48 protein-coding genes (2 of these 48 running past the window's edge) are annotated in these 56,094 nt (G+C 75.1%); 24 read left to right on the top strand and 24 right to left on the bottom strand.

Annotated elements, in window-relative coordinates; all coding sequences use genetic code 11:
• Positions 1-578: the 3' portion of a S8 family peptidase gene (locus tag ACZ52R_RS32200; protein WP_465619232.1), read on the top strand. Its footprint begins 1,216 nt before the window's first position; 578 of the gene's 1,794 nt are visible here — the last part of the coding sequence; its start codon lies beyond the left edge, outside the window; the stop codon is at positions 576-578.
• A gap of 33 nt (positions 579-611) precedes the next feature.
• Here ACZ52R_RS32200 and ACZ52R_RS32195 read toward each other — a convergent pair whose 3' ends face one another.
• On the bottom strand, positions 612-809 hold the full coding sequence (locus tag ACZ52R_RS32195; RefSeq protein ID WP_360503044.1) for a hypothetical protein: 198 nt from the start codon (positions 807-809) through the stop codon (positions 612-614).
• Positions 810-1,009: 200 nt separating this feature from the next.
• On the opposite strand from ACZ52R_RS32195, the gene ACZ52R_RS32190 reads away from it, so the two are divergent.
• From ACZ52R_RS32190 to ACZ52R_RS32180, 3 genes are all read left to right on the top strand, one after another.
• The gene (locus ACZ52R_RS32190) at positions 1,010-2,425 is read left to right on the top strand and encodes a D-alanyl-D-alanine carboxypeptidase family protein (protein WP_465754613.1); all 1,416 of its coding nucleotides are present in this window, start codon (positions 1,010-1,012) and stop codon (positions 2,423-2,425) included.
• 52 nt (positions 2,426-2,477) lie between these two features.
• Complete coding sequence (locus ACZ52R_RS32185; protein ID WP_360503041.1) at positions 2,478-2,891, top strand: PPOX class F420-dependent oxidoreductase; 414 nt, start codon at positions 2,478-2,480, stop codon at positions 2,889-2,891.
• Positions 2,892-2,989: 98 nt separating this feature from the next.
• The gene (locus ACZ52R_RS32180; RefSeq protein WP_465618936.1) at positions 2,990-3,388 is read left to right on the top strand and encodes a PIN domain-containing protein; all 399 of its coding nucleotides are present in this window, start codon (positions 2,990-2,992) and stop codon (positions 3,386-3,388) included.
• A gap of 39 nt (positions 3,389-3,427) precedes the next feature.
• On the opposite strand, the gene ACZ52R_RS32175 is transcribed toward ACZ52R_RS32180, so the two are convergent.
• Positions 3,428-4,939, bottom strand: a complete 1,512-nt coding sequence (locus ACZ52R_RS32175; RefSeq protein ID WP_465754622.1) for a TROVE domain-containing protein — start codon at positions 4,937-4,939, stop codon at positions 3,428-3,430.
• A 565-nt stretch (positions 4,940-5,504) separates the two neighbouring features.
• On the opposite strand from ACZ52R_RS32175, the gene ACZ52R_RS32170 reads away from it, so the two are divergent.
• From ACZ52R_RS32170 to ACZ52R_RS32160, 3 genes are read left to right on the top strand one after another with little or no spacing between them, the layout of a single operon-like run.
• The gene (locus ACZ52R_RS32170) at positions 5,505-5,666 is read left to right on the top strand and encodes a hypothetical protein (RefSeq protein WP_360503033.1); all 162 of its coding nucleotides are present in this window, start codon (positions 5,505-5,507) and stop codon (positions 5,664-5,666) included.
• Entirely contained in the window at positions 5,663-8,029 is a 2,367-nt protein-coding gene (locus ACZ52R_RS32165) for a heavy metal translocating P-type ATPase (RefSeq protein WP_465754612.1), read from the top strand. Before ACZ52R_RS32170 ends, ACZ52R_RS32165 begins: the two co-directional genes overlap by 4 nt.
• 50 nt (positions 8,030-8,079) lie before the next feature.
• A complete protein-coding gene (locus tag ACZ52R_RS32160; RefSeq protein ID WP_465618931.1) occupies positions 8,080-8,595 on the top strand; it encodes a copper chaperone PCu(A)C in 516 nt (171 codons plus the stop codon).
• Positions 8,596-8,683: 88 nt separating this feature from the next.
• Here the strand turns inward: ACZ52R_RS32160 and ACZ52R_RS32155 are convergent, their stop codons facing one another.
• Complete coding sequence (locus tag ACZ52R_RS32155; RefSeq protein WP_465618929.1) at positions 8,684-9,562, bottom strand: universal stress protein; 879 nt, start codon at positions 9,560-9,562, stop codon at positions 8,684-8,686.
• A gap of 357 nt (positions 9,563-9,919) precedes the next feature.
• Here ACZ52R_RS32155 and ACZ52R_RS32150 point away from each other — a divergent pair, with 357 nt between their 5' ends.
• Complete coding sequence (locus tag ACZ52R_RS32150) at positions 9,920-11,617, top strand: sensor histidine kinase (protein ID WP_465663281.1); 1,698 nt, start codon at positions 9,920-9,922, stop codon at positions 11,615-11,617.
• Positions 11,618-11,755: 138 nt separating this feature from the next.
• Here the strand turns inward: ACZ52R_RS32150 and ACZ52R_RS32145 are convergent, their stop codons facing one another.
• From ACZ52R_RS32145 to ACZ52R_RS32130, 4 genes are all read right to left on the bottom strand, one after another.
• Positions 11,756-14,026: a hypothetical protein gene (locus ACZ52R_RS32145; protein WP_465754611.1), complete on the bottom strand. Its 2,271-nt coding sequence runs from the start codon at positions 14,024-14,026 to the stop codon at positions 11,756-11,758.
• A complete protein-coding gene (locus ACZ52R_RS32140; protein WP_465618925.1) occupies positions 14,023-14,718 on the bottom strand; it encodes an ABC transporter ATP-binding protein in 696 nt (231 codons plus the stop codon). Before ACZ52R_RS32140 ends, ACZ52R_RS32145 begins: the two co-directional genes overlap by 4 nt.
• Positions 14,719-14,939: 221 nt before the next feature.
• Positions 14,940-15,314 (bottom strand): hypothetical protein, encoded by a 375-nt coding sequence (locus ACZ52R_RS32135; protein WP_465618923.1) that lies wholly within the window; start codon positions 15,312-15,314, stop codon positions 14,940-14,942.
• A 313-nt stretch (positions 15,315-15,627) separates the two neighbouring features.
• Positions 15,628-16,344 (bottom strand): response regulator, encoded by a 717-nt coding sequence (locus ACZ52R_RS32130; RefSeq protein WP_465754610.1) that lies wholly within the window; start codon positions 16,342-16,344, stop codon positions 15,628-15,630.
• Positions 16,345-17,009: 665 nt separating this feature from the next.
• Here ACZ52R_RS32130 and ACZ52R_RS32125 point away from each other — a divergent pair.
• The gene (locus tag ACZ52R_RS32125; RefSeq protein WP_465754609.1) at positions 17,010-18,869 is read left to right on the top strand and encodes an AfsR/SARP family transcriptional regulator; all 1,860 of its coding nucleotides are present in this window, start codon (positions 17,010-17,012) and stop codon (positions 18,867-18,869) included.
• Between the two features lie 19 nt (positions 18,870-18,888).
• Here the strand turns inward: ACZ52R_RS32125 and lanKC are convergent, their stop codons facing one another.
• From lanKC to ACZ52R_RS32110, 3 genes are all read right to left on the bottom strand, one after another.
• Positions 18,889-21,477, bottom strand: coding sequence for a class III lanthionine synthetase LanKC (gene lanKC, locus ACZ52R_RS32120; RefSeq protein ID WP_465754608.1), 2,589 nt, complete (start codon positions 21,475-21,477; stop codon positions 18,889-18,891).
• 55 nt (positions 21,478-21,532) lie between these two features.
• The gene (locus ACZ52R_RS32115; protein ID WP_465754607.1) at positions 21,533-22,753 is read right to left on the bottom strand and encodes an MFS transporter; all 1,221 of its coding nucleotides are present in this window, start codon (positions 22,751-22,753) and stop codon (positions 21,533-21,535) included.
• Between the two features lie 103 nt (positions 22,754-22,856).
• Positions 22,857-23,042 carry a hypothetical protein gene (locus ACZ52R_RS32110; RefSeq protein WP_360503011.1) on the bottom strand — a complete coding sequence of 62 codons (186 nt, stop codon included), beginning with the start codon at positions 23,040-23,042 and terminating at the stop codon, positions 22,857-22,859.
• A gap of 382 nt (positions 23,043-23,424) precedes the next feature.
• On the opposite strand from ACZ52R_RS32110, the gene ACZ52R_RS32105 reads away from it, so the two are divergent.
• The 3 genes from ACZ52R_RS32105 to ACZ52R_RS32095 are packed head-to-tail and all read left to right on the top strand — an operon-like array spanning position 23,425 to position 27,951.
• Complete coding sequence (locus tag ACZ52R_RS32105; RefSeq protein WP_465754606.1) at positions 23,425-26,541, top strand: adenylate/guanylate cyclase domain-containing protein; 3,117 nt, start codon at positions 23,425-23,427, stop codon at positions 26,539-26,541.
• Positions 26,538-27,416 (top strand): S8 family peptidase, encoded by an 879-nt coding sequence (locus tag ACZ52R_RS32100; protein WP_465754605.1) that lies wholly within the window; start codon positions 26,538-26,540, stop codon positions 27,414-27,416. Before ACZ52R_RS32105 ends, ACZ52R_RS32100 begins: the two co-directional genes overlap by 4 nt.
• Complete coding sequence (locus ACZ52R_RS32095) at positions 27,400-27,951, top strand: GAF domain-containing protein (RefSeq protein WP_465618909.1); 552 nt, start codon at positions 27,400-27,402, stop codon at positions 27,949-27,951. The genes ACZ52R_RS32100 and ACZ52R_RS32095 overlap by 17 nt, the downstream gene beginning before the upstream one ends.
• 14 nt (positions 27,952-27,965) lie before the next feature.
• On the opposite strand, the gene ACZ52R_RS32090 is transcribed toward ACZ52R_RS32095, so the two are convergent.
• From ACZ52R_RS32090 to ACZ52R_RS32060, 7 genes are all read right to left on the bottom strand, one after another.
• A complete protein-coding gene (locus ACZ52R_RS32090) occupies positions 27,966-28,847 on the bottom strand; it encodes a Vgb family protein (RefSeq protein WP_465663179.1) in 882 nt (293 codons plus the stop codon).
• Between the two features lie 81 nt (positions 28,848-28,928).
• Positions 28,929-30,020, bottom strand: coding sequence for an AI-2E family transporter (locus tag ACZ52R_RS32085; RefSeq protein WP_465754604.1), 1,092 nt, complete (start codon positions 30,018-30,020; stop codon positions 28,929-28,931).
• A gap of 80 nt (positions 30,021-30,100) precedes the next feature.
• Complete coding sequence (locus tag ACZ52R_RS32080; RefSeq protein WP_465618903.1) at positions 30,101-31,198, bottom strand: winged helix DNA-binding domain-containing protein; 1,098 nt, start codon at positions 31,196-31,198, stop codon at positions 30,101-30,103.
• Complete coding sequence (locus ACZ52R_RS32075; protein ID WP_465618901.1) at positions 31,195-31,905, bottom strand: glycerophosphodiester phosphodiesterase; 711 nt, start codon at positions 31,903-31,905, stop codon at positions 31,195-31,197. The genes ACZ52R_RS32080 and ACZ52R_RS32075 overlap by 4 nt, the downstream gene beginning before the upstream one ends.
• The gene (locus ACZ52R_RS32070) at positions 31,902-32,384 is read right to left on the bottom strand and encodes a hypothetical protein (protein ID WP_465754603.1); all 483 of its coding nucleotides are present in this window, start codon (positions 32,382-32,384) and stop codon (positions 31,902-31,904) included. Before ACZ52R_RS32070 ends, ACZ52R_RS32075 begins: the two co-directional genes overlap by 4 nt.
• 46 nt (positions 32,385-32,430) lie before the next feature.
• Positions 32,431-32,847: a TOBE domain-containing protein gene (locus ACZ52R_RS32065; RefSeq protein ID WP_360502987.1), complete on the bottom strand. Its 417-nt coding sequence runs from the start codon at positions 32,845-32,847 to the stop codon at positions 32,431-32,433.
• A 126-nt stretch (positions 32,848-32,973) separates the two neighbouring features.
• Positions 32,974-34,218, bottom strand: a complete 1,245-nt coding sequence (locus ACZ52R_RS32060) for an ROK family transcriptional regulator (protein WP_465618896.1) — start codon at positions 34,216-34,218, stop codon at positions 32,974-32,976.
• 153 nt (positions 34,219-34,371) lie between these two features.
• Between ACZ52R_RS32060 and ACZ52R_RS32055 the strand changes: the two genes are divergently transcribed.
• From ACZ52R_RS32055 to ACZ52R_RS32020, 8 genes are all read left to right on the top strand, one after another.
• Positions 34,372-35,610 carry an MFS transporter gene (locus ACZ52R_RS32055; RefSeq protein WP_465754602.1) on the top strand — a complete coding sequence of 413 codons (1,239 nt, stop codon included), beginning with the start codon at positions 34,372-34,374 and terminating at the stop codon, positions 35,608-35,610.
• Between the two features lie 205 nt (positions 35,611-35,815).
• Positions 35,816-36,373 (top strand): RICIN domain-containing protein, encoded by a 558-nt coding sequence (locus ACZ52R_RS32050; RefSeq protein ID WP_465618892.1) that lies wholly within the window; start codon positions 35,816-35,818, stop codon positions 36,371-36,373.
• Between the two features lie 201 nt (positions 36,374-36,574).
• On the top strand, positions 36,575-37,135 hold the full coding sequence (locus ACZ52R_RS32045) for an RICIN domain-containing protein (protein ID WP_465754601.1): 561 nt from the start codon (positions 36,575-36,577) through the stop codon (positions 37,133-37,135).
• Between the two features lie 26 nt (positions 37,136-37,161).
• Complete coding sequence (locus ACZ52R_RS32040) at positions 37,162-37,857, top strand: TVP38/TMEM64 family protein (RefSeq protein WP_465618888.1); 696 nt, start codon at positions 37,162-37,164, stop codon at positions 37,855-37,857.
• 136 nt (positions 37,858-37,993) lie between these two features.
• Entirely contained in the window at positions 37,994-38,509 is a 516-nt protein-coding gene (locus tag ACZ52R_RS32035) for a DinB family protein (protein WP_396287958.1), read from the top strand.
• Between the two features lie 283 nt (positions 38,510-38,792).
• Positions 38,793-39,185: a cell division protein SepF gene (locus ACZ52R_RS32030; protein WP_360502971.1), complete on the top strand. Its 393-nt coding sequence runs from the start codon at positions 38,793-38,795 to the stop codon at positions 39,183-39,185.
• A gap of 154 nt (positions 39,186-39,339) precedes the next feature.
• A complete protein-coding gene (locus ACZ52R_RS32025; RefSeq protein WP_465618885.1) occupies positions 39,340-39,966 on the top strand; it encodes a TetR/AcrR family transcriptional regulator in 627 nt (208 codons plus the stop codon).
• Positions 39,963-41,585: an MFS transporter gene (locus ACZ52R_RS32020; protein ID WP_465618883.1), complete on the top strand. Its 1,623-nt coding sequence runs from the start codon at positions 39,963-39,965 to the stop codon at positions 41,583-41,585. The genes ACZ52R_RS32025 and ACZ52R_RS32020 overlap by 4 nt, the downstream gene beginning before the upstream one ends.
• Positions 41,586-41,732: 147 nt before the next feature.
• Here ACZ52R_RS32020 and ACZ52R_RS32015 read toward each other — a convergent pair whose 3' ends face one another.
• The 3 genes from ACZ52R_RS32015 to ACZ52R_RS32005 form a co-directional block, all read right to left on the bottom strand.
• A complete protein-coding gene (locus ACZ52R_RS32015; RefSeq protein ID WP_465618881.1) occupies positions 41,733-44,258 on the bottom strand; it encodes a SpoIIE family protein phosphatase in 2,526 nt (841 codons plus the stop codon).
• A 148-nt stretch (positions 44,259-44,406) separates the two neighbouring features.
• Positions 44,407-45,027 (bottom strand): TetR/AcrR family transcriptional regulator, encoded by a 621-nt coding sequence (locus ACZ52R_RS32010; protein ID WP_360502962.1) that lies wholly within the window; start codon positions 45,025-45,027, stop codon positions 44,407-44,409.
• A 158-nt stretch (positions 45,028-45,185) separates the two neighbouring features.
• Positions 45,186-46,784: a 4-coumarate--CoA ligase family protein gene (locus tag ACZ52R_RS32005; RefSeq protein ID WP_465618879.1), complete on the bottom strand. Its 1,599-nt coding sequence runs from the start codon at positions 46,782-46,784 to the stop codon at positions 45,186-45,188.
• A gap of 210 nt (positions 46,785-46,994) precedes the next feature.
• Here ACZ52R_RS32005 and ACZ52R_RS32000 point away from each other — a divergent pair, with 210 nt between their 5' ends.
• The gene (locus tag ACZ52R_RS32000) at positions 46,995-47,624 is read left to right on the top strand and encodes a hypothetical protein (RefSeq protein WP_465754600.1); all 630 of its coding nucleotides are present in this window, start codon (positions 46,995-46,997) and stop codon (positions 47,622-47,624) included.
• Entirely contained in the window at positions 47,611-48,312 is a 702-nt protein-coding gene (locus tag ACZ52R_RS31995) for a class F sortase (protein ID WP_465618875.1), read from the top strand. The genes ACZ52R_RS32000 and ACZ52R_RS31995 overlap by 14 nt, the downstream gene beginning before the upstream one ends.
• A 22-nt stretch (positions 48,313-48,334) precedes the next feature.
• Here ACZ52R_RS31995 and ACZ52R_RS31990 read toward each other — a convergent pair whose 3' ends face one another.
• From ACZ52R_RS31990 to ACZ52R_RS31975, 4 genes are read right to left on the bottom strand one after another with little or no spacing between them, the layout of a single operon-like run.
• Positions 48,335-49,507 (bottom strand): acyl-CoA dehydrogenase family protein, encoded by a 1,173-nt coding sequence (locus ACZ52R_RS31990; RefSeq protein WP_360502951.1) that lies wholly within the window; start codon positions 49,505-49,507, stop codon positions 48,335-48,337.
• A 15-nt stretch (positions 49,508-49,522) separates the two neighbouring features.
• On the bottom strand, positions 49,523-51,499 hold the full coding sequence (locus ACZ52R_RS31985) for an acetyl/propionyl/methylcrotonyl-CoA carboxylase subunit alpha (protein WP_465754599.1): 1,977 nt from the start codon (positions 51,497-51,499) through the stop codon (positions 49,523-49,525).
• A gap of 24 nt (positions 51,500-51,523) precedes the next feature.
• Entirely contained in the window at positions 51,524-53,122 is a 1,599-nt protein-coding gene (locus ACZ52R_RS31980; protein ID WP_465754598.1) for an acyl-CoA carboxylase subunit beta, read from the bottom strand.
• Positions 53,119-54,918, bottom strand: a complete 1,800-nt coding sequence (locus ACZ52R_RS31975) for an acyclic terpene utilization AtuA family protein (RefSeq protein ID WP_465754597.1) — start codon at positions 54,916-54,918, stop codon at positions 53,119-53,121. Before ACZ52R_RS31975 ends, ACZ52R_RS31980 begins: the two co-directional genes overlap by 4 nt.
• A gap of 215 nt (positions 54,919-55,133) precedes the next feature.
• Here ACZ52R_RS31975 and ACZ52R_RS31970 point away from each other — a divergent pair, with 215 nt between their 5' ends.
• Together ACZ52R_RS31970 and ACZ52R_RS31965 are read left to right on the top strand one after the other, a co-directional pair.
• A complete protein-coding gene (locus tag ACZ52R_RS31970; RefSeq protein WP_465618869.1) occupies positions 55,134-55,547 on the top strand; it encodes a VOC family protein in 414 nt (137 codons plus the stop codon).
• Between the two features lie 168 nt (positions 55,548-55,715).
• Positions 55,716-56,094 carry the start of an ATP-binding cassette domain-containing protein gene (locus tag ACZ52R_RS31965; RefSeq protein ID WP_465618867.1) on the top strand. 2,018 nt of this gene lie beyond the right edge of the window, so the window shows 379 of its 2,397 coding nt (coding positions 1-379); its start codon is at positions 55,716-55,718; its stop codon lies beyond the right edge, outside the window.

The following is a 56,094-nucleotide window of genomic DNA, read 5'->3' as shown; positions in this document are numbered from 1 at the left end:
AGAGCGGCACATCGATGGCTTCCCCGCACGTCACCGGGGTGGCCGCGCTGATCGCGAGCACCGACCCGTCGCTCACCCCGGCCGACATCCGGGCCCGTCTGGCCACCCAGGCCGACGACCTGGCCTGCCCCGCCGGGGACAGCCGCTGCACCGGCACCACCGCGAACAACGCCTTCTTCGGCGAGGGCCAGGTCGACGCGCTGAAGGCGGTCGGCGGCACGACCCCGCCCACCGGGAAGTACTTCGAGAACCCTGCCGATGTGGCGATCGCCGACAACACCACGGTGGAGAGCCCGATCGCCGTCACCGGCGTCACCGGCAACGCGCCCGCGGCACTCAAGGTCGGCGTGGACATCAAGCACACCTACCGCGGTGACCTGGTCCTCTCCCTGGTCGCCCCCGACGGCACGGTCTACCTCCTGGAGGACTTCCCGGACAACGACAGCGCCGACAACGTCGCCAAGACCTACACCGTCAACGCCGCCGCGAGCGCGGCGAACGGCACCTGGAAACTCCGGGTGAAGGACGGCGCCTCCGGCGACACCGGCACGATCGACACCTGGAACCTCACCTTCTGACCCACCCTCGGTGCCTCGGCGCCCGCCGCCCGGCTATCCGCGCCGGGCGGCGGGAATCGCCAGCAGGACGCCGAGCACCAGCAGGGTGGCGTACCCGACGGTCTCGTGGCCGTCGGGCACCAGGAAGCGGACGAAGCCGAACAGCCGGAAGCCCCCGATCCAACCGGACAGCAGGCCGGAGGCGCCGCCGAGGATCAGCACGAAACCGAGGTAGCCGAGCAGGGTCTTCATACCCCCGACCCTAGGAATCCGCCACCGCCCGGACATCCGACTTTCGGCGCGACCGGGCACCACCAAAGTCGTGGGCCGCGGCCACCCGGTCCGGAGCACCGTCCGGAGCTCGGCACGAAGCACCGTCCGAAGCACCGGACGGAGCACCGGACGGAGCAGCAGGCACGGCGGCCCGGCGGCGGCCCGGGTACGTTCGCCGTGTGCAGCCCACGCGCATATCGAAGAAGTCACCGTACGTCACCAGGGCCGCGGCCGGTGCCGCCGCCTCGGCCGCCCTGGTACTCGCCGTCGGCGCTCCGGCGGCCCTCGCAGCCTTCGGGCAGGACGCCGCCGGCGCCGCCGGTGTCGTCGGCGGGCAGCGGCTCGGCAGCCCGGACGTCCAGGTCGCGCCGCTCGCCGGGGCGCCCGCGCTGCCGTCCGCGCTGTCCGGCCGGTCCTGGCTGGTCGCGGACGCCGGGACCGGCGAGGTGCTCGCCGCCCGCAACGCCCATCTGCCGCTGCCCCCGGCCAGCACGCTCAAGATGCTGTTCGCGGACACCGTGATGCCCAAGTTCGACCGCTCGCTGGAGCACCTGGTCACCCCGGCCGAGCTGGCCAACCTCGGTGCCGGCAGCAGCCTGGTCGGTGTCAAGGAGAACCTGCCGTACCGGGTCGAGGACCTCTGGCGGGGCGTCTTCCTCAGCTCCGGCAACGACGCCGTCCACGTCCTCGCGCACATGAACGGCGGGCTCCAGCAGACCGTCGCCGAGATGCAGGCCCGCGCCGGGTCACTGCAGGCGAAGGACACCAAGGTGGTCTCCCCCGACGGCTACGACATGGACGGCCAGGTCACCTCCGCCTACGACCTCACCCTCTTCGCCCGCGCCGGGCTGCGCAACGCCGACTTCCGCTCCTACTGCGCCACCCGCACCGCGCACTTCCCCGGCGGGCTGGACAAGGTCACCGGCCAGCGCACCAGCTTCGACATCGCCAACACCGACCGGCTGCTCGGCAAGTACCCGGGCCTGATCGGCGTCAAGAACGGCTACACCACCAACGCGGGCGCCACCTTCACCGGCGCCGCCGAACGGGGCGGCCGGACCCTGCTGGTGACGGTGATGCACCCCGAGGCACAGGGCAAGGTCTACGACGAGGCCGCCAGCCTGCTCGACTGGGGCTTCGCGGCGGCCGGGAAGGTCCAGCCGGTCGGGCAGCTGGTCGAGGACACCGGCGCCCCGGCCTCCTCCCCCGCGTCCCCCGCCTCCCCCGGGGCCCCGGAGGCCGCGGCCGGCTCCCAGCTGCCGCCGTGGTCCCGGGCACCCGTCCTCAGCGGCGACGGCCCCGGCTTCGCCCCCGCCGTCTGGACGGCCGCCGTCCTCAGCACCACCCTCGCCGTCTGGGCCACCGCCCGTACCGCCGCCCGCCGCCGCACCGCGCCCGCCCACACCCCGGCCACCGCCCGCGCCTCCTCCGCTGCCGCCACCACCGCTGCCGCCGCTGTCCCGGTGCACCGCGGCGGCGCGACCGCCGTGGGCGGCGCCACCGGCATCGGAGGCCACGGCCGGCGCCGGCTGACCCGCCGCGCCCGCGCCATGCTGCGCACCGCCCGCACCGCCCGCACCCGCCGGACGCGCTGAGCCCGCCGACCTGCGGCCCGGTCCGCGGCCGGTCCCCTCTAGACTTCCGGCCATGACCACCCCCGACCCCTCCGCCGCGGACCGGCTCGCCCGGATCGTCCAGCTCTCCGCCGGGAGCTACCTGCTCGTCACCACGTACAAGAAGGACGGCACCACCGTGCCGACCCCGGTGTGGGTGGTCCGTGACGGGGAGGCGCTCGGCATCTGGACCGTCGCGGACTCCTGGAAGGTCAAGCGGATCCGCAACCGCGCCGACGTGCTGGTCGGCCCGTGCGACGTCAAGGGCCGGCCGACCGGTGCGCCGTACCCGGCGACCGCCGAGATCCTCGGCCCCGAGCGCACCGCCGCCTACCGCACGCTGCTGCGCCAGAAGTACGGCCTGCTCGGCGTGCTCACCCTGCTCGGCAGCCGGCTGCGGCGCGGCGAGCGCGGCACCGTCGGCATCCGGATCACGCTGGCGGACTGACGACGGGTACGGGTACGGGCCCGTCGGCGCGCCGCCGGGCCTGCCGGGGGTGTCGCCGGTTCGGCCGGGGGCGGTCCGGGGTGGCAGGCTTGGCGGCCATGGGAGAGAACGAGGGCGCGCCGACGCTGCTGGTGGTGGACGGCGCGAACGTGGTCGGGTCGGTGCCCGACGGCTGGTGGCGGGACCGACGGGGTGCCGCCGAACGGCTGCGGGACACGCTGGTCGCCGTCGCCGGACGGGGGCTGCCGGACCGCCCGGGCCCGCTGGAGGTGGTCCTGGTCGTGGAGGGCGCGGCCCGGGGCGTCGCCGGGCTGCCGGAGGTTCGGGTGGTGGAGGCGAGCGGCAGCGGGGACGACCGGATCGTCGAGCTGGTCCGGGCGGCCCGCGCCGACCACCCCGAGCGGGACTGCCTGGTTGTCACCGCCGACCGCGAACTGCGCGCCCGTGTCGGCGCGTTGGGCGCCACGGTGACCGGGCCGCGCAGTGTGCGGCCCTGATGTTCGGCCCTGAGGTTCGGCCCTGATGTGCGGCCCTGATCACTCCCAGGGCCAGGCGGCGGCTTGGCCGCGTTCGAGCAGCGGGATGAGTGTGAAGGACGCGTCGCTGAGGCCGCCGAAGGTGTAGCGCCGCGGGCCCGGGGCGGTGTGGCCGGTGGCGTAGCCGGCCAGGTTCCAGGTGTAGACCGGGACGTCCTCGGGGACGGGTTCGAAGACGTCGTACGGCGCCCAGTGGGTCTGCTCGTCGGTCACCACGACCACCCGGTCGTGGTCCCGGTAGTGCGTGCGGACCGCGGCGGCCGTGGAGGTACCGCCCAGGTTGCGGAAGCGCCGCAGGGTCTGCAGCACCGACGGCTCCGGTTCGACCACCCGGCTGCCGCTGCCGAACTGGACCAGGTCGGCCTGTTCGGCCCGCAGGGCGAGCGCGGTGCCGAAGATGGCGGCCGTGTCCGCCCGGTTGAGCTGGGTCCGCGCCGAGGGCAGGTCGAACATCGAGCCTGAGCGGTCCACCAGCACCAGTGTGCGGCCCGGCAACGCGGGCACCCTGGCCAGCGAGTGACCGAGGGCGGTCTCCAGGGCGTCGGCCCAGCGCGGCGAGCGCGTGGCGCGGTGGGCGGCCAGGAAGCGGAACGGGAACTGCCGGGACCGTCGCACCTCCTCCGGGTCGGCGACCCGGCGGGCCACCTCCGCCGCCACCTCGTCGCCCACGCCCGCCTCGTCGAAGTTGCGCAGGTTGCGGACCAGCGCCATCGGCCCCATCGAGGGGATGACGGCCTCCCAGACGGCGGCGTCCAGCGGGCCCCGCAGCCAGCCGGCCAGGGCCTCCCAGGTCATCCCGGCCTCGGCGAGGCGGTCCGCGCCGCCGGGATCGGTGACCCGTGCGCGGCGGTCGGCCTGCGGAACACCGAGCAGGGCGTGGTGGGCGCTCAGCAGTCCCTCGTCGGCGGGCGGCAGGGCGCGCTCCGGGCGGTGGCGGCGGTCCAGGGCGTAGCGGAACAGCGCGCCCTGCCAGGGCTTGGCCGGGTCGGGCGCGGGGTGGGTGAGCTCCAGGACATCGCCGAAGCGGTAGCGGTGCGACGGGGTGTCGTACTTCAGCAGGGCGCGGCCGGTGTAGAGGCGGCGGACGGCGTCGCCGATGCCGCGGCGCAGCGGCTGGGGCAGCCGGCGGCCGTACCGGGCGGTCCAGTGGGCCAGCAACTCCCCCGGCTCGTCGGGCCGTTGCAGCACGGCGTCGACGGCCTGCCGGGAGTACCCGGCGGCGCCGGCGGCGGTCCGCGCGTGGACGAACTCGGCCGCCCCGACCAGTGCGGCGGTCCGGATCCGGGCCTCGGCGCGCAGCCAGCGCAGCAGGCCGAGGGTCCACAGCGGGTCGCTGACGGCCTGCTCGCGGATCAGGCGGAGGTAGCGTTCGTCGCGCTCGACGGCCGCTTCGTAGAAGCTCTCCTGCCCGAACAGGTGGGAGACGGCGAGGAGGAACAGCTCCGACTTCGGCTCCCGGACGTACCCGGTGCCGCCCTGGTGGTTGATGACCGCCCCGCCCGGGCCGAGCATCCCACTGGGGGCGGCCTTCCTGCGCGAGATCACCGGAGGCGGTGCACACCGCAGGTGCCGGACCTCCGGGATCGGCCACTGGCCGTCGGTGGCGAGCGGGGAGGACACCCCGCGCCTGGTGAGTCCCGGTAGTTCTCGCTGGATCTCGGCCCTGGTGGCGGCCTTGGTCCGTTGGCGGCTGAACCGGGTCATGCAGAAGTCCCCCTGGTGGGTGGTCAGGCTGAGGCGCGGAGGGGTGGAGAGAGGCGGGGATGGCGGGGCTGAGGTGCGGGGCCGAGGTGTGCGGGCGCACGCCGGGACGGCGCCTCCCGGGATCAGAAGTGGCACCGGTGGCACTTGTTTTTGTCAGGAAGTAACCGGGGCCGGGCGCATCGGGAGGCGCCGTCCCGGACGCTACCGGGTCGGGCCCCGGCCCGTCATCCGAATTGTTCGGCTGGTTCGCGCGGGGACTTCGCCGGGGGATTCACCAGAGGATTCGCCAGGGGATTTCGGAGCGTACGGGAACCGATCCAGGGATCCGTCCGACTGCTGTGGGGTGAGTGCGAAATCGCCGGGTGTCCGGCCGTTGAGTGTGCTGGCGGGGTTCGCCCTGCTGCTGGTGGTGGTGTTCGTGGTGGCCTACGGGGTGGGCCGGCAGGTGGGGCCGGTGGCGCCCGGGCTGCGGCCGGGCAGCGGGGGCGGGGCGTCGCCGGGGATGGACGGGCACGGCATGGGCGGGATGCGATGAGCGCCGTCGCGGGGACCGACGCCGACGCCCTGGTGTCCACCGATCTGGCGGTGGGCGGGATGACCTGCGCGGCGTGCGTGGGCCGAGTGGAGAAGCGGCTGGGCCGGATCGACGGCGTGACGGCCGGGGTGAACCTGGCGACCGGGCGGGCCCGGGTGCTGCACCCGGCCGACGTGTCGGCCGCCGACCTCGTGGCGGCCGTCGAACGGGCGGGCTACACCGCCGCGTTGGCGCCGGCCGGGGTCCCGGTCGGGGCGGCGGCGGAGGAGCCGGACGAGCGGTGGCGGCTGCTGGTGACGGCGCTGCTCGCCGTCCCGGTGCTGGTCCTGTCCATGGCGCCCGGGCTGCAGTTCACCGCCTGGCAGTGGGTGTGCTTCGCGCTGGCCGTCCCGGTGGTGACCTGGGGCTCGGCCGCGTTCCACCGCCGGGCCTGGCAGGGGCTGCGGCACGCGGCGGCGACCATGGACACCCTGGTCAGCCTGGGCGTGGTGGCCTCCTTCGGCTGGTCGGCGTACGCACTGGTGTTCGGCGAGGCCGGGGATCCGGGCATGCGGATGCCGTTCTCGCTGACCGCCGACAGCGGCGGCACCGCGCACGTGTACCTGGAGGCGGCGGTCGGGGTGCCGCTGTTCGTACTGGCCGGGCGTCTGCTGGAGGGCCGGGTGCGCCGGCGCAGCGGTTCCGCGCTGCGGGCGCTGGCCGAGCTGGGCGCCAAGCAGGTGTGCCTGCGGCAGGCGGACGGCGAGGAGCGTCTGGTACCGATCGAACTGCTGCTGCCCGGGCAGGAGTTCGTGGTGCGCCCGGGCGAGCGGGTAGCCACCGACGGGGTGGTGGTCGAGGGCGGTTCGGCGCTCGACCTGAGCCTGCTGACCGGGGAGAGCGTGCCGGTCGAGGTCGGCCCCGGGGACCGGGTGGCGGGCGCGACGGTGAACGTCGGCGGCGCGCTGGTGGTCCGCGCCACGGCCGTCGGCGCGGACACCCAGCTGGCCCGGATCACCGCCCTGGTGGCGGACGCCCAGGCCGGGAAGGCGCGGGCGCAGCGGCTGGCGGACGCGGTGGCCGGGGTGTTCGTGCCCTGTGTGCTGACGGTCGCGGCCTCCGTGCTGGGCTTCTGGTTGGGCGCGGGCGCGGCCCCACAGGCCGCGGTGACGGCGGCCGTCGCGGTGCTGGTGGTGGCCTGCCCGTGCGCGCTCGGGCTGGCCACACCGACGGCGCTGCTGGCGGCGACCGGGCGGGGCGCGGAGCTGGGTGTGCTGGTGCGCGGCCCGGAGGTGCTGGAGAGCCTGCGCCGGGTGGACACCGTGGTGATGGACAAGACCGGGACGCTCACCACCGGCCGGATGGAACTGACCGCGGTGACCACGCTTGAGGGAGCTGCGGCCGAGGGAGCTGCGGCCGAGGGCGCTGGGGCCGACAGCGCCGCGGCCGACAGTGCGGCGGCCCACGGCGGCCCGGCCCACGGCGCCGGCGAGGAGGAGGTGCTGCGGCTGGCCGGCGCGGTCGAGCACCGCTCCGAGCACCCGATCGGCCGGGCCGTCGCGGCGGCGGCCCGGGAACGCTGCGGCGACCTGCCCGCCGTGGACGGCTTCGCGGCCGCCACCGGCCTCGGGGTGTCCGGGACGGTCGGGGGCCGGGCCGTCCGGGTGGTCCGCCCGGACGGCATCGCGCTGCCCCCGGCCCTGGCCGAGGCGGTGGCCCAGGCCGGGAACGCGGGCCGCACCGCCGTCCTGGTCGAGCTGGACGGGCGCCCGGCGGCCGTCCTGACGGTCGGCGACACGCTGCGCTCAGGCAGCTGGCGGGCGCTGCACCGGCTGCGCGGGATGGGCCTGGAGACCGTCCTGCTGACCGGGGACGGCCCCGGCGCCGCCCGGGCGGTGGCACAGGAGCTGGGCATCGAGCGGGTGCACGCCTCGGCGTCGCCCGAGCACAAGGCCGAGGTGGTGGCCGAACTGCGCGCCGCCGGACGGACCGTGGCCGTGGTCGGCGACGGCGTCAACGACGCGGTCGCGCTGGCCTCGGCCGACCTCGGGGTGGCACTGGCCTCGGGCAGCGACGCCGCGATCGGCGCGGCCGGACTGACCCTGGTCCGCGGCGACATCGAGGCGGTGGTGGACGCCGTACGGCTGGCCCGGCAGACCCTCGCGACGATCCGGGCCAACCTGCTGTGGGCTTTCGGCTACAACCTGGTGCTGATCCCGCTGGCCGCGGTCGGACTGCTCAACCCGATGCTGGCGGCGGTCGCGATGTCGCTCAGCTCGTTGCTCGTGGTGGGCAACAGCCTGCGGCTGCGCACCTGGGAGCCGGGGCGGGGCGGTTCGGCGCGCGGGATGGGCCTCGACCGCCGGAAGGGGGCCCGGCGATGAGCGCGCGGGAGGGAAGCCCGGCGACGGGCGCGCGGGAGGGAAGCCCGGCGATGACCGCGCGGAAACGGGTCTCGGCGATGAGCGCGCTGGAGCGGCTGAAGGTCGTCGGCCCGCCGGTCGGCGCGGCGGCGCTGGCGCTGGTCCTGCTCACCGGGTGGACGGCGGTGGGCGGGGCCGGCCGGACCCGCCCGGTCGAGGCCGGGCCGGGCTGGGTGCTGCTGCCGACGGCGGGCGCGGCCACGGCCACGTCGGCCTTCTTCACGATCCGCAACCCGGGCGACGTGCCGGACGAACTGACCGGCGCCAGCTGGGAGTTCGGCGGGCGGATCACCCTGAAGCGGCACCTCCACCAGGGCGCGGCGGGCCGCTGGGAACCGGCCCCGGCCCTGCCCGTACCGGGCGGCGGCGAGCTGGCGATGTCCCCGGAGGACGCGGACCTGATGATCGCCGACCCGCCGCCGCTACGGGCCGGCCAGTGGGTGGAGTTCACCCTCGCCTTCCGCCACAGCCCCGAACTACGGCTCAGGGCCCAGGTACTGGCACCGGCTGACCGGCCGCGCAACTAACCGGCGGGCTGCATGCGCCGGCCCCCGGCGGGCGACAGCCGTTCGGCTCTGTCTCCCGCCGGGGGCCGGGAGCCCCGCCGTGGTCGCCTCACTCGTGCGGGACGACCGCCACCGGCGCCTCCGCGTGGTGCAGCACCGCGTGCGCGACCCGGCCGAGCCGGGGGCCGAACTCGGCCGGGCGGTGGCGTCGGCCGACGACGACCAGCGCGGCCCCGGCCGAGGCCTCGACCAGCGCGCGGGCCGCGCCCAGCCGGACGTCCTCGACCACCGCGACGTCCGGGTACTGCTCGCGCAGCCCGGCCAGGGCCAGCGAAAGCAGCTTCGCCTCCAGCGCCTCCAACTGGGCGACCTCACCCTCCGGGACAGCCCCGCCCGCGTAGCCGAACAGCGGCGGCAGGTCCCAGCCGTGCACCGCCCGGACCCGGGCACCGCGCAGGGCGGCCTCGCGGAAGGCGAAGGCCGACACCTCCTCCGCCGGGCTGTGGCCGTCGACGCCGACCACCACCTCCTCCGCCGCCGCCTCCACACCCTCCTGGGCGTCGCGCACCACGACCACCGGCACCGGGCTGCGCCCGGCCGCCGACCTGCTGACCGAACCGAGCAGCAGCCCGGTGAAGCCGCCGAGGCCGCGCGAACCGAGCACCAGCAGGTCGGCGTCCGCGGCGGCGGCCACCAGGCCGTCGACCGGCGCGTCCAACACCGCGTCGGTCTCCACGGCCAGCTCCGGGTGGCGCCCGCGGATCTCCTCGGCCGCCGCGGCCAGGGTCCGCTGGACGGCGTCGGGCAGGTCGTCGGGCTCGGCGTAGGAGGACACCCCGTCGGTCAGCCACGGCCACGCGTACACCAGCCGCAGCGAAGAGCCCCGGCGCACCGCCTCCGCCGCAGCCCAGTGCACGGCGGCCGTGCTCTGCTGCGAACCGTCGACTCCGGCCAGCACGGTCGACGTCGACTCGCTCCGCTCGCTCATGAACGTTCCTCCAGGTGTCGTCAGTCGGCGGTTCGGCACCGGACACGGCGCGCGCTGACGCCTCGTCCGCTCCTCCCCATCCTGGCAGCGGCGCCCGGCCCCACGACAGAGGCCGCAGGGCCCTCGGCCACGGGACGAAAGGCCCGCCCGACGGAGCCTACGACCGACCCCGCCGTGCACCCCGCCGACACCCGGGCACTACCGTGAACGGGACATTCCCGCTGGTCGGACGGCGCCCGCGCCGGGCGGGGGCGGGGGCAGAGGTGGGCCGGTCGACGCAGGGCCGGGTCGGGGCGGGACACGAGGAGGACAGCGGTGGGCGGAGCGGACGGCGGCGCGGCGGGTGGCGGCCCTCGGATGCCCCGGCTGCGCCTGGACGAGCTGCTGGAGGAGCTCCAGTGGCGGATCGACGCGGCGCGCGGCACGCAGAACCGGGTGCACAGCCTGCTCGAGGCGGTGCTCGCGGTCGGCCGCGAGCTGGACCTGGCACAGGCGCTGCACCGGATCGTCGAGGCCGCCGTGGACCTGGTGGACGCCCGGTACGGCGCGCTGGGGGTGATCGGGCCGGACGGGCACTCGCTGTCGCAGTTCCTGACGGTGGGTCTGACCGACGAGGAGATCGCCGAGATCGGCCCGCCGCCCTCGGGCCGGGGCATCCTCGGCGAGCTGATCCGCGAGCCCCAGCCGCTGCGCTGCCCGGTGCTGTCCGACCATCAGGCCTCGGTGGGCTTCCCGTCGAACCACCCGCCGATGCACACCTTCCTGGGGGTGCCGGTGCGGGTGCACGGCGAGGTGTTCGGCAACCTCTACCTGACCGACAAACGCGGCGGGCTGGACTTCGACGAGGACGACGAGGCGGTGATCGCCACCCTGGCGGTCGCGGCCGGGGTGGCGATCGACAACGCCCGGCTGTACGAGGAGGCGCAGCAGCGCCAGCGCTGGCTGCGGGCGAGCACCGAGATCACCCGCAGCCTGCTGTCGGGCGCGCCGCGCCTGGAGGTGGTCGAGCTGATCGCCCGGCGGGCCCGGGAGATCTCCGGCGCCGAGCTGGCGGACGTGTCGGTGGTGCTGGCCGGCCCGCGGGAGCGGGCCGAGGAGCTGACCGTGGAGGTCGCGCTGGGCGGCACCCCGTCGGCGCGGCTGGGGGTGACGGTGCCGGTGGACGGCACGCTGTCCGGCGCCGCGTACGTCTCCGGTTCGCCGGTCACCAGTGACGAGCCGGCCTGCGACGCGCGCTTCCCGGCCGGCCCGGCGGGCCGCTTCGACGGGTTGGGCGCGGCGGTGGCGGTGCCGCTGGGCACCGGCGCCGGGTACGGGCGGGGCGTGCTGCTGCTGGCCCGGGCGCAGGGGCAGCCGGCTTTCGGGCCGGAGGAGACCGGCCCGCTGCTGGGCTTCGCGGACCAGGCCGCGCTCGCTCTGGAGTTGGCCGAACGGCGGCGCGACGCCGAGCAGTTGAACCTGCTGGAGGACCGTGACCGGATCGCCCGGGACCTGCACGACCTGGCGATCCAGCGGCTGTTCGCGACCGGGATGACGCTGCAGAGCGCGGGCCGGCTGATCGAGAGTCCGGCGGCCGCGGACCGGGTCGCCCGGGCGGTGGCGGACCTGGACGAGACCATCAAGATCATCCGCTCGACCATCTTCGGCCTGCGCGCCCACAGCGAGCCCGACCACGGCCTGCGCGCCCGGGCCACCCGGGTGGTCACCGAAGCGCAGGGACCGCTCGGCTTCGCACCCCGACTGAGCATGGAGGGCCTGCTGGACACCGACGTGCCGCAGGAACTGGCCGAGCACGTGGTGGCCGTCCTGGCCGAGGCACTCAGCAACGCCGCCCGGCATGCCCGCGCCTCCCGGGTCGAGGTGACACTGCGCGCCCTCGCCGGGCGGGTGGTGCTGACCGTCACGGACGACGGCGTGGGCGTGCCCGAGGGCGGACGGCGCAGTGGCCTGCGCAACCTCGCCGAGCGCGCCGCCCGGGTCGGCGGGTCCTTCACCGTCGGCCCGGGCGAGGACGGCGGAGCCCGGCTGGTGTGGGAGGCCCCGATCGGGCCGTGAGGCCCCCGTGGGAGGGCCGGAGGGCGGGCGTTCTCCCGCCGGAGCCCCTCCCGGTGCGACCGGCTCCGACGAGAGAAGAACATGACGCCTGGGGAGTTGGCGCTGCGTCCAGCTCCCTGCCACTCAGGCCCCGGCCGGTCAGTCCCCCGTCGGTGTCCAGCGCCTGCCGAGGCCGGCCGCGGCGGTTCCGGCGGCGGCGGCGATGACGGCGGCGAGCAGCGCGGCCGTGCCGAGCAGCACGCCGTAGTCGGTGAGCGACCGGGCGGGGGTGGCGAGCATGGCGGGGGTCTGGATCCGGGGCAGGGCCAGCACCGTGTCCAGGGCGATCGCGAGCAGGACGGCGGTCAGGACCGGCAGGCCCAGCAGGTGCCGGGCGGCGGCCCGGACCAGCGTGCCGTCACCTCCCAGGGGTGTGAGCGGCGCGACCGCGGTGGCGAACTGGAGGACCTCCGCCAGGGCGCCGAACCCGATCGCGAGCAGCAGCACCAGGGCGCCGGCCCCGCCGAGGAAGGTCACCCAGCGGGCCTGGTGGGCGCCGGCCGCGGATTCGTCGCGCTGACCGGGAACGTCGACGTTGGCGGTCACCCCGAGGTGCCGGTACGCGGCGGCCTTCACCGCCGGGACGTCCAGCGGGCTGTCGCTGTCGCGGTCGTGGTCGCCGATGACGGCCAGCCAGAGCGAACCGTCGTCCCGTAGACCGGCGAGCGCCCCGGCGCGCACGGTCACACCGGCCGGCGTGGCGCTCCCCCGGTCGTCCAGCACGGCCTCGCGCAGCCGCCGGTCGAGGCTTCCGGCGGGGACGGTGGCGCTTCCGCCCCCGGCGGGGCAGGGCAGGGCGAGCGCGGTCAGTTCCGCGCAGGGTGCCTGGATCAGCAGGCTGCCGGCCGGGCCGGAGCCGAAGGAGACGGTGTGCGCACCGGGCGGGAGCGCGGCGAGGAAGCGCTGGTCGGGTCGGGCGGCCGCCGAGGCCTGGATGACCGCCGCCCTGCCGACCCCGGCCGCCGCCACCCGGGAGGGGCCGCCGGAGGACATGGTGGTGTAGTCCGTGAGCAGTTGCGCCTCGCCGAGCAGGCCGACGCAGATCAGCAGGGCGCTGGTCAGCCTGGTCACCAGGCCGGGGTTGGCGGCGGCCGTCCGGGCCGCGATCAGCGCGGGGCCGCGGCTGCGGCGGGCAGCGGCCGCCGCGAGCGGGCCCACCGCGCGGGAGACGCCCCAGGAGACGGCCGCGGGCAACGTGGCGAGCAGTCCGGTGGTGGCCACGATGAACACCTGCGCGCTGAGGTGGCCCCCGTCGAACAGGGGGCCGGCGCACCAGGCGAGCAGGAGGAAGCCGCCGCACATCCCGAGCCCCGGCGCCCGGAGCAGCCCCTCCGTTCCCCGGCCCGGCCTGGCCGCCCCGGTACCGGCGGGCCGCGTCGGACGGCCGGTGCCGGTGGCGCTCCGCGGCCGGACCAGGACGAGGACGGCGCCGACGAGCGCGGTGGCGAGAACGGTGGTCGCGCCGAGCCAGGGCCAGGCCCGCCGTAGGTCCACGGCGGCCAACCGGTAGTGGATCCACGGCAGTTCGACGTCGACGGCCAGGAACGGCAGGAGCAGCACGGTGCCGGCCACGGCACCGGCCGCGACGGGCCGGACCGCCGCCGCGAGCACGGCCTTGGCCCGATCACGGCGGCGTGCGCCGAGGACGGTCAGCAGGGCGAGCCGCCGGTCCTGCCGGACGGCGCCCATCCGGGCGGCGGCGACGGCCAGCACCAGGGCGGGCAGCGCGAGCAGGACCGCCATCGCAGCCGCCAGCTCGGTGGCCGGACGGACGATCCGGATGTCGCCGAACGCCGCTTTGGAGCCGTCGCCGTAGCCGGTGATGCCGACCCACCGCTTGGTGGTCGCGGCCATCTCGGGGGTCGGCCGGACGTAGGCGAGCCGCTCTCCGGGGGAGGCCAGGCCCTGCTGCCCGATGGTTCCGGCGACCGTCCCGTAGCGGTGGGTGAAGTCCTCCTCCGGCGGCCCGTCACGCAGGGCCGGGGAGAGCAGCACCTCGCCCGGGGCGGGCCAGTGGGCGACACCGGGGGGCAGGGGCGCGGCGTCGGTCAGCGGGAAGATCAGGACGACGGCGAACTGGCGCCCCCGGTAGGAGTCCCAGTGGCTGGTCCACAGGGCGGTGGAGTGCTCTCCCTCGGCGGCTATCACCGGGTTTCGGGCATCCGAACGGGTCTCGCGTCCGGTGTAGGCGGCCGTGGTTGCCACGAACGCGCCGCCGGTGAGGACCAGCACCGCCGTGGCGCAGAGCAGGGCGACGAACCGCGTCCACGCGCCCGCGCCCGCCCACTCCCCCGGCCGACCGGTCGGCCGGCCGTCCGGCCGCTCGACCCGAGGGGTGCCGCTCCCGCGCGGCCCGGGCCCGCCGTTCACCGGGCGCCACCGATCAGGGCGGAGTCCTCGACCAGTTTCCCTGCCCGGAGCAGCACGGTCCGGTCGGCGGCGGAGGCCACCGCCGAGTCGTGTGTGACGACCACCAGGGCGCAGCCGCGGCTCCGGGGCAGGTCGAAGAGCAGTCGCGTGATCCGGTCGCGGGCCGGTTCGTCGAGGGATCCGGTGGGCTCGTCGGCCAGCAGCACGGGCGGGGCGCCCATCAGGGCCCGGGCGATGGCGGTCCGCTGGCGTTCGCCGCCGGACAGCGCCGCCGTCGTCACGCCCGCGCGATGGGTCAGGCCCACGTCGGACAGCAGTGCGCGTGCCTCGGCCAAGGCGTCCCGCCGGGACCGGCCGGCCAGCAGACCGGCCAGGGCCACGTTCTCCACCGCCTCCAACTCCGGCAGCAGTTCACCGAACTGGAACACCATGCCGACCCGGTTCCGGCGGAAGGCGGCGAGACGGGCACCGCTCAGCCGGGGAACGTCCTCGCCGGCGACCCTGAGCTCGCCGGCCAACGGCCGGGCCAGGCCGATCATCAGGGCCAGCAGCGAACTCTTGCCGGTACCGGACGGTCCCATCACCGCCACCGATTCGCCTGCCCCGACGGACAGTTCGGCTCCGTCCAGGAGTCGGCGGTCGCCGATGTGGTAGCTGAGCCTGCGGATGACGACCGGCGGTTCGTCAGTCATGTACGGTCCGGGCCTTTCGTAGCCGCTGTGTGTTCACGAATGGTGGAGTTCCGCCTCGGGCGGCGGGGGGGGAATTCGGAGTTCAGTGGGCTGGGGGGAGTTGGGGTCCGGCGGGACGGGCAGCGCTACCCGCCCCGCCGGACGTCACCGGAAGGTCACCGGGACACCGCCGGGGGATCCCCGGGACGTCGCCGGGGATTCACCTAGGGGTCGCCCGGGGATCAGTGGTCGTCGGACCACCAGATGCTGCAGTAGTCCTCCGCTGCGGGCATGGACACGCAGGTCTTCATGTCCCAGATCACGCCGCCCGCGCCGCTGTAGCTGGTGGTGCCCTCACCGCTCTTGTTCCACAGCGAGTAGAGCTCGGTGCTCGGGTAGTTGCGGTTGTACCGGGTGTAGACGGGGTTGCCGTCCGCCTTGGTGTCCATCACCGCGGCCATGGCGTTCGGGGCGCCGGCGCCACTGCCGGTCCGCCACGAGTGCGAGCCCGTGGTGTAGCGGTCCATGTCGGCGTGGGCGACGCCCGCGCCACCGGCGACGACGGCAAGGCCGGCCGCCATCAGGCCGATCCGGGACGCGGTTTGACGGAAGTTCATGACTCTTTCCTCCATGGGTGGTTCGGGCATTCCCCAGGGGCGCTCCTGCCGCGCCCTGCACACATCCGACGGATACCGGCGATCGAATGTGACGGCACGGAAGAGAAATTCGAAAGTTCGGGGAAGTACCACGGGAGGCAATGCATCCGTCACGGACAGCTACGCCAGGCGGCCGATGACGGCCGGGAGGGCGCCAATGATGTGGACCACCCGTCCGACGGCGCCCCGGGCCGACAGCTCCAGCGCCCGCTTCCGGTCGAGTTCACGGAGAGCGGGCAGGTCATCGGGCCGGCCCTACGAAGAGTGCCGCCCGTCAGCCCCGGCCGCCGCGCAGCGGGGACGGCCGCGCGGCGGCCGCGCGGCGCAGCTCGGTGGCGATCAGGGCCGCCTGCACCCGCCGCTCCACGCCGAGCTTGGCGAGCAGCCGCGAGACGTGGTTCTTCACCGTCTTCTCGGCGAGGTAGAGCCGTTCCCCGATCTGCCGGTTGGTCAGGCCCTCGCCGATCAGCGCCAGCACCTCCTGCTCGCGCACGGTCAGTCCGGGAGCGACGGTGACCGGCTGGGCGGGTTCGGCGTCGCTGCGCAGCCGGTTGAGCAGGCGGGTCGTCGCGCCGGGGTCGAGCATCGAGCGGCCGGAGGCGACGGTGCGGACGGCGGTGACCAGGTCGGTCCCGCTGATCTGCTTCAGCACGTACCCGGCGGCGCCCGCCATCACGGCGTCCAGCAGCGCTTCCTCGTCGTCGAAGGAGGTGAGCATCAGGCAGGCGAGGTCGGGCAACCGGGAGCGCAGCTCGCGGCAGACCGAGACACCGTCCCCGTCGCCCAGGCGGACGTCCAGCACGGCGACGTCGGGCCGCAGCGCCGGCACCCGGACCAGCGCCTGCTCGGCGGTCGCCGCCTCGCCGACCACCTCCAGGTCCGGCTCGCCGTCCAGCAGGTCGTGCACGCCTCGGCGCACCACCTCGTGGTCGTCCAGCAGGAACACCCGTACGGGTGCCGGGGCCCCGGCACCCTCGGCCTTGGTCGCCATTGCGCGGCTCCACCTTCGTCACCCCCGCCCACTCCCAGCGGGGCCCCGGGGCATCATCGCCCACCGCGCGGCCGGGTCCCAGGGCCGAAGGGCCCCATTGCGTCGGGCTCGGTGGCTCTGCCAACACCTACCCAACACCCGCCCGGGACCGCCCCCGGTCCCGGGCCCCGCCCGGGACCTCCCGCCCGGGACCTCCCGACCGGGAGCTCCCGGCCACACCCCCATCCGCTCGGGCTGCGCTCGCCCGGCTGCGGAGGCCCGGTCGAGAACCACCGGAACGCCGCCGTCCCGACGTCCCCGGACACCCGGCCGACGAACGCCCCCACACCACCCGCGCCCCGGGTCCCGCCGCCGCCCCGCACCCCGCCCGGCCTGCCGGAACGCCATCCGCACACCCCTACGGAACCACCCACCGATCCCATCCTCGGGCGCCCGAGCTGTGAGGGCGGAGTGCGCGAACCCGCCCGATTCCGTGCCCTTCAGTGCCGATCGACCGTCAAGTAGCCTGCGCGCACCGACGAACCGCCATCGCCGCTTTCGACGGACCGCCATCGCACCGCCCTCGGACCGCCCTCGAAGCGCCTTCGCACCGCCATCGCACCGCCTTCGCACCGCCTTCGCACCGCCGAACGGTCACGCCCCGCCCTCGCCCCGGAGGTACGCCGATGCCCCTGGCCCAGACCGCCGCCCCCGCCCGGCTGCGCTTCTCCGTCCTCGGCCCGCTCGCCGGCGAGGCCGGCGGCCGCCCGCTGGCCCTCGGGCCGCTGAAGCAGCGGCTGGTGCTGGCCGTGCTGCTGAGCCGCGTCAATACGGCCGTGCAGGTCGACCTGCTCACCGACGCGGTCTGGCCCGAGGAGCCGCCGCGCACTGCCCGGAAGAACCTCCAGGTCTACATCTGCACCCTGCGCACCCTGCTCGGCCGGGAGGACGGTCCCGACCGGCTGGTCCACTCGGCCGGCGGCTACCTGCTGCGGGCGGCCGAGCCCGAGCTCGACCTCCTGCGGTTCCGCGCCCTGGCCCGGGCCGGCCGGGCGGCCGCCGACGGCGGTGCGCTGGCCCCGGCCGCCCGGCTGCTGCGTCAGGCCCTCGACCTGTGGCAGGGCGCGCCGCTCGCCGACCTGCGCTCCTCGCCCGCCGTCGAGGCCGAGGCCCGGCGGCTTGAGGCCCGCTGCCTGGGTGTTCACGAGGACTGGGCGGAAACGGAGTTGGAGCTGGGCAACGCCGCCGCCGTCGCCGAGGAGCTGGCCGAGCTCGCCGAGCGCCACCCGCTGCGCGAGCGCCTCCAGGCGGCCCGGATGAACGCGCTGCACCTCTCCGGCCGACAGGCCGAGGCGCTCGCCGTGTACGACACCCACCGTCAGCTGCTCGCCCGCGAGTTGGGCCTGGAGCCGAGCCCTGCCCTGACCGCTCGCTACCGAGAGCTGCTCGCCCGTGGCCGGAGCGGGCCCGCTGCGGCCCGCCCGGAGCGCGGCGCCGCCCCGCACGGCGTCCTGCTGCCCGCCGACACCGCCGACTTCACCGGGAGGAGCGTCGAACTGCGGGGGCTGATCGCCGAGTTGGGCGAGGGCAGCGGACGCGTCACGGTGCTCTCCGGGCCGGCCGGCAGCGGCAAGACCGCGCTCGCCGTGCACGCCGGCCATCTGCTCGCCGACCGTTTCCCGGACGGCCGGCTGCTCGTCCGGCTGCGCACCGGCGACGGCGCCCCGCGCCCGCTGCCCGAGGTGCTCGCCGAACTCGCCACCCTGACGGCCCTCTCCACCCTCTCCACCCGATCCGGCACCGCCCCCGTGGATCCCGCCCCGGCCGACCCCGGCCAGGCCGCCGCCCTGTGGCGGGCCTCGCTCGCCGGACGCCGGATGCTGCTGATCCTGGACGACGCCCCGGGCGAGTCCGTGGTCCGTGAGCTGCTGCCGGGCCACGGCCCGAGCGCCGTCCTGGTCACCTCCCGCAGCCAGCTCGCCGGCCTGGCCTCGGTGCACCGGATCACCGTCCCGCCGCTGGCCCCCGCCGAGGCCCTGGAGCTGCTCGGCCGCATCGTCGGCACCGGCCGGATCGGCACCGACCGTGCGGCGGCCGCCCGGATCGTGGACGCCTGCGGGCTGCTGCCGCTCGCCGTCCGGGTGGCGGGCACCCGGCTGGCCGTGCTGCGCCACCTCCCGCCGGCCGAGTACGCGGCGCGGCTGGAGGATCCGGCGGGCGCCCTGGACGAGCTGGTCGCCGGGGACGTCACCGTCCGCGCCCGCCTCGACTCCGGCTGGCGTGACCTCACCGACCAGGGCCGGCTCGCCCTCGCCCGGCTCGCCGCCCTGCCGCTGTCCCTGCTCTTCACCCTCCCGGAGGCCGCCGCCGCCCTCGGCCGCCCCGAGCGGCTGGCCCTGCGCACCCTGGAGTCGCTCACCGACACCGGGGCGGTCACCTCCCCCGTCGGCGAGGTCACCGCCCACGCCGCCCTCTACGCGCTCCCCCGGCTCACCCACCTGCACGCCCGCGAGCGCGCGGCCGCGCACCTGAAGACCGCCTCCTGACGCACCGTCAACATCCTGATCACCCCAGCGTCAGCAGGTCCAGCACGTCCCCGCGCTCCTCCTCCAGCCCCCACAACCCCAGCAGCACGCCCGCCGCCCCCGTGTGCAGGTCCGCCGAGAAGCGCCGCAGCCGCATCCCCGGCACCAGCAGCCCCTCGGGCCGTGCCACCAGGTGCCACTGCAGCCGCGCCACCTGCCCGGCCACGGCCTCCGGCGTCCCGCCCAGCCGGTCCAGCGCCAGCGTCAGCCCGGCCCGCCCCCGGAACAGCCCGGGCTCCCGGATGAACCCGGGCGCGCAGACCTTCCGGACGTCCGCCAGGAACGCCTCCCCGCCGGGCAGTTCGGCCGCCTCCAGGTACTCCCGCAGCACCAGGGCGATCCCGCTGCTCCCCCGGTCCAGGTACGCCAGCCGCCGTCCGGCCTCCAGCACCTGCAGCGACCCGTCCGGCACCCGGACGCACTGCGCCGTCGCCCGTTCCAGCGCGAGGCGCGCCGAGTCCAGCAGCCACGGCTCACCGGTGCGGCGGTACAACCGCAGCTGCAGCAGCGCGATGCCCGCCAGCCCGTACAGCAGCCCGGCCGCCGGGGGCGCGTCCAGCCCGTCCACCGTCTCTCCCCGGACCACCGCCGCCAGCTCGCAGGCGTCGGCCAGCGCGTCCGCCGCCTCCCGCCGGCTGTCCAGTGCCTCCGCCAGCCGTAGCCGGGCGAGCGCGGCGCCGGCCCGGCCGCCGAACAGGCCGGCCTGGCGCGCCGGACGGGCCGTGCGCGCCCGGGCGACCAGTTCCTGCGCCGCCTCCGGCCGCCCCACCCGGGCCAGCACGACCGCGACGCCGAGCGGGCCGTCGTACAGCCCGGCCGTGCCCGGCCGCGCTCCGCGCCGGCGCAGCGCGGCGACCAGCCAGTCCGCGTACTCCTGCGGCCAGTCGGCGCCCGCGCGGTGCAGCGCGTACAGCACCCCGGCGGCGCCGTGGGCGACGCCCGTACCGCCGTCGGCGAACCCGGCCACGTCCCCGGGGAAGAGCCGGTCCGGCCGGTCCGGGGTGGCTCCCGCGTGGATGCCCGCGATCAGCTCGCGCCGCGCCGGGGTCCAGGAGGGGCCGTCCAGCAGCTCACGGCCCCGCCGCTCGCTCGCCGACTCGGTGGACGCCGTCAACGCCGTCCGCGCCCCTGCCGCTACCCCTGCCCCTGTTCCTGTTCCTGTTCCTGTTCCTGTTCCTGGCCGCACCGGCCCCTCCTCCGGCCCGAGTCCGAACCACTCCCGCGCCCGCCGTTCCAGCGCCGCGAGCTTCCCCGGGTCGCGGTCGGCCAGCTCCAGCACCGGCATCAGCAGCATCAGCCAGGTCGCCCACAGCATGAACCGGTCCGCCTCGGCGCCGTCGAGGCCCGGCGGGATCCGCAGCCCGGCCGCGCCCGCCGTCGGCACCCGCCGGTCGTCCAGCTCCGCCGCGTACTCGAAGTCCACCAGCACCACCGAACCGTCCGGCCGGAGCATCACATTGGCCGGGTGCAGGTCCCCGAACCGCACGCCTCGCCCGTGCAGCGCGCCGAGCGCCCTCTCCAGCGCGGCGACCACCCCTTCGACCCAGTGCGCGTACTCGGCGCGCTGCTCGGCCGTGCAGTTCTGGTGCACCAGCGGATAGCGCCGGATCGCCTCGGTGAACAGCTGGACGCCCTCGATGTGCTCCTGCACCAGGAAGATGTGCTCCCACACCGTCCGCACCTCGTGCAGCCGGGGCACGCAGTCCAGCCCGGCCAGCCGTTCCAGCGCCCACTGCTCGCGCCGCAGCCGGGTCGGCGCGTCCGCACCGGCGGCGTCCAGTCCGGCGTACGGGCGGGCCTCGCGCAGCACCACCCGCTCCCCGGTGCCCGGGCGCTCGGCCAGGTAGATCCCGCCGGCGCCGGAGAACTGCAGCACCTCGAGGATCCGGTACGGCAGGTCCCCGGCGGCCGCGTCCCGCGCGGCCAGGTGCGGGCGCAGCAGCTCGGGCGGCTCGACCCACTCCGGCAGCCGGAACACCGGCTCCCGCGAGTCCGGCACCAGTTCCCCGGCGGGGTCGCGCAGCGCGGGCACCGGCCGGCCGGTCTCGTCCTGGCACCACAGTTCGACGAACGCGCCGTAGCGTGCGTACACCGGGGCGGTGCCGATCCGCAGGTCGGTCAGCACGTACGGCCCGGGGCGCCCCTCCAGTTCTTCCGCCAACTCCACTGCCAGCCGCGCGAATTGCTCATCGGATTCCGGGTAGACGGTGATGAACTTGCCGCCGCTGCCGCGCCCGGTGAACTTGCCGTTCGCCACCCGCAACGCCGCCGCGCTGCGTAGGAACTTGAACGCCACCCGGTGCGCCCGGCAGATCCGCGCGACGACGGCCAGTGTGCCCTCTGCGCCGCCCTCCACCGCCGACACGTGCAGCTTCCAGCCCTGCTCCGGCAGCCGGACACCGTCGGGCCGCAGCACCGTCCACAGTCCGCGCTGCTCGCGCCGCCAGCCGTCGGGCGGCTCGCCGAGCCCCAGCGGGTAGCGGCTCGCCCGGTCACGCAGCCGCCCGGGGGTGTCGTAGTACGTCGGGTCGGCGAGGCAGTACAGCTGGGTCTCGTGGGCGCCGGCCATGGCGCGCCTCCTCTTCCGGTTCCGGGCGGGCCTGGGGACGGGGTCCGGGGATGGGTCAGACGGCGGGGATCGGCACCGGCCCGCGCCGTACCGGCGGCGCCCAGGTGACCACGGCCGCGCAGACCGCGATGGCGATCGCCAGCAGGCCGAAAGTCCGGGTGCCGCCGAGGGAACCGAGCAGGATGCCGCCCACCAGCGGGCCGAACGGCTGGATCAGGGTGGACAGGAAGCCGGCGGCGCTCTGCACCCGGCCGATCCGGTCCGGCGGCGCGGCGAGCAGCATGCCGGAGACGAAGCCGATGCTGGCGACGGTGGACAGGCACATGCAGGCCGCGCAGAGCAGCCCGATCAGCAGCGGCACCCTGGTCACGGTCAGCACCCCGGCCGTCAGCGCGGACGCCCAGCAGGCGAGCGCCACCAGGCTGCCGTCGCGCGCCCGGGCGCCGAGCCGGGGGGCGAGCAGCGCACCCGCCAGGGCCCCGGCGGCGGTGCAGGAGACGACCGTGCCGCCGCCGACCCCGGAGTGCCCGCCGTCGGAGGCGACGGCCAGGGTCGCGAACATCAGCGCACTGAACGCGAAGTTCATCCCCAGGCCGAAGATCAGCAGCAGGGTCCGCAGGTAGGGCTGCTGCCAGATGAAGGCCAGCCCGGCGGTCAACTCCTGCTTGCTGAACACCGATCCGCTCTTCTCGGCGGGCATCGAGCGGGTCCGCATCAGTGCCACGCAGATCGTGGACAGCAGCAGTCCGATGCCCTCGGCGAGGAACGGCAGCACCGGGTGCCAGGCGAACAGCGCGCCGCCGCCGAGCGGTCCGATCAGCCGGGCCGCGGCGCCGCGGGCCTGCATCCGCGAGGAGGCCTCCCGGGCCTGCTCGCGCGGCACCACGGCGCGCAGCAGGGCGCCGGCGGAGGGCCCGTAGACGCTGGAGATCAGTGCCCCGGCGGCGGCGACCGGCAGGACCAGCACCAGCGGGGCGTGCCCCCGCAGCACGGCGACGACCAGGGCGCTGACCGCGAGCAGGCTGCCGACGTCGCAGATCCGCATCAGCCGGCGCCGCTCGATCCGGTCGGCGAGCACACCGCCGGGCAGCATGGTGAGCAGCAGCGCGCCGACCGAGACGGTGCCGATGGCGCCCGCCCTGGCGGCCGATCCGGTCTCCCGCAGGACCAGCAACGGCAGGGCGATCGATGCGAGTTGGGAGCCGAGCGAGGCCAGCAGGCCGCCGACCCAGAGCAGCCGGAAGTCCCGGTTGCGGGCGAGCGGGGTGGGCTCCATGGCCGTCCTCCGGGGTGGGGGTGGTGGCAGATCGGGCCGGGGCGGCCCCGTGTCGACGGGACCGCCCCGGAAGCCTTGCGCTACGGCCGGCGACCGGTGCCGGTCAGGCAGAGGTCTCGGCGCCGCCGACGTAGCTGATCAGGCTGAAGCAGTTGCCATCCGAGGACTCGGCGAGGACCTTCATCGACTGCAGGTCCAGGACGTTGGCGGCGTGCGCCTCGACCTCCGGGGTCTCCTCGCCGTTCTCGCCGATGTTCTGGTCGACGTTCTGGTCGATGTTCTCAGCCATGGTCGAACTCCCTTCCACAGGTAAGCCGTTACGGTGGCGACGGGCGGCTGCCCGCCGTGCCGACCACATGGTGGGCGGGGCCGGCTGCGCCCGGCTTCGGAGCCGGTTGGGCACCGGTATGCCCGCAGGTCTTGGATGCCACCGACGACGCCGCCCCACGCCACGGGGCCCGGCCCGACCCCGCCGAACCCCGCCCCGCCTGCGGCCATACCGGTCGCCAGGCGGTCCCGAACCGGGCCCGAAGCCGCCCCCGCAACCCTGACCCGGCACGCCCGAACACCCGAACACGCCGCACGCCCGAACGCCTTGCACGGCCGCGAACACCCGCATCGCCCGCGCCCCGTACGCCCCGCACAGCGGAGGACGACCGAAGGACGGCCCCATGCCCTGCCCACTCTGCGCCCAACTCGTCGCCACGAACGACCAGTTCTGCCCCTCCTGCGGCACACCGCGGGCCGCCGCCCTCGACCTGGTCGCCGAGGAGCGCAAGCTGGTCACGGTGGTCTTCTGCGACCTGGTCGACTCCACCGCCCTGTCCGGCGCGCTCGATCCGGAGACGCTGCGCGAGGTGATCCTGCGCTACTTCGAGCGGATGCACCGACAGATCGAGGCGCACGGCGGCACCCTGGAGAAGTTCATCGGCGACGCCGTGATGGCCGTCTTCGGCGTCCCGGTGATCCGCGAGGACGACGCCCACCGGGCGCTGGCCGCCGCGCTCGCCATGCTGGAGGACCTGGAGGATCTCAACACCGAACTGGACGCCACCCTCGGGGTCCGGCTGGACGTCCGGATCGGCGTCAACACCGGTCAGGTGGTGGCGGGTTCGGACGCCTCGGCGCGTCAGGCGCTGATCTCCGGCGAGACCGTGAACATCGCCGCCCGGCTGCAGACCCAGGCCTCCCCCGGCCAGGTGCTGATCGGCCCGCAGACGCTGCGCGCGGCCGGCCCGGCCGCCCAGGTGGACGAGGTCGGCCCGCTGCGGCTCAAGGGCAAGGCCGAGCCGGTCACCGCCTACCGGCTGGTCGGCCTGGACGAGGACGACCCGGAGCTGCTGCGCCGTTTCGACGTCCCGCTGGTCGGCCGGGAGCGTGAACTGGCCGAGCTGGACGCCGCGTTGGCCCGGGTGGCGGGCGGCTCGGGTGCCGAGCTGCTGCTGGTGGCGGGCGAGGCCGGGATCGGCAAGACCCGTCTGGTGCGCGAGTGGCGCGAGCGGGTGGGCCGGCGTACCGCGCGCTGCGGCACCGCCCGCTGCCGCAGTTTCGGCGAGCAGGGCGTACTGGCGCCGCTCGCCGAGGCCGTCCGCACCCTGCTGGACGAGCCGGAGGGCGCCGCTCCGGCCGAGGCGCTGGCCCGGCTGGACGAGGCGACCGCGCCGGGTGTCGGCGCCGGGCAGTCGCTGGAGCTGCTGGCCGCGATCCTGCGCGGACGCACCGTGGAGCGCCCCGCCGTCCTCGTCCTGGACGACTGCCAGTGGGCCGGTCCGGCGCTGCTGGACGCCGCCGAGCGGCTGACCGCCGCGCTCGGTTCGGCCCCCGTGCTGCTGCTGTGCCTGGCCCGCCCCGAGCTCCCGGCCGTCCGGCCGGAGGTGCCGACGCTGCTGGTCGGCGGCCTGTCCTGGGACGAATCCGCGCTGCTGGCCGCACAGTTGACCGAGCTGAGTGCCCACCAGGAGGCGGTGCCCACCCGGCTACTGGAGCGCGCCGAGGGCAACCCGCTGCACCTGGAGGAGCTGCTGGCCGCCCTCACCGAGGCCGAGGGGCCCACCCTGGTCGACGAACTCCCGCCCGCCGGAAGGGCGTTGCTCAGTGCCCAGATCGACGGGCTGGAGCGCGACGAGCGTGCCACGCTGGACCTCGCCGCCGTGCTCGGCCGCGCCTTCACCGCCGCCGAGCTGGCCGAACTCGCCCACGGCGGCACCGACCAGGACGCTTTCGCCGACCCCGAGGACGATGTCTTCACCGGCCCGATCGACGGCCTGCCGGTCGGCCCGCCGGCCGACGGCGACGACACCCCGCCCCGGCTGCACGCCGCGCTGGCCCGGCTGGCCGAGCGCCGCCTGGTCGAACCGACCGGCACCGGCTACCGGTTCAGCAGCGGCCTGGTCCAGGAGTCGGTCTACCAGTCGATGTCCAAGCGGGCCCGCGCCGAGCGCCACGAGCGCGCCGCCGACCTGCCGGCCGTCCGCTCCGCCGGGGACGCCGCCGTCGGCGGCCACCTGGAACGCGCCCACCGCTACCGGCTGGAACTCGGCCTGCTGGACGCCCGCACCGACACCCTGCGCACCCGCGCGGCCGCCGCCCTCGGCGCCGCCGGGGCGGGCGCCCTGGCCCGCGCCGACCTGCCCGCCGCCACCGACCTGCTGGAGCGGGCCGTCCGGCTGCACTACCCGAACGAGCGCGCCGCCGGCCCCGTCCTGCGCCGCCTCGGCGAGGCCCGCCTCGCACTCGGTCGCGCCGACGAGGCGCTGCCCGTCCTCGCCCAGGTGCGCGACGCGGCCGCCGACCCGCTGGACGCCGCGCACGCCCGGCTCGCCCTGGCCGCCCGGGGCCTGCCGCCCGGCCAGGACCAGCCCGCCGCCACCGCCCGCGCCGTGCTGCCGCTGTTCAGCGACACCGGGGATGACCTCGGCCAGGCCCGCGCCCGGCTGCGGCTGGCCGAGGAGCACCTGCTGGCGGGCCGGCACACCGAGGCCGGGCAGCTGCTGGACCAGGCACTCGACCAGGTCTGCCGCACCGACGCCGAGCTGGACCGGGCCGCCGTGCTGGCCGCGCTGGCCGCCGCGCTGCTGACCGGCCCCGAGCCCGTCCCGAACGCCACCTTCCGACTGCGGGCCCTGCTCGCCGAGCACGGCACCGGCCGACGAACCGTCCGGGTCGCGCTGAACGGCCCGCTGGCCGTCCTGCTGGCCCTGCGCGACCGCCCCGCAGAGGCCGAGCTGCTGCTCGCCGAGGCCAACGGCCTGGCCGGGGAGCTGTCGCTGGCCGAGGCGATGGTCGCGCTGCCCGCGCTGACCGCCCAGGCCGCGGCCGCCACCGGCCAGTCCGGCCAGGCCCTGGACCTGCTGGCCGACGCCGCCGAGATCGCCCGCCGTCAGGGCACCGCCGCCCCGCTGCCGCGCCTCGCCCTCGCCACCGCCCGGGTCCTGCTGGACATCGACCGCCCGGCCCAGGCCGCCCGCCACCTGGACGGCGCGGACGCCACCGTCGCACTGGCGCCGGTGCTCGCCATCGAGCTGGACGCGCTGCGCGGCCGGCTCGCCGCCGCCCGGGGCGAGGCCCAGCCGGCGCTGGACCTCACCGCGGCCGCCCTGCGTGCCGCCGAGGCCACCGAGTCGCTGCTGCTCCAGGCGCTCACCGCGCTCGACCGCGCGCACGCCCTGCTGCTGCTCGACCGCCCCGCCGAGGCCGCCGCGGCCGCCGCCACCGCCCGGGACCGGTTCGCCGCCAAGGGCCACCTGCCCGGCGTCCGGCGGGCCGAGCGGCTCGGGGGCACCCGGTGAACGGCCCGGCCGGCCTCACCTGGAGCCTGCGCGACCGCGCCCCCGCCGACCTGCCGGTGCTCGCCGACCGCCTCACCGACGACACCGACGACACCATCGGCAGTGACGGCGGCAACGGCGGCAGCGCCACCGGCAAGGGCGTGCGGGTCTGTGTGGTCGACTCCGGCGTCGAGCCGGACCACCCGCTGGTCGGCCCGCTGCAGGGCTCCTGGGCAGTCGTCAAGGACCCGGTCACCCGGGAGCTGACCGTCCGCCCGGACACCGCCGGCGACACCTGCGGCCACGGCACCGCCTGCGCCGGCATCATCCGCCGCACCGCCCCGGACTGCGAGCTGTACAGCGTCCGGGTGCTCGGCGAGCGCTTCACCGGCACCGGCGACATGCTGATCGCCGGACTGCGCTGGGCCGTCCGGCAGGGCTTCGACGTCGTCAACCTCAGCCTCTCCACCACCCGGACCCGCTTCCTGGAGGAGCTGCACGCGATCGCCGACGACGCCTTCTTCGCCCGCACCGCGATCGTCGCCTCCGCCCACAACACCCCGGTGGAGAGCTTCCCCTGGCGGTTCTCCTCGGTCATCTCGGTGGGCAGCCACCAGGAGGACGACCCGGCCCTGCACCTGTACAACCCGGCGCCGCCGGTCGAGTTCTTCGCCCCCGGCCAGAACGTCCGGGTGCCCTGGCTCGGCGGCGCCACCATCCGCACCACCGGCAACAGCTTCGCCACGCCGTACGTGGCCGGGCTCTGCGCCCGCATCCTGTCCCGGCGGCCGAGGCTGACCACCTTCCAGCTGAAGAGCGCGCTCTACCTCACCGCGGCCAACGTCCAGGTCCCGACCACCCCCACCCCGGAGGCGCCCGATGACCCTCAGCACTGACCCCGCCGTCGATCCGCTGGCCCGCGAGCTGCTGCAGTCGGTGGTGGACGTCGCCCGGGCGATCTTCGGCGCCCAGGCGGGCTCGGTCTGCCTGCTCGACGAGACGGCCGGGGAGCTGGTGTTCCAGGCCGTCTCGGGGCGCGGCGAGGAGTCCCTGGTCGGCCGCCGCTTCCCGGCCGGCCGGGGCATCGCCGGCTGGGTCGCCGCCTCCGGCGAGCCGATGGTGGTCGACGACCTGGGCGCGAACCGCACCTTCGACCGGGACTTCGCCCAGTCCACCGCGTACGTCCCGAATGCCCTGATGGCCGCGCCGCTCACCCACGGCAACCGGGTGCTCGGCGTCCTGGAGGTCCTGGACCCGGCCCCGCAGGCCCGCGCGAGCCTGCCCGAACTGGACCTGCTGGCCATGTTCGCCCGCCAGGCCGCCGCCGCCCTCCGGGTGATCGCCGACCGCGCCCCCGCCCCGCAGCCGGTCCCCGACCGCGCCGCCGCCCTCGGCCTCCTCGCCGACCTGGAGGAACTGCTGCGCCGCTGAGGCGGGTGCGGGCCTCAGCCCCGGGCCGGGGCCAGGCGGAGGATCTCGCCGCGCTCCAGCGCCGCGTACACCGTGCCGTCCGGGGCGACGGCGATGCCGTGCGGCTCGGCGCCCTCGCCCGGGATCGGGCGGCCGTCCAGCCGCCCGTCCGGGGTGAGCACCCCGATCCGTCCCGCGCCCCACTCGGTGAACCAGAGCCGGCCGTCCGGCCCCGCCGCGATGGCGTGCGGCTTGGCGGCCCGGTCGGCCAGCGGGTACTCCGTCACCTCGCCGTCCACGGTGATCCGCCCGACCAGCCCGCCGCCGATGCCGACGTACCAGAGCGCGCCGTCCGCCCCGGCGGTGATCCCGACCGGTGCGGTGCCCCCGGTGGGCAGCCGGTGGACGGTCACCTGCCCGTCCGTACCGACCCTCGCCACCGCGTCCGCCTGGTTGAGCGTGCACCACAGGGTGCCGTCCGGCCCGGCCGTGATCAGCGACGGAAACGCCCCGGCGACCGGCAGCGGGTGCTCCGTCACCTCCCCGTCCGGCGTGATCCGCCCGATCCGGTTCGCGTTCATCTCGGTGAACCACACCGCCCCGTCCGGCCCGGCGGCGATCCCGTACGGTCCGGCGTTCTCGCCCGGCAGCGCGAACGAGCCCGCCGTCCCGTCCCCGTCGATCCGCCCGATCCGGTGGTCCCGCATCCGGCTGAACCACATCGCCCCGTCGGGGCCGGCCGTGATCACCGCCGGCCCGCACCCGGGCGCCCCGAGCCCGTACCGCCGGACCGCCCCGTCCGCCGCCAACCGCCCGATCTCCCCGGCATGCACCAGCGTGAACCAGACGCTCCCGTCCGCCCCCACGGCCACCCCGTACGGCCCGGCCCCCGCTTCGGCCACCTCGAACAGTTCCATCCGCACCCCTCCCGGCACTATCGCGACTGCCGTCGCATTAGTGATGTTCACACAGGGACCGCAGGCCTGGCAACCGGCTTCTCACGCCCCGCCGCCCGCCCGCCCCGGGACGCCGCGCAGGACCGAGATGACACCCGTCGCCGCCGCGCAGACCGGGACGGCGAGCAGGGCGCCGATGATGCCCGCGATGCCGGAGCCGGCCACCACGGCGACCATGATGGTGGCCGGGTGCAGCTCGACGGTCCGGCTCTGGATGACGGGCTGGAGGATGTTGCCCTCGATCATCTGCACGGCGAGCACCACGCCGAGGGCCCACAGGACCGTGCCGAGGCCCCCGTCGGCGAGGGCGACCAGGACGGCGACCGTGCCGGACAGGAAGGCGCCGACGAAGGGGATGTAGGCCCCCATGAAGACCAGCGCGCCGAGGCCGGGGGCGCCGGGCACGCCGAGGGCGACCAGGCCGATGGTGATGAAGCCCGCGTCGATCAGGGCGATCAGGGTGGTGCCACGCATGAAGCCGGCCATCGCGTCGAAGGCCCGCTCTGCGCAGGCGACCACGGTCTCGGCGCCGGGTCCGGGCAGGTAGGAGCGGATGGCGTCGGCGGTGCAGTGGCCGTCGCGGAGGAAGAAGAAGACCAGGGCGAGCGCCAGCACCCCGCCGGTGATCAGTTGGGTGAGCAGGCCGAGCCCGGAGAGCACACCGTTCGTCAGCGTCGAGACCAGCGAGTTGGTCTCGCCCTTGGCGTTGTTCAGGGCGTGCTGGATCTTCTCCCCGAACGGGCCGAGCCACTCGGCCAGCCGGTGCCCGGCCTGCGGCAGCGAGGTGGCGATCTGCGGGGCACTGTGCACCAGGGAGTTGACCAGCAGCGCGAGGACCCCGCCGACCGCCACGACCAGCACCATGCAGGTCAGCCCGGCGGCGAGGCCCCGACTCACGCCCCGCCCGACCAGCCAGGGCACCACCGGGTAGAGCAGTGAGGCTCCGAGCAGCGCCAGGACGAACGGCACGGTGGCGGCCCGCAGTTCGACCAGCGCGAAGACCACCAGCGAGGCGACCGCGATGAGCAGGATCACCGCCATCGCCCAGGCCGCCGCCTGCCGCAGCGCGGGCGGCAGCATCAGGTAGGGCCTGCGGTGGTCGGGCTGCCTGCCGGGCGGGCGCTCCACGGACACGGCCACCTCCGCCGGGGATCGTCGTTGGGTCCGAACCGACCCAGCTCAGCAGAGAATGTGACGATCTGCCCGTTGTATCGCTATTCGGGGTCCTCGATCAGAACCGCACCGCCCGCGCCCGCGAAGGCCAGCACCCGCTCCGCCTCGGCCTGCGCCGCCTGCCGGTCGGCCCGCCGCAGCGCCACGAACGGCTGCACGACGACCTCCTGCTCACCCGTCAGCCGCCAGGACCCGGCGACCATCCCGTCCACCAGCAGCGTCCCGAGCACGATCCCGTTCTGCGTCATGACCCGCCCCCGGTACTCCTCGGGCAGCACCCGGGTGCGGTCCGCGTGCGACAGCAGCAGATTGTCGAACGGCGCGACCAGCCGCACCGGCGCCGGGGTGTCCGCGTCCGGCCGGGGCGCCTCCGGCAGGTCGTACAGCAGCCGGCCCTGCTCGTCGCGGAAGGTCACCAGCCGCGGCGCGAGCCGTGCCAGCACCGGGGAGAGTCCGGTGCGGCCCGACCACTTCTTCAGGTCGGCCGCGGTGGCCGGGCCGAACGCGGCGAGGTAGCGCAGGACGAGGTCGTCGAGCACGGGCGCCGGGTCGAGCGGGCGGCCGAGCCAGGCTTCGGCGGTGGTGTGCGCGGCCGGGCCGCCGCGCCCCCACAGGCCGCGCGGCGGCACCTGGACGAGCGGCAGCAGGCAGCGGGCCGCCTGGGCGAGCACGGCCGGGTCGCGGTCCGGGCGGGTGGCGGCGAGTAGCGCGCCCAGCTGTTGGAAGGTGCGCGGCTGCTCCTCGACCAGCTCCCGGGCCTCGGCGGCGAGCGCGTCCGGGTCGAGCCCGGCGAGCCCCTTGCCGAAGGTGGTGCGCAGCCCCTGGTCCAGGACGGGCTGGAGCAGCGGGCGCAGCGTCAGGCAGTCGTCGGCGGTGACCAGGTGGATGGTGCCGCGCTGGAGGGCGATCCGGACCACCGACCGCTGTTCGATCAGCGTGCTCAGCGGCTCGGGTGTGAAGCCGTCGAGTCGGGCGAGCAGCCCGAGGTAGGGCGGCTGGGGTGCGGCCTGGGCCTGGAGGCCGGCGAGGTGGTGGACCATCGCGGCGGGTTCCAGGTCGGTGCGGGCGAGCAGGTGCTGACGGGCCAGCAGGGCGCGGCCCAGCTCCCGGGTGCCGAGCACCTGCCCGGGTTCGGTCACCGGCGGCCGTCCAGCACCGAGCGCAGTACGCCGATCCGGTTGGTGGTGATGGAGGCGACCCCGGTGTCCCGCAGTCGGCGCATGGTGCGGCGCAGGTCGGCGGTCCAGGTGGAGACGGCGAGTCCGGCGTCGGTCGCGGCGGCGGCGAACTCGGGGGTGACGAGGCCGAACGGCGGGTTGAGGTAGCGCGGGCGCAGGTCGTCCAGCAGGGTGCGGACGGGCATCCGCGGCTGTTTCCAGGTGAGCGCGATCTCGGCGTCGGGGGTCAGTTCGCGCACCGCGAGCATGGCGGTGACCGGGCCGCAGAAGGCGACCTGCCGTTCGGCGCCGAGTCCGGTGACCACGGACCAGGTGGCGGCGGCCGGCCCGGGGTCGTCCAGGTCGATCAGCAGTCGGCGGCCCTCGGTGGCGGTCACCGCCTTGATCGCCTCGGCGAGCGTGGGGATGGCGAGCCGGCCGTGCCGCAGCTCGTCCAGCTGCTCGGTGGTGACCCGGTCGATCGACCGCGGGTCGTTCCAGAGCCGTTCCAGGGTGCGGTCGTGCAGGAGGACGGGCACCCTGTCGCGGGTGAGCCGGATGTCCACCTCGACGGCGTCGGCGCCGGCGGCCAGCGCGGATTCGATCGAGGGCAGGGTGTTCTCGCGGTGGCGGTACGGGTCGCCGCGGTGGGCGACGGCCAGTACCCGGGGGCTGCGGTCGGTGGTCATCGGATCCTCTCCGCGAGCCAGGGGGTGAGGTTGTGGACGCCGACGTCCTCGCGGTGACTCGGCTCCCCGGGGACAGTGACGATCAGCGTGGTGGACGGCGGGAAGGTGCGCGCCCTGACGTGCACGAGGTCGGTCCAGACCGCGTCCAGGAAGCCCGGGACGCGGTCGCGCTCGACGTCGAAGGCGATGCCCTCGACGGTCACCGTGACCTCGTCGTGGGTGAACAGCCGGACGGCGACACGGGGGCGGCCGTCGAACTCCAGCAGCGCCTCGTGCGGAATCCCGTCGAACTCGCCGCCCGCGCCGCCCGAGCCGCCGGAGCTGCCCGAGCCGACTGGCCCGGGCGGCCCGACCAGGCCGGCGAAGGTCTGGTCGCGGCCGATGTCGTGCCGGGCGCGGACGGTCCGGCCGTGCCGGTCCGCCACGGTCTGGATCGCGAGCACGGCGCTCTGGGTGGTCGGCAGGTGCGGGGGTGGCATCCGGGCCTCTCGGTCGGTTAGACGTCCGGGACTCGTCGGTGGGGCGTCAGCGCCGCTCGATCATCACATTGGTGGACTTGATGACCGCCGTGGCGGGTGCGCCGGGCACCAGGTTCAGCTCCTCCGCCGACTCCCGGCTGATCAGCGACACCACCCGGAACGGCCCGGCCTGGATCTCCACCTGCGCGGCCACGTCGCCGAGCACCACGTGGGTGACGATCCCCGGGAAGCGGTTGCGGGCCGAGGACGGGCGGCCCTCGGCCTCGGCGTTCTCCGGCCGGGCCAGCTCGCGGGCGAAGGCGGCGAGCTCGGCGCCGGGGATGATCCGGTGCCCGTGCTCGTCGCGCGCGGCGGCGAGCCGCCCGGCGTCCACCCAGCGCCGCATGGTGTCGGCGCTGACGCCGAGCAGCGCCGCCGCCTCGCCGATGCGGTACGGGTTCGCCGGCACCTCGGGCTGGCCCATGAGCGACTCCTGACGGTGGTTCGAGGAACAAGGGTCGTGGCGGAACGCGCCCCCGTCCGCCATCCTGCCGTACCGGGTACGGCAACGGGCAAGTCAGGGGCTGCTACCGCTCGAAACCAGGGGCCGCTACGGCTCGCCGAAGAGGTCCCGCCGCACCGCGTCCCCGGCGGTCAGCACCGCACCGGCGAGCACCGCGCCGCCACCCGCCGTACCGGCCCGCACCTCGGTACTCAGCGGGGAGAGCCGGGCCAGCCGCCGCTCGACCCGGCCGGCCAGCTCGGCGCCGCCGGCCCGGCCGATCTCCCCGCCGAGCACCACGCAGCCGGGGTCGAGCACGACGCACACGCTCGCCGCGCCGAGGGCGATCCGCGCGGCCAGCTCGTCCAGGAAGCGCCCGCCCGCCTCGCCCGCCTGGCCCGTGCCCGCCGTCGGCGCCGCCACCTCTGTCACCGCCGCCACGGCCGCCACCGCTGCCACCGCCGCGCGGACGACGGCCTCGGCGGCGGAGGCGTCCCCGGCCGGGTCGGCGGGCAGCCCGTGGGCGCGGGCCAGGTCGCAGATCGCCGCGCTGCCGACCAGGCCGTGGAAGCCGCCTTCGCAGCTGTCGGCGCTGGGCGGCCCGGCGGTCCCGGGGACGGGCAGGAAGCAGATCTCGCCGGTGCCGCCGGAGAAGCCGCGGCGCAGCCGCCCGTCCAGGATGACGGCGGCGCCGACGCTGTGGCCGAGCCACATCAGCACGAAGGTGTCGCGGTCGCGCGCGGCACCGACCCGGTACTCGGCCCGCCCGGCGAGGTTGACCTCGTTCTCCAGGATCACCTCGGTGCCGGGCAACTCCTCCAGTGCGGCGAGGAGTTCGGCGTGCCAGGTGGGGAGTTTGCCGGTGCTCTGCAGCCGCCCGGTGGCGGGGTCGACCAGTCCGGGGGCGCCGACCGCGACGGTGTGCAGCCGCTCGACGCCGGCGCCGCGCGCGGTCTCCAGCAGGGTGGCGGTGATCGCCGCGGCGGTGTCGGGCCCGCCGTCGCCGTCGACCGGGATCTCGGCGGTGGCGAGGACGTGCCCGGCGAGGTCGGCGACGACCAGGCTGACACCGCCGGAGCGGACGTCGAAGGCGGCGATGTGCGCCCGGGAGGCGACCAGTGCGTAGACCCGGGCGTTGGGGCCGCGCCGCTGTTCGCCGCGTTCGCCGACGACCGCCACCAGGCCGGTGCGCTGGAGGCGTTCGAGCAGGTCGGCGACGGTCGGCCGGGAGAGGCCGGTGAGGTCGCGCAGCTCGGTCGCGGTCAGGGGGCCCTGCTCGAGCAGGAGGTTGAGCGCCAGCCGGTCGTTGATCGCCCGGGCAGTGCTCGGCGTGGCCGTACGCGCGGTGGTCATGGCCGCTCATCCTTCCAGAGTGTTTCTATCAGGGTCCCTTCCTGATAGTTTATCGAATCGTCGACCGGCCGGCTGTACCTGCGTTTGACTGTCAGCAAGGCCACCCACAGGGCACTGTCGCGCCCCGCACCGCGCGACCGGGAGGGAACGCCGATGAACCGCACCACCGCACCCCCGCCGGACCCACGGCCGGAACCGCTGGCCGCCCCGCGCCGGGCGCGGGCGAGCATCGCCCTGGTCTTCGGCGTGCACGGCGCCGTCAGCGGCAGCTTCGTCACCCGCATCCCGTGGATCCAGGACCGCCTCGACCTGTCCACCGGACAGCTCGGCCTGGCCCTGGTCATGCCCGCCATCGGCTCCTCCCTCGCCATGCCGCTGGCCGGCCGCTTCGTCCACCGCTACGGCGGCCGGGCGGCGGTGCGCGGCCTGATCGCGCTCTGGTGCCTGGCCCTCGCCCTGCCCGCGCTCGCCCCCTCGCTGCCGGTGCTGTGCGTGGCACTGCTGGCGTACGGGGCCACGGCCGGCATGGCGGACGTCGCGATGAACGCGCAGGGCGTGGAGATCGAGGAGCGGCTCGGCCGCTCGATCATGTCCGGACTGCACGGGATGTGGAGCGCCGGCGGCCTGCTGGCCTCCGGCTTCGGCATCCTCGCCGCCCACCTCGACCTCGACGCCCGGCTGCAGCTGGCCGTCACCGCACTGGTCCTGCTCGCCCTCGCCCAGCCGGTCTGCCGCCGCCTGCCCGACCTGCGGGCGCACGAGGGCGCGGAGGAGCCGCCGAGGTTCGCGCTGCCACCGCGCAGCTCGCTGGTGATCGGGCTGCTCGGCTTCTGCGCGGTCTTCGCCGAGGGCGCCTCGATGGACTGGAGCGGCGTCTACCTGCGGGACGTCACCGGCGCCTCGGCCACTGTCGCCGCCGCCTCGTACACCGCCTTCTCGCTCACCATGGCGGTCAGCCGCCTCGCCGGGGACGCCGCGATCCGCCGCCTCGGCGCCGTCCGCGCCACCCGGATCGGCGGCGCCGTCGCCACCGTCGGCGGCCTGCTGGTGGTCGCCGCCGACAGCCCAGTGCTGGCCATCCCCGGCTTCGCCCTCATCGGCATCGGCATCGCCGTCATCGTCCCGCTCGCCTTCGCCGCCGCCGGCCGGATCGGCACCAACGCCAGCCAGGCCATCGCGGGCGTCGCCACCGTCACCTACACCTCCGGCCTGATCGCCCCCGCCGTCATCGGCACCCTCGCCGAGGCCACCTCGCTGACCGTCTCCTTCGGACTGGTCACTGCCCTCGTCTTCGCCCTGCTGCTGAGCGCCGGGGCGCTGCGCCAGGCCGAACGGCATTCCACCGGCAGAACCGCGACCGCCGTGGAATCGGACATGACGGCGAGTTCCTGAAGGAGTTCCCCGCCCGCACCGCCGACCCCCGGCCGACTGCCCGCACGACTTTCTCCGCCATCCGGGTGCTCCGCACAACCTCCTCGAACTCTCGGCGGTCGAACAGGCCGCCGCGGCCCGGGACTCCCGGCAACGCCTGCCGGGTTTCCTCGCCGGGTCGCGCCGGACCGCACCACCGCCGAACCGCACCACCGGAGGTCGACCGATGTTGTGCCGCACGCGGCTCGTCGCCGCAAGTACCGTCCTCGCCACCGCCGCCGTGGCCTTCACCGCCCCGGCGGCGCCCGCAGCGCCCGCCGCCGCCACCACCGCCACCACCGACTTCGGCCCTGCCGAGATCCGCACCGGCATGTACGCCGGGACGAACGACCTCTGCCTGGAGGTCGCCGACTGGCGCACCGACGACGGCGCCCCGGTCCGGATCTGGACCTGCACCGGCGGCGACAACCAGAAGTGGACCCAGACCGCCAACGGCTGGATCAACCTGCACAGCGGCAAGTGCCTGGAGATCCCCGGCTACAGCACCGCCTGGGGCACCCAGGCCGACCAGTGGACCTGCAACGGCGGCTCCAACCAGCAGTGGAGCGACCCGCCCGCCAGCCACCCCGGCACCCCGCGCCGCATCGTGAACGCCCACAGCGGCCTCGTCCTCGACGTCGCCGGCGGCGCACTGACCGACGGCACCCCGGTGATCCAGTGGGAGTACCTCGCCGGCGCCAACCAGTTCTGGCACTACAACCCCGAGAAGGACCCGTACAGCTGATCCCCCGGCCGCCCGGCGGCCACCGGAGAGCAGCACCACTCGCCCGCCCGTCGTCAGCCTGCCATCGGACACATCCGATGGCAGGCATCCATGGCCACCTCCCAGGCGAACCCGTGACCACGGTTCGCGTCCGGAACCGGTACGTCACCGAATAGGGTTTCGACGCACGTCGTCCCATGACCACGCTCCCAGGGGGAATCCATGACCACGTCGTCACGTGTCCGGCACCGCAGACCCGTCCCGCCCGCCGCAGCCCGCCGCGTGCTCGTTGCCGCCGCCGTCGGGCTCGCCACCGCCGCCGCGACCGTACTCGCCGCCCCGTCGGCCTCGGCGAGCCAGGCCGGGCAGTACCGGATCAGCAACGTCGCCACGGGCAAGTGTCTGGAGGTGGCCGACTGGCGCACCGACGACGGTGCCCCGGTCCGCCAGTGGACCTGCACCGGCGGGGCCAATCAGCAGTGGACGAGCGGACCGGGCTCAACGATCATCAACGTCCACAGCGGCAAGTGCCTGGAGGTCCCCGGGTACAGCACCACCGTGGGCACCCCGATCGACCAGTGGAGCTGTAACGGGGGGTCCAACCAGGGCTGGCGCGACGAGACCCTGGGCACCGGCTTCCCCCACGACTACCCGAACGTGAACAGCGGCCTCTTGCTCGACCTGTACGGCGGGAGTCCGGCGGACGGGACGCCGGTGATCCAGTGGCCGGGCAATAACAGGCCCAACCAGGCCTGGTTCACCAACGGCCCGGTGGCCCGGTAGCCCGCGGCCCCGGTTAGGCTCGGCCGGTGTCCGAGCCCGATGTCATTCCCGCACCCCCCGCCGCGCCGCGTTCGTCCCGGTGGCGGTTGGCGCTGCTGATCGTGCTGCTCGGCGCGGCGGCCGGGTCGCTCCTGCTGTGGAACCCGACGGAGCTGCTGTCCGGGGGGCTGGCGGACCGGATGCCCGGGTACTGGTTCGGGCCGCTGTTCGCCCTGGTGTACGCCGTGGGGACGCTCGCCTTCGTGCCCCGGCCGGCGCTCAACGCGGCGGCCGGGCTGCTCCTCGGCATCCAACAGGGCGTCGCGCTGGCGGTGCTCGGCACCACGCTGGGCGCCGCCCTGGCCTTCGGGCTCGGCCGGAGCCTCGGCCGGGACGCGCTGCGCCCGTACCTGCGCGGGAAGGTACTCGGCGCCCTGGACCGGCGGTTCACCGAGCAGGGGTTCCGCAGCGTGCTGGTGCTGCGGCTGCTGCCCGGCATGCCGTTCCAGGCGGTCAACTACGGCGCCGCCTTCTCCGGGACCCGCGCCCTGCCGTTCGTCCTCGCGACCGCGATCGGCGCGGTGCCGACCACGGCGGTGTACGTGACGGCGGCGGCCAGCTCGGGCAAGCCCGGGTCGGCGGCGTTCCTGCTGTCGGCGGGCCTGATCGCGCTGCTGGGGCTGGGCAGCGTGGCGGGGCTCTGGCGGGCGGCGAGGGCACGGCGCCGGGCGGCGGCCGCCTGAGCGGTCGGCCCGGATGTCGGCCCGCCAGTCGGCCCGGAAGACCTCCCCGGCCGACCTCCCGGTAGACCACCCGACCCGACGTCCGGCCGAACAAATCGTTCGCGCCCCTGCGGCCGCCGGCGCCAGGATGGCCCGCATGACCGGAATGAACCCGCGGGTGGACCCGCCGATGGCCGCCGACGAGGCCGCCACCCTCACCGCCTTCCTCGACTACCACCGCAGCACCCTCGCGCTCAAGTGCGAGGGGCTGAGCGACGACCAGCTGCGCCTGCGCTCCGTCCCGCCGTCCGGCCTCTCGCTGCTCGGCCTGGTCCGGCACATGGCCGAGGTCGAGCGGTACTGGTTCCAGGGGATCCTGCGCGGCGAGGAGGTCGCCACCGGCCACTACTGGACCAAGGCCGACCCGGACGGCGACTTCGACAACGTCGACACCGCCGACGTCGCGGCCGACTTCGCCACCTGGCGCGCCGAGATCGAGGCCGCCCGCCGGGCGGCCGCCGGCCTGCCGCTCGACACGGTCGGCAAGCGGCCGCGCCGCGGCGAGGAAGTGACGCTCCGCTGGATCCTCGCCCACATGGTCGAGGAGTACGCGCGACACAACGGCCACGCCGATCTTCTGCGCGAATCGGTGGACGGCGCGACCGGCGAGTGACCGGCCGCGCGAAATCGTTTCCGCATTGTTGACAGAAGGTCAATTACGCGGCGACCGCTACCGATATGGTCTACGCGCGCAACCGTACGGCGCTACGCCGCGTCTGCTCTCTTTGCCCGGGTCCGCCCGGGTTTCCGGCGCGGCACGACTCGTACGGGGGTCGCGAGCGGGCACGGGACCGGTGAACAGTGCGATACTCGGACAGTTCCGACGAGTGGATGACGTGTCAAAAAGCGACACGCGCCCCCGGGGGACCAGACGGGACGAGGCAGGGAGGCGCGGCATGGGAGCACTTCGCGACGAGCACCACAACGGGTGGCTGATGCCCTCGGGGAACTACCCGGCCGCGGTGTACGACGACGAGTGGGTGGATCAGGAGACGGTACCGGCCGTCGCCGCGCCCGCGAAGATCGTCTCCCTGCGGCCGACGGGCTTCGAAGCGGCCCGCACGGTCGGTGAGCACATCCGGGCGAGCATCCCGGTGGTCATGGACCTCACCGAGATGGAGGAGGCCGAAGCGAAGCGCATGGTCGACTTCGCCTCCGGGCTGATCTTCGGCACCCAGGGCGGCATCGAGCGGATCGCCCGCCGGGTCTTCCTGCTGACCCCGGCCGAGGTCGAGGTCATGGTGATCGACCGCCCGCTCGACGAGACCGGCTTCTACAACCAGAGCTGAGCCGCGGCGCCCATGGCGCAGCGGCACCCCTGACCGGGGACGGCACCCGCCGTCTCCGGTTTTTGCTGTCCGGACACGCTTCAGCCCGTGGATCATTTGAGACTGGAACTTCAATTCTGAGACATCCGTGTCTCATGTGAACTAGACTCCCCTCATGGCCACCGACCGCGACACCGTCCTCGAAGCCGCCGTCGGCGTGCTCTCGCGCCGCCCGACCGCCCACCTGGACGAGATCGCACGGGCCGCCGGCATCAGCCGCGCCACGCTGCACCGGCTCTTCCCGGGGCGCGAGGCGCTGATCCGCGAGGTCGGCCTGCTCGGCCTGCGCCGGTTCGCCGGCGCACTGGACACCGCCGGGGTCGAGGAGGGCGACGCCGAGGCCGCACTGCGCCGCCTGGTGGACGCCTCGGTCCCGGACGCCATGCTCTGCGCCTTCCTGACCGGCGAGAACCAGCTCTACGAGAACGACGAGATCAACGACCTCTGGGAGCTCCAGATCGCCCGGCTGCACGCGCTCTTCCTGCGCGGCCAGCAGCAGGGCGTGTTCCGCATCGAGCTGAGCGCCGCCTGGCTGAGCGAGGCCTTCTTCGACCTGGTCGCCGGCGTCGGCTGGTCGATCCAGGACGGCCGGCTCGCCCCGCGCGACGCCGCCTTCTCGCTCACCGAGCTCTTCCTGGGCGGGGCGCTGCGCAGACCGGACGCCGCCGCCCACGAGTCCACCACCCACAGCACCTCGGACCGCAGCACCTCTGACTGCAGACCGGACACCGATAAACCATGAGTACCCCGACCGCCCGCCAGCGCTGGACCGGCCTCGCCGTCCTCGTCCTGGCCGTCACCGTGGTCGCGCTGGACGCGACCGTCCTCTCCCTCGCCATCCCGTCGATCAGCGAGACGCTGCGCCCCAGCGGCACCCAGCTGCTCTGGATCGGCGACTCCTACTCCTTCGTCCTGGCCGGTCTGCTGGTCAGCATGGGCGCGCTGAGCGACCGGATCGGCCGCAAGCGGCTGCTGCTGGCCGGTGCCTCCGCCTTCGGTGCGGCCTCGCTGCTGGCCGCCTACGCGCCGAGCCCGGGCTGGCTGATCCTGGCCCGCGGGCTGCTGGGTGTCGCCGGGGCGACCATCATGCCGTCCACCCTGTCGCTGATCCGCAGCCTCTTCCCGGACGACCGGGAGCGGGCCACCGCGATCGGCATCTGGGGCGCGGCCGCCACGGCCGGTGCCGCGCTCGGGCCGGTGGTCGGCGGGGTGCTGCTGGAGCACTTCTGGTGGGGTTCGGTGTTCCTGCTGAACATCCCGGTGCTGCTCCTGTTGCTGGGCTTCGGCGTCTGGCTGCTGCCGGAGTCCAAGGACCCGAAGCCGGGCCGCTGGGACGTGCTGAGCGTCGTCCTGTCGATGGCCGGGGTGATCGGCGTGGTGTACGCGGTCAAGGAGGCGGCCGCGCACGGCGTGGTCCGCTGGGACGTGCCGGTCTCGTTCGTTGTGGGTGCCGCGGCGCTGACCGTCTTCGTCCGTCGCCAGCTGCGGCTGGAGACCCCGCTGCTCGACGTCCGGCTGTTCCGCGACCGGCGGTTCACGGCGGCCGTCTCGGCCTCGCTGATCTCCCTGGTCGGGCTCTCCGGTGTGATCTTCGTGGTCTCGCAGTACCTGCAGCTGGTCCGCGGCTACCACCCGCTCCAGGCGGGCCTGGCCGAGCTGCCGGCCTTCGCGGGCTCGGTGGTCGGCGGTCTGCTGACCGTCCGGGTGGCCCGGCGTTTCGGCGCCCGGAAGGCGCTGACGGCCTGTCTGCTGGCGATGGGTCTGGGCGTCGGCGTGCTCGGCTGGCTGGAGCAGGACACCACCTACCTGCTGCTGGCCGTGTCCTTCCTGCTGGTCGGAACGGCCGAGGGCGTGGTCTACACGCTCGGCGCCGACCTGGTGCTGAGCGCCGCGCGCGCCGACAAGGCCGGGGCCGCCTCGGCGGTCTCGGAGACGGCGTACGAGCTGGGCACCGCGCTCGGCATCGCACTGGTCGGCTCGGTGGTCGGCTCGATCTACGCGAGCGGGCTGGCCGTCCCGGCCGGGACGGACCCGGCGGTCGCCGCCCGGGCCGGCGAGTCGCTGGGCTCGGCGGTCGAGTCGGCGCAGGGGCTGCCGCCGGAGGTGGCGCAGCCGCTGCTGGCGAGCGCGAAGCAGGTCTTCGTCGGCGGCATGAACAGCGCCGGACTGCTGGCCGCCGCGCTGCTGGTCGGCGCGGCCGTGATGGCCTGGCGCCTGCTGCGCGGGCTCTCCGAGCCGGCCGGCGCTGCGGCAGCGACCGACGGGGCACCCGCCGAGGCGCCGGTCGGGGCACCCGCCGAGGCACCGGTCGGGGCGCCGGTCGACGCGCCCGCCGAGACCTCGGAGAAGGTCCACGCGTGACCCGCTCCCCCGTACCTCCTCGCCGTCCCGACGGGGGTACGGGGAACGGGCCTTCTCCGATGGCTTCCCTGTCGCTCCGCCGTCGCTCCCCTGCGGAAACGGCCGTTCTCCTCACGGGAACGGCCGTTCCTGCGTGGTCGGGCGCCGCTACTTCGCCCCGAAGGGCAGCTCCAGCTCGGCCCAGACGACCTTGCCGTCCCGGGTGAGCCGGCTGCCCCAGCGCTGGGCCAGCTCGCTGACCAGGAACATCCCGCGCCCGCCCTCGTCCTGCTCGGCGAAGGGGCGCAGCTGCGGGGTCTGGCCGCCGGCGTCGGCAACCTCGACGGTGAGCACCCGGTCGCGGAACAGCCGCAGCCGGCGCGGGGCGTCGGCGTGCAGCAGGGCGTTCGTCACCAGCTCGCTGACCAGGAGTTCGGCGTAGTCGGTGAGCGCGGTCAGGCCCCAGGTCTCCAGGGTGGCACGGGTGAAGCGGCGGGCCCGGCCGGGCAGTCGGCCGCCGCCGCTGAGCGGGAGGGTGGCGATCCGGTCGGCGGGCAGCGGCAGCACCCGCGCCATGATCATCGCGATGTCGTCCTCGGTGCCGTCGGTGACCAGGGCGCTGAGGACGGCGTCGCAGTTCTCCTCCAGGGTCCGGCCGGGCCCGGAGAGCGTGCGGGCGAGCAGGTCGATCCCGGTGTCCAGGTCCTGGCCGCGCCGTTCGACCAGGCCGTCGGTGTAGAGCGCGACCATGCCGCCCTCGGGGATGGTGAACTCGATCGACTCGAAGGCCACCCCGCCGACGCCCAGCGGCACGCCGGGCGGCACCTCGACCATCTCGGCGGTGCCGTCGGGGGCGACCCGGACCGGCGGCAGGTGCCCGGCCGAGGCGACCTGGACGGTGCGCTCCAGCGGGTCGTAGACCGCGCAGATGCAGGTGGCGAACTGGCCCTCGCCGATTCCTGAGGCGGTCTCGTCCAGCCGGGTGAGGACCTGCTCGGGCGGCATGTCGAGGGTGGCGAGGGTCCGGGCGACGGTGCGCAGCTGGCCCATCGTGGCGGCGGCCCGGATGCCGTGGCCCATCACGTCGCCGACCACCAGGGCGACCCGTCCGCAGGACAGCGGCACCACGTCGAACCAGTCGCCGCCGACCTCGCTGACCACGCTGCTGGGCAGGTAGCGGTAGGCGATCTCCAGGCCGAGGGTGCGGTGCACCTCCTGCGGCAGCAGGCTGCGCTGCAGGGTGAGGGCGGTCTCCCGCTCGCGGCGGTAGAGCCGGGCGTTGTCGAGTGCCAGCGCGGTGCGGGCGACCAGTTCCTCGGCGAGGGCGACGTCGGCGGCGGTGAACGGCTCGGGGTTGCGCATCCGGATGAACTCGGAGCCGCCGAGCACCATGCCCCGGGCGGTGATCGGCACCATCAGGTACGAGTGGATGCCCGCCGCCATCCCGGGGGCCACCCGGTCCTCGCTGGAGACCAGTCCGCGCAGCACCTCCTCGTCCACGTGGGCCCGCAGCAGCGGCTTTCCGCTGCGCAGGCACTGGGTGTAGCTGCGGTCGGGGGCGTACTCGGAGGTCTCGCCGACGACGTCGACGGCGCTCGCGAGCCCGGTCTCGTAGGACTCCCCGACGGCGACGGCGCGCAGGGTGGCGGTCCGGTCGGCGGGGATCGGGGTGGGCTCGGCGCCGCGCAGGACCGGCTCCAGCAGGTCGACGGTGGCGAAGTCGGCGAACCGGGGGACGACGGCCTCGATCAGTTCCTCGGCGGTGCGCTGGAGGTCGAGGGTGGTGCCGATCCGGGCGGTGGCCTCGGCGATGGTGGCGAGCCGTTCCTGGGCCCGGGCGGCGCGGGCCTCGGCCTGGAAGCGTTCGGTGACGTCGATGATCGAGGAGCAGACGCCGAAGACCCGGCCGGTGGGGTCCTCGAGGCGGAAGTAGGAGGCGGACCAGGCGCGGTCCCGCTTGGGGTCGCCGGGGACGCGGCCGTGCGAGCGGGCGTCCACCACGGGCTTGCCGGTCTTCAGCACCTGCCGCATGGTCTGCTCGATCTCGGCGCCGTTGATGCCGGGGAGCACCGCGGATATCCGGCGGCCGAGGTGGGCGGCGACCGGCACGCCGTTCATCCGGGCGAGCGCCTCGTTGAGCCGGACGTAGCGCAGGTCGGTGTCGTAGACGGCCATGCCTATCGGGGAGCGGCCGAAGATGCCGTCCAGTACCGCCAGGTCGGCCTCGACGGCGTGCAGGGCACGGCTGTCGGAGGCGGTGGCGAGGAGCAGCAGGGTGCCGGCCGGTCCGGCGACGGGGTAGGTGCGGAACTCCAGGTCGACGGTGTGGCCGTCGCGGTGGCGGACCGGGAAGACGCCGGACCAGCCGACGCCGCCCATGATCCGTTCGAAGAGGGCCAGTACCTCGGCGCGGTTGCCGCCGTCGGTGAGCAGCTGGGCGGCGTAGCTGCCGACGGCTTCCTCGGTGGTGTAGCCGAGCAGGGCTTCGGCGTCCTCGCTCCAGTGCAGGATCAGGCCGTCGTCCTGGAGCAGGGCCGTCGCGAGCGGGACGAGCCGATGGCCCTCGGGGCGCGCGCCTTCGAGGTGTGCGCCCTTGGGACGTGCGCCCTTGGGACGTGCGCCCTCGGGACGTGGCTGAGTGCCACCCGGTGCCGGGTCGGCGGCGTCGGTCGCGCCCCACTCGTGTCCGTGCATGATCAGGCAGCACCCCGGTTCGGCTCGTGCCCGGCCGGGTGGGCCTCGCGGTCCGTGCCGGCCGGGATTCTTCTCCAGACTGCACGGACATCGGCCGCCCGGCGACCCCTTGGTCAGAGGTTCTCCGGCCGCTCCGGGTGTACGGGCGTCATGGGCCTACCGGGCGCAGCGTACTCTCCAGAATGCCCGCCCACTGCCGGATCACTCCGGATCGTCGAAGGCTGTCGTCGGTGAGCAGGTTGGCCAGGCCCAGCCCGCGGGCGAGGTCCAAGGTGGCCTGCACCGATTCGCGCACGCCGGGGCGGGTCTCGTCGGCGTCCAGGAACTCCACGGCGGCCCGGTGGGCCTCCCGGCCGACGTGTCCCTCCAGGGTGATGATCCGCTCGCGCAGCGCCTCCTCGGTGGCGGCGGCGGTCCACAGGTGCAGGGCGGCGCGGAACAGCGGGCCGGTGTAGAGGCGGACGATCATGTCGACCACGGCGCGGGTGCGGTCGGGGCCGGCGGCCGGCAGCTCGTCCGCGTGGGCGCGGACGGCTGCCAGCCGCTCGGCGGTGACGTGCTCGACGGCCGCGGTGAAGAGGTCCTCGCGGGTCGGGAAGTGGTGCTGGGCGGCGCCCCGGGAGACGCCGGCACGCTCGGCGACGACGGTGACGGTGGAGCCGTTCCAGCCGCGTTCGGCCAGGCAGTCCACGGCCGCCGCGAGCAGCCGGGCCCGGGTCGCGCGGCTGCGGTCCTGCTGGGGGGTGCGGGCGGCGGCGTGGCTGGTCATGGCGGCGGGCGGCTCCTGTTCCGGTGGGGGCGCGGCGGGTCGATCCTCACAGACGGGCGCCGGTCTTCGCCCGCCGGGGCCCGGCCCGCCCGGGTCGGCGGCGGGCCCGGTGGGCGGCGGGCCCGGGGCGGCGGCGCACTCAGCCGACGGCGACGCACTCAGCTGACGGCGGCGCGCTCGGCCTCGCGGGCGCGCAGTTCGCGGCGGAGGATCTTGCCGGCCGGGGACTTGGGGACGGCGTCGACGAACTCCACCGCGCGGACCTTCTTGTACGGAGCGACCTGCCCGGCGACGTACCCGGTGACCTCCTCGGCGGTCAGGCCGCTGCCCGGGACGCGGACCACGAAGGCCTTGGGGCACTCGGTGCCCTCGGCGTCCGGGACGCCGATCACGGCGGCGTCGGCGATCTGCGGGTGGCCGAGCAGAACGGCCTCCAGCTCGGCGGGGGCGACCTGGTAGCCCTTGTACTTGATCAGTTCCTTGACCCGGTCGACGATGTGCAGGTAGCCGCGTTCGTCCACATAGCCGACGTCGCCGGTGTGCAGCCAGCCGTCGGCGTCGATGACGGCGGCGGTCTCGGCGGGGCGGCCGAGGTAGCCCTTCATCACCTGGGGGCCGCGGATCAGCAGCTCGCCGCGCTCGCCGGCGCCGAGGTCGCCGTCGGAGCCGTCCAGGGCGGTGATCCGCAGTTCCGTGGAGGGGACCATCCGGCCGACCGAGCCCAGCGAGGGGTCGCCCTCCCGTGGGGAGACCACGTGGGTGACCGGGGAGAGCTCGGTCATGCCGTAGCCCTGGAGCAGGTGCGGCAGGCCGAGGCGCCGGGCGCAGGCGTCGGCGAGCTCGCGGTCCAGCGGGGCGGCGGCGCACAGCAGGTACTCGACGGAGGAGAGGTCGAAGCGCTCCACGGCCGGGTGCTTGGCCAGGGCGAGGGCGATCGGCGGGGCCACCACCAGGGCCTGTACCCGGTGCTCCTCGACGGCGCGGCAGAACTGCTCCAGGTCGAAGCGGGGCAGCACGACCACGGTGGCGCCGCAGCGCAGCGGCTGGTTGAGCAGCGCCGCGAGGCCGTAGATGTGGAAGAACGGCAGGACGGCGAGCACCCGCTCGCCCTCGGCGGGGCGGTAGAGGGCGTCGCACTGGGCGAGGTTGGTGGCGATCGAGCGGTGGGTGAGCATGACGCCCTTGGGCAGGCCGGTGGTGCCGCTGGAGTAGGGCAGCACGGCGACGTCCTCGCCGGGGTCGATCGCGACCTCGGGGGCGGGGCCGGGCGCGGCCAGCAGGTCGGCGAGCGAGCGGTGGCCGTCGGCGCCGTCCAGCACGACGATCTCGGTCAGCGGGTGGCCCTGCTCGGCGAGCAGTTCGGCGGCCGTACGGGCGGTCGGCAGGAACGGGGAGACGGTGACCAGCCGGCGGGCGCCGCTGTCGCGCAGCTGGCCGGCGAGTTCGGCGGGCGTGGCCAGCGAGGAGACCGTGGTCACGGTGGCGCCGGCCCGGGTGGCGCCGTAGTAGGCCATCGGGTAGGTGATCGAGTTGGGGCTGAAGAGGGCGACCACGTCGCCCCGGCGCACGCCCGACTCGGCCAGCCCGGCGGCGACCCGTTCGACGGCGGCGGCGAGCTGCGCGTAGCTGACCCGCTCCCCGGTGAGGCCGTCGATCAGAGCCGGCCGGTCGCCGTACCGGGCCGCGGCGCCGAGGACCGCGTCATGGATCGGCAGGTCGACCACGGGGACGTCCGGGAAATCGCTGCGGAACACCAAGGTAAGCCTCCAGTAAGGAAGTTGACGCGGCAACAAAACCTGCGAGGGCGTGTTCAGGAGCATACGGACAGTCAGGGGGGAGGCTGGGCCATTGTGGGGAACCGGGGGCGGAGCTCGCGTGGCACAGTTGCTCCCGGGGGCGCCCGCGCGGACGGTGTTGCACCACGGCCGCCCAGCCCAGGGCGGCCTCGGACCCTGGAGCACCCCACCGTGAGCACCACCTCCCCTCCCCTGCCCCCGGCCCGCCGGCTGCTCGCCGCCGCCGGCGCCGCCCTCGCGCTCACCCTCGGCGCGGCGCCGGCCGCGCTGGCCGCGCCGGGCGACAACGGTGACGTCAAGATCCACGACAGCACCACGCCGGTGGCCAGCCAGAACGACGACCCGAAGGTCTGCCAGTTCTACCTGGACGCCTTCAACTTCGACACCGTCACGCTGGTCAACTGGACGATCTCGCAGCAGCCGCCGACCGGCACCGCGCAGGTGCTGGCCGGGTCGATCGTGCTGGCCACCGGCACCGGCTCGACGCAGACGTACAGCCTGCCCGACGGGCACTACAAGCTCGAATGGACGTTCGCCGGCGAGAACGGGAACGCGAAGCAGAAGGTCTTCGACGTTTCCTGCGCCACCTCGTCGCCGTCTCCCTCGACCTCCTCCTCGCCGCCCTCGTCACCGAGCCACTCGCCCAAGCCCGGCCCGCACGGCGGGGTGGGCACCGGCGGTGGCGGCACCTCCGGGGCGAACACCGCCGAGGTGGTCGGCGGCGTCGCACTGGTAGTCGGCGCCGGCGGACTCACCATCCGCGCGATGCGCCGCCGCCCCGGGCGCAATGCCGAGTCCTGACCGCCCCACCCGCGCGCCGCGCGGCGGCCCCCTGCCCTGGCGGGCGGGGGTCGCCGCGCTGGCGCTCGCGGCGTGCGGCGTCTGGCTGGTCCACAACGGCACCACCGGCCGGAACGGGCCACCACTGCCGCCCGCGTCCTCGGCACCCGCCGCCTCGGCACCCGCCTCGCCGGCCGCCGCCCCGACGCCGGCCCCGGTTCCGGCCCCCGTGCCCGCGCCGCCGCTGCCGGCCTCGGTTCCGACCAGGATCCGGATCCCCGCGATCAAGGTCGACGCCCCGGTCACCGGCGTCGGGCTGACCGCCGCCCGGCAGCTCGCCACCCCGCCGATGGAGCAGCGCAACCTGACCGGCTGGTACCGGGACGGCGCCGCGCCCGGGGCCGCCGGGAACGCGATCGTCGTCGGACACGCGGACAACCACAGCGGGCCGGCCGTCTTCTACCGGCTCGGACTGCTGCGCCCGGGCGACACCGTCGAGGTGACCCGCAAGGACCGGCACACTGCCGTGTTCACCATCGACTCCGTCCAGGTGTTCCCGAAGAAGGACTTCCCGGACGCCCTGGTGTACGGCGCCGACAGCGCCGACCGCGCGGAGCTGCGGTTGATCACCTGCGGCGGGAAGTTCGACCGGAAGACCGGGTACGAGTCCAACACCGTGGTGTTCGCCCACCTGTCCTCCTCACGGTGAGCAGCGGTCACAACGGCCCGGCTCAGTACGACTTCGGCAGGCCGAGGGTGTGCTGGGCGACGTAGTTGAGCACCATCTCGCGGCTGACCGGGGCGACCCGGCCGACCCGGGTGGCGGCCAGCAGCGCGCCCAGCCCGTACTCCTGGGTGAGGCCGTTGCCGCCGAGGGTCTGCACCGCCTGGTCGACGGTCCGCGCGGCGGCCTCGCCGGCGGCGTACTTGGCCATGTTGGCGGCCTCACCGGCCGCGAGGTCCTCGCCCGCGTCGTAGAGCAGCCCGGCCTTCTGGGTCATCAGCCGGGCCAGCTCGATCTCCACCGCGCACTGCGCCAGCGGGTGGGCCAGGCCCTGGTGGGCGCCGATCGGGGTGGACCAGACGGTGCGGGTCTTCGCGTACTCGACGGCCTTGCCGAGCGCCTGGCGGGCCAGGCCGAGGGAGAACGCGGCGGTGAGGACGCGCTCGGGGTTGAGGCCGGCGAACAGCTGGAGCAGGCCCGCGTTCTCGTCACCGACCAGGGCGTCGGCGGGCAGCCGGACGTCGTCCAGGAAGACCTGGAACTGCTTCTCGGGGGCGACGAGTTCCATCGGGATCGCCCGGTACTCGAAACCCGGGGTCTCGCGCGGGACGACGAACAGGCAGGGCTTCAGCTTGCCGGTGCGAGCGTCCTCGGTGCGGGCCACGAACAGGACGGCGTCGGAGTGGTCGATGCCGGAGACGAACACCTTGCGGCCGGTGAGCAGCCAGTCCTCGCCGTCGCGGCGGGCGACGGTGGAGATCCGGTGCGCGTTGGAGCCGGCGTCCGGCTCGGTGATGCCGAAGGCCATCTTGCGGCTGCCGTCGGCGAGGCCGGGCAGCCAGCGCTGCTTCTGCTCCTCGGTGCCGTAGCGGGCGATCACGGTGCCGCAGATCGCCGGTGAGACGATGAGCAGCAGCAACGGGCAGCCGGCGGTGCCCAGTTCCTCGAGGACGATGGCGAGGTCGGTGATGCCGCCGCCTCCGCCGCCGTACTCGGCGGGCAGGTTGACACCGAGGTAGCCGGCCTTGCCGGCCTCCGCCCACAGTTCGTCGGCGGGCTCGCCGGCCCGGGCCTTGGCGAGGTAGTAGGCGGAGCCGTAGCGACGGCCGAGGTCGCCGACGGCCTGGCGCAGGGCCCGGCGTTCGGGGGTTTCGAGGAGCTGACTGCCGATGGCGGACATGCGGTGGTTCCTTCCTCAGGCCTCTGGGGGCTCAGCCTCTTGGGGGGACTTGACGACGGCCAGCAGGGTGCCGAGTTCGACCTGCCGGCCCGGGGTGGCGCACAGTTCGACGAGGACGCCGTCGGCGGGGGCGGTGACGCGGTGCTCCATCTTCATCGCCTCCAGCACGAGCAGCGGCTGTCCGGCGGTGACGGTGTCCCCGACGGCGGCGGTGGTGCGCACGACCGTGCCGGGCATCGGGGCGAGCAGGGCACCGGGGTCGGTGCGGACGGTGGGGTCGGGGAAACGCGGGAGGGCGGTGAGCACGCTGCCGCCGGCGGGGGTGTCGACGTACACCCGGTCGCCGTGGCGGGCCACGCGGTAGGTGCGCCGCAGCCCGCCCTCGCGCAGCACGACCCGGTCGGGGGTGGCCTCGACCAGCTCGACGTCCGGGTGGTCCTCGGCCCGCAGACCGGTGCGGGTGAGGCGGTAGCGGACCTCGAACTCGGCTCCGTCGTCCGCCCGGTAGCGCTTGAGCTGCGGCTGGGAGGGCAGGTTGCGCCAGCCGGACGGGAACGCCGCCACCCGCCGGGCGGCGGCGTCGGCGAGGGCGGCGGCCAGGGCGGCGCGTTCGACGCCCTTGGTGTCCGGCGCGGTGAGCTCGGCGCCGTGCTCGGCCAGGAATCCGGTGTGCAGGCACTCACCCAGGAACGCCGGATGCCGCAGCGCGCGGACCAGCAACTCCCGGTTGGTGGCGGGCCCGTGGATCCGGGCCCGGGCCAGCGCGTCGGCCAGTCGGCGGGCGGCGGCCGCGCGGGTCGGCCCCCAGGCGATCACCTTGGCGAGCATCGCGTCATAGTGCGGGGTGATCTCGCTGCCGGCCTCGACTCCGGAGTCCAGCCGCACGCCGGAGTCCGGGTGGATCCCCCGGCCGGTGAACTGCTGGTGCGGGACGGTGAGTTCGAGGCGGTGCAGGGTGCCGGTGGCGGGCTGCCAGTCCTTGGCCGGGTCCTCCGCGTACAGCCTGGCCTCGATCGCGTGGCCGTGCGTCGCCGGTGGCTCCGGCGGAAGCTTCTCCCCTTCGGCGACGGCGAGTTGGAGCGCCACCAGGTCCAGTCCGGTGACCGCCTCGGTGACCGGGTGCTCCACCTGGAGCCGGGTGTTCATCTCCAGGAACCAGAACCGGCCGTCCTCGGCGAGCAGGAACTCGGCGGTGCCGGCGCCGACGTAGCCGATCGCCCGGGCGGCGCTCACCGCGGCCGCGTGCAGCTCGGCGCGGACCTGCGCCGGCAGGCCGGGGGCGGGGGCCTCCTCGATCACCTTCTGGTGCCGCCGCTGCAGCGAGCAGTCGCGGTCGCCGACCGCCCGGACCGTGCCGTGCGCGTCGGCCAGCAGCTGGACCTCGACGTGCCGCCCGGCGGGCAGGTAGCGCTCGCAGAACACCTCGTCCGAGCCGAAGGCCTTGGCCGCCTCGGCACGGGCGGCCGCCAGTTCGCCGGGCAGGTCCGCGAGGCTCCGGACGACCCGCATGCCCCGGCCGCCGCCGCCCGCCGCCGCTTTGACCAGGACCGGCAGGTCGGCCTCGGTCGGCTCGGCGAGCGCGCCCAGGACGGGCACCCCGGCCTCGGCCATCAGCCGCTTGGCGGCCGTCTTGGAGCCCATCGCGGCGATCGCGGCCGGCGGCGGGCCCACCCAGACCAGGCCCGCGTCCAGCACGGCCTGTGCGAACTCGGCGTTCTCGGACAGGAATCCGTACCCGGGGTGGACGGCGTCGGCCCCGGCCGTGAGCGCGGCGCGGACGATCAGCTCGGCCCGCAGGTAGGTGTCGGCGGGCGCGGCACCCGGCAGCCGGACGGCCGCGTCGGCCTCGCGCACGTGCGGGGCGTCGGCGTCCGGGTCGGAGTGGACGGCGGTGGTCGCGATGCCGAGCTCACGGCAGGTGCGGAAGACCCGGCGGGCGATCTCGCCCCGGTTGGCGACCAGCAGATTGCCGATCGATGTCTTGGAAGTCATTCGTGGCTCCGTCACAGGACTGGCTCACATTCGGAAGACGCCGTAGCCACGCGCGCCCTCGACCGGCGCGTTGTGGATCGCGGACAGGCACAGGCCGAGCACCGTACGGGTGTCGCGCGGGTCGATCACGCCGTCGTCGTAGAGGCGGCCGGACAGGAACACCGGCAGCGACTCGGCCTCGATCTGCTGCTCGACCATGGCCCGGATCGCCGCGTCCGCGTCCTCGTCGTAGGGCTGGCCCTTCGCCGCGGCCGACTGCCGGGCGACGATCGAGAGCACCCCGGCGAGCTGCTGCGGGCCCATCACCGCGGACTTGGCGCTCGGCCAGGAGAACAGGAAGCGCGGCTCGTAGGCCCGGCCGCACATGCCGTAGTGGCCGGCGCCGTAGGAGGCGCCCATCAGGACGGACAGGTGGGGCACCGTGGAGTTGGCGACGGCGTTGATCATCATCGCGCCGTGCTTGATGATGCCGCCCTGCTCGTAGTCCTTGCCGACCATGTAGCCGGTGGTGTTGTGCAGGAACAGCAGCGGGGTGCTCCGCTGGTTCGCCAACTGGATGAACTGGGCGGCCTTCTGGGACTCCGCGCTGAACAGCACGCCCTGCGCGTTGGCCAGGATGCCGACCGGGTAGCCGTGCAGGCGGGCCCAGCCGGTGGCCAGGCTGGCGCCGTAGAGCGGCTTGAACTCGTCGAAGTCGGAGCCGTCGACCAGCCGGGCGATCACCTCGCGCGGGTCGAAGGGCACCTTGAGGTCGCCGGGGACGATGCCCAGCAGCTCCTCCTCGTCGTACCTCGGCGGCTCGGCCAGCGGGTCGGGGCCCGGGCCGGGCTTGCGGTGGTCGAGCCGGGCGACGATCCGGCGGGCCAGCCGCAGCGCGTCCGCCTCGTCCACCGCGAAGTGGTCGGCGAGGCCGGAGGTGCGGGCGTGCATCGCGGCGCCGCCGAGCGACTCGTCGTCGGCCTCCTCGCCGGTGGCCATCTTGACCAGCGGCGGGCCGCCGAGGAACACCTTGGCGCGCTCCTTGACCAGCACCGTGTGGTCGGACATGCCGGGGACGTACGCGCCGCCGGCCGTCGAGTTGCCGAACACCACGGCCACGGTGGGGATTCCGGCGGCGGACAGCCGGGTGAGGTCGCGGAAGAGGGCGCCGCCGGGGATGAAGATCTCCTTCTGGCTGGGCAGGTCGGCACCGCCCGACTCGACCAGGTTCACCAGCGGGAGGCGGTTGTGCAGCGCGATCTCGTTGGCGCGCAGGGCCTTGCGCAGCGTCCAGGGGTTGCTGGCGCCGCCGCGCACGGTGGGGTCGTTGGCGGTGATCACGCACTCGACGCCCTCGATCACGCCGATGCCGGTGACCAGCGCGGCGCCGACCTGGTAGTCGCTGCCCCAGGCGGCCAGCGGGGACAGCTCCAGGAACGGCGAGTCCGGGTCGATCAGCAGCTCGATCCGCTCACGGGCCGGCAGCTTGCCGCGCTTGCGGTGGCGCTCCAGGTACTTGGGGCCGCCGCCGGCCAGCGCCTTGGCGTGCTCGGCGTCCAGGTTGGTGAGCTTGGCGAGCATCGCGGCGCGGTGTTCGGCGTACTCGGGCCCGGCCGGGTCGACGCGGGTGGGCAGGACGGTCACAGCGGCCTCTCCGGGCTGTCGAGACGTACGGTCGGGCTGTCGGGTCGCGGTTCCGAGGTCCGGGGCGGTTCCGGGGCCAGGAGCGGTTCCGGGGCCAGGAGCGCCGTCGGGATGTCGAGGTGGCGGGAGCGCAGCCACTCGCCGAGGGCCTTGGCCTGCGGGTCGAAGCGGTGCCGGGCGGCGACGCCCTCGCCGAGCAGGCCGGTGATGGTGAAGTTGACCGCGCGCAGGTTCGGGAGCAGGTGCCGGGTGACGTCCGACTGCTCTGTTTCAGGGAGGAGTTCGCGCAGCCTTTCCACCGTGAGGGCGTGCGCAAGCCAGCGCCAGCCGGCCTCGGTGCGGGCCCAGACGCCGAGGTTGGCGTCGCCGCCCTTGTCGCCGCTGCGGGCGCCGGCCACCAGGCCGAGCGGGGCCCGGCGGGTCGGCCCGGCGGTCAGCGGTTCGGGCAACCGCTGTTCGGCGGTGGTGACTTGGCCGGTGACCGGCGTGGGTGGGACGGCGATCCGGCGGCCGTCCGGCAGGACGGCGGTGTGCTCGACGGCCTTGGCGTCGACGTAGGCGGCGGTGAACACCCCGTACGGCGCGCCCGGTCCGGGTGGGGCGGTGAGGTGGAAACCGGGGTAGCCTGCCAGGCCCAACTCCACTGCTGCCTTGCCGAGTTCGCGGCCGACCCTGGCCGGGTCGGGGTCGCGGGCGGTCAGCCGGAGGAGGGCGGAGGCGGCTTCCTCGGTCGGGGCGTCCGGGTGGTCGGTGCGGGCGAGCGTCCAGCGCAGTTCGGCGGGGCGGGCCTCCGGCGGCAGGGCCGCGGCGAACTGCCGTTGCACCAGGGCGGCTTTGGCCTCGATGTCCAGGCCGGTGAGGACGAACACCACCTCGTTGTGGTGGCCGCCGAGCGAGTTGAGGCCGACCTTCAGCGTGGCCGGCGGGGCCTCGCCCCGTACGCCGTCGATCCGGACCCGATCCGGTCCCTCCTCGGTGAGCCGGACGGTGTCCAGTCGGGCGGTGACGTCCGGGCCGAGGTAGTGTGATCCGCCGGTCTCGTACAGGAGTTGGGCGGTGACGGTGCCGGTGGTGACGGCGCCGCCGGTGCCCGGGTGCTTGGTGATCACGCTGGAGCCGTCGGCGTGCAGCTCGGCGATCGGGAAGCCGGGGTGGGTCACGTCGTGCTCGCGGAAGAACGCGTAGTTGCCGCCGGTCGCCTGGGCGCCGCACTCCAGGACGTGCCCGGCGACGACCGCCCCGGCGAGGGCGTCGAGGTCCTCCGGAGTCCAGCCGAACCGGGCGACACCGGGGCCGGCGACCAGCGCCGCGTCCGTCACCCGGCCGGTGACCACCACGTTCGCTCCCGCACGCAGACAGGCCGCGATGCCGAAGCCGCCGAGGTAGGCGTTGGCGGCCAACAGGCCTGTCGGTAGGCCGAGTTCCTCCCGGCGCGGCAGCAGGTCGTCGCCCTCGACGTGCGCGACGGCCGTCTCGACTCCCAGCCGCCGGGCCAGCTCGCGCAGTTCGTCGGCGAGCCTGGCCGGGTTGAGGCCGCCCGCGTTCACCACGATCTTCACGTCGCGCTCGCGGGCCAGGCCGAGGCACTCCTCCATCTGCCGCAGGAAGGTCCGGGCGTACCCGCGCGACGGGTCCTTCAGCCGGTCCCGCGCCAGGATGAGCATGGTCAGCTCGGCCAGGTAGTCCCCGGTGAGCACGTCCAGCGGCCCACCGGTGAGCATCTCCCGCACCGCCGCGAAGCGGTCCCCGTAGAACCCCGAGGCGTTGCCGATCCGCAGTACCGCGCGTTCGCGCATCAATGCGCCTCCCCTGACGGTGAGTTGGCGGCACTCCCGCACGAGCGCCGTCGGGCAGCAGCGTGGCACCGCCCGAAGAAAAAAGCAATCATGCCTGCTTGTTTTCCTGAGATCACGGCCACCCGCCGCGATCACCCGGCTCCGGTTCGCCGCCCGCGGGGACCGATCAGTTTTCGAGAAGCACCCGGTCGGGGGCCGCGCCTAGCGTTGCGGTCATGAGCGACATCACCATTCACTGGTCCTTCCTTCCGCACACCGACCCCGAGGCCTCCCTCGCCTTCTACCGCGACCTGCTCGGCTTCGAGGTCCGCAACGACGTCGGCGGCGGCGCGATGCGCTGGATCACCTTCGGGGCGCCCGGCCAGTCCGGCGTCTCGGTGGTGCTGGAGCCCCCGGCCGCCGACCCCGGCGTCACCGAGGAGGAGCGCAAGACGATCACCGAGATGATGGCCAAGGGCACCTACGCCCGGCTCGTCCTGGCCACCGCCGACCTGGACGCCACCTTCGACCGGCTGAAGTCCGGCGGCGCCGAGCTGGTGCAGGAGCCCACCGAGCAGCCGTGGGGCCTGCGCGACTGCGCCTTCCGCGACCCGGCGGGCAACATGGTCCGCTTCAACGAGGTGCGCTGAACCGGTCGGCACCCCGACACCAGCCGAAGCCCGGCAGCCGTAGCCCCGACGGGCCCGCCCCCGGCACCGGCCGGACCGGACCCCCTCGATTCTGGTTGGATCGAGGGGTGCACCGCCGACCGTGACCGCGGGGACGGGCCCGCCCGATCGACAGGGAGAGACCGAACGATGCCCAAGAGGACGGACGCGCACCCCGCGTCGCACGCCGCCGACAGCCACGACCTGATCCGCGTCCACGGCGCGCGCGAGAACAACCTCAAGGACGTCAGTGTCGACCTCCCCAAGCGCCGGCTGACGGTGTTCACCGGCGTGTCCGGCTCGGGCAAGAGCTCGCTGGTCTTCGACACCATCGCCGCCGAGTCCCAGCGGCTGATCAACGAGACCTACAGCGCCTTCGTCCAGGGCTTCATGCCCACCCTGGCCCGCCCCGAGGTGGACGTCCTCGAGGGCCTGACCACAGCGATCATCGTCGACCAGCAGCGGATGGGCGCCGACCCGCGCTCCACCGTCGGCACCGCCACCGACGCCAACGCGATGCTGCGCATCC

The sequence above is a fragment of the Kitasatospora sp. NPDC034023 genome (assembly GCF_055575795.1).
This window is presented reverse-complemented; position numbering and strand designations above follow the sequence as displayed.

Excerpts from the sequence above, each read along its gene's own strand:
- ACZ52R_RS32195 (WP_360503044.1), bottom strand. The coding sequence starts at position 809 with ATGAAGACCCTGCTCGGCTACCTCGGTTTCGTGCTGATCCTCGGCGGC.
- ACZ52R_RS32185 (WP_360503041.1), top strand. The coding sequence starts at position 2,478 with ATGACCACCCCCGACCCCTCCGCCGCGGACCGGCTCGCCCGGATCGTC.
- ACZ52R_RS32180 (WP_465618936.1), top strand. The coding sequence starts at position 2,990 with ATGGGAGAGAACGAGGGCGCGCCGACGCTGCTGGTGGTGGACGGCGCG.
- ACZ52R_RS32175 (WP_465754622.1), bottom strand. The coding sequence starts at position 4,939 with ATGCTCGGCCCGGGCGGGGCGGTCATCAACCACCAGGGCGGCACCGGG.
- ACZ52R_RS32165 (WP_465754612.1), top strand. The coding sequence starts at position 5,663 with ATGAGCGCCGTCGCGGGGACCGACGCCGACGCCCTGGTGTCCACCGAT.
- ACZ52R_RS32160 (WP_465618931.1), top strand. The coding sequence starts at position 8,080 with ATGACCGCGCGGAAACGGGTCTCGGCGATGAGCGCGCTGGAGCGGCTG.
- ACZ52R_RS32155 (WP_465618929.1), bottom strand. The coding sequence starts at position 9,562 with ATGAGCGAGCGGAGCGAGTCGACGTCGACCGTGCTGGCCGGAGTCGAC.
- ACZ52R_RS32150 (WP_465663281.1), top strand. The coding sequence starts at position 9,920 with ATGCCCCGGCTGCGCCTGGACGAGCTGCTGGAGGAGCTCCAGTGGCGG.
- ACZ52R_RS32140 (WP_465618925.1), bottom strand. The coding sequence starts at position 14,718 with ATGACTGACGAACCGCCGGTCGTCATCCGCAGGCTCAGCTACCACATC.
- ACZ52R_RS32135 (WP_465618923.1), bottom strand. The coding sequence starts at position 15,314 with ATGAACTTCCGTCAAACCGCGTCCCGGATCGGCCTGATGGCGGCCGGC.
- ACZ52R_RS32130 (WP_465754610.1), bottom strand. The coding sequence starts at position 16,344 with ATGGCGACCAAGGCCGAGGGTGCCGGGGCCCCGGCACCCGTACGGGTG.
- ACZ52R_RS32125 (WP_465754609.1), top strand. The coding sequence starts at position 17,010 with ATGCCCCTGGCCCAGACCGCCGCCCCCGCCCGGCTGCGCTTCTCCGTC.
- lanKC (WP_465754608.1), bottom strand. The coding sequence starts at position 21,477 with ATGGCCGGCGCCCACGAGACCCAGCTGTACTGCCTCGCCGACCCGACG.
- ACZ52R_RS32115 (WP_465754607.1), bottom strand. The coding sequence starts at position 22,753 with ATGGAGCCCACCCCGCTCGCCCGCAACCGGGACTTCCGGCTGCTCTGG.
- ACZ52R_RS32110 (WP_360503011.1), bottom strand. The coding sequence starts at position 23,042 with ATGGCTGAGAACATCGACCAGAACGTCGACCAGAACATCGGCGAGAAC.
- ACZ52R_RS32105 (WP_465754606.1), top strand. The coding sequence starts at position 23,425 with ATGCCCTGCCCACTCTGCGCCCAACTCGTCGCCACGAACGACCAGTTC.
- ACZ52R_RS32095 (WP_465618909.1), top strand. The coding sequence starts at position 27,400 with ATGACCCTCAGCACTGACCCCGCCGTCGATCCGCTGGCCCGCGAGCTG.
- ACZ52R_RS32090 (WP_465663179.1), bottom strand. The coding sequence starts at position 28,847 with ATGGAACTGTTCGAGGTGGCCGAAGCGGGGGCCGGGCCGTACGGGGTG.
- ACZ52R_RS32075 (WP_465618901.1), bottom strand. The coding sequence starts at position 31,905 with ATGACCACCGACCGCAGCCCCCGGGTACTGGCCGTCGCCCACCGCGGC.
- ACZ52R_RS32070 (WP_465754603.1), bottom strand. The coding sequence starts at position 32,384 with ATGCCACCCCCGCACCTGCCGACCACCCAGAGCGCCGTGCTCGCGATC.
- ACZ52R_RS32065 (WP_360502987.1), bottom strand. The coding sequence starts at position 32,847 with ATGGGCCAGCCCGAGGTGCCGGCGAACCCGTACCGCATCGGCGAGGCG.
- ACZ52R_RS32060 (WP_465618896.1), bottom strand. The coding sequence starts at position 34,218 with ATGACCACCGCGCGTACGGCCACGCCGAGCACTGCCCGGGCGATCAAC.
- ACZ52R_RS32055 (WP_465754602.1), top strand. The coding sequence starts at position 34,372 with ATGAACCGCACCACCGCACCCCCGCCGGACCCACGGCCGGAACCGCTG.
- ACZ52R_RS32050 (WP_465618892.1), top strand. The coding sequence starts at position 35,816 with ATGTTGTGCCGCACGCGGCTCGTCGCCGCAAGTACCGTCCTCGCCACC.
- ACZ52R_RS32045 (WP_465754601.1), top strand. The coding sequence starts at position 36,575 with ATGACCACGTCGTCACGTGTCCGGCACCGCAGACCCGTCCCGCCCGCC.
- ACZ52R_RS32035 (WP_396287958.1), top strand. The coding sequence starts at position 37,994 with ATGACCGGAATGAACCCGCGGGTGGACCCGCCGATGGCCGCCGACGAG.
- ACZ52R_RS32030 (WP_360502971.1), top strand. The coding sequence starts at position 38,793 with ATGGGAGCACTTCGCGACGAGCACCACAACGGGTGGCTGATGCCCTCG.
- ACZ52R_RS32025 (WP_465618885.1), top strand. The coding sequence starts at position 39,340 with ATGGCCACCGACCGCGACACCGTCCTCGAAGCCGCCGTCGGCGTGCTC.
- ACZ52R_RS32020 (WP_465618883.1), top strand. The coding sequence starts at position 39,963 with ATGAGTACCCCGACCGCCCGCCAGCGCTGGACCGGCCTCGCCGTCCTC.
- ACZ52R_RS32015 (WP_465618881.1), bottom strand. The coding sequence starts at position 44,258 with ATGCACGGACACGAGTGGGGCGCGACCGACGCCGCCGACCCGGCACCG.
- ACZ52R_RS32010 (WP_360502962.1), bottom strand. The coding sequence starts at position 45,027 with ATGACCAGCCACGCCGCCGCCCGCACCCCCCAGCAGGACCGCAGCCGC.
- ACZ52R_RS31995 (WP_465618875.1), top strand. The coding sequence starts at position 47,611 with ATGCCGAGTCCTGACCGCCCCACCCGCGCGCCGCGCGGCGGCCCCCTG.
- ACZ52R_RS31990 (WP_360502951.1), bottom strand. The coding sequence starts at position 49,507 with ATGTCCGCCATCGGCAGTCAGCTCCTCGAAACCCCCGAACGCCGGGCC.
- ACZ52R_RS31985 (WP_465754599.1), bottom strand. The coding sequence starts at position 51,499 with ATGACTTCCAAGACATCGATCGGCAATCTGCTGGTCGCCAACCGGGGC.
- ACZ52R_RS31975 (WP_465754597.1), bottom strand. The coding sequence starts at position 54,918 with ATGCGCGAACGCGCGGTACTGCGGATCGGCAACGCCTCGGGGTTCTAC.
- ACZ52R_RS31970 (WP_465618869.1), top strand. The coding sequence starts at position 55,134 with ATGAGCGACATCACCATTCACTGGTCCTTCCTTCCGCACACCGACCCC.